The sequence below is a fragment of the Rhodococcus sp. 06-418-5 genome (assembly GCF_002258285.1).
In the GTDB taxonomy this organism is placed as follows: domain Bacteria; phylum Actinomycetota; class Actinomycetes; order Mycobacteriales; family Mycobacteriaceae; genus Rhodococcoides.
In genome coordinates, this window is the sequence record NZ_NOYE01000027.1 from 1 (window position 1) to 49,955 (window position 49,955).

A 49,955-nucleotide genomic window follows, 5' to 3' on the forward strand; every position below is an offset into this window, starting at 1 on the left:
GGAAAACCCCGTCAACGCCCACAAAGCAGGCACCATCACCGGCCTGACCGTCACCGCAGGCGACGCCATCACCCAAGGCACCGTCCTCGCAGAGATCAAATAACGACATATCGGTAGCGATGCGAATTTTGGCTCGAATCCGGGCCTTGGATGGCGTTACCCTGTAGCAATGTCCGAGCTTCCGGAAATTCGTATCGGTACAGCTGATCGGGAAAAGGCGCTCGACGCGCTGAGCCTGCACTTCAGCGAGGGTCGCCTCACGGTTCCCGAGTTCGACGAGCGCAGTGCCACTATCGCTTCGGCCACGACGCGTGGGGAGCTCGACACAGTATTCGTCGATCTCCCCACGACGCCGGGTACGGCCCAGGCACCTGCTCGGACCGGGGCGTCGCCCGTTCCCGCAACGGCCGGAACCGGTATCGACTGGCGTGCAGTGGTGATGCCGGTGGTGATATTCGGTTCCCTGGCATTGTTCTTCCTCACCGACTTCGATCAGAACTGGCTCTTCTTCCTTCTCATTCCGTTGGCGGGTGCGGTGCTGTCGGCAGGTGGCCATTCCAAGAACGAGAAAAGGAAGAAGAAGAGGAATCGTTGAAGGCGCTTCTGTTCGATGTGTTCGGCACGGTGGTCGATTGGCGCACCAGTGTGGCCCGTGAGGTCGAATCTCTGTGTGGTTCCGACATGGACAGTCATGCATTCGCCGACCGCTGGCGCAGCCTGTATCAACCGGCGATGGAACAGGTCAGGTCGGGTAGTCGACCGTTCACCCGGCTCGACGTACTTCATCTAGAGTCTCTTCGAGTCGTACTGTCGGAGTTCGACGTTAAACTCGACGACGCCGACGTCGCATCCTTGAACAACGTGTGGCACCGATTGGATCCGTGGCCGGACTCGGTGCCCGGTCTCACGAGACTGCGGACCGATTTCATCATCGCCCCACTCTCCAACGGCAATATCTCGTTGCTTCTCGACATGGCCAAGAACGCTGGGCTGCCGTGGGACGCGATCCTCGGTGCAGAACCGGTCCAGGCGTACAAGCCCATGCCCGACGCGTATCTCCGCACCGCGGAGATTCTGGGTCTGGAGCCGAGCGAATGCATGATGGTCGCTGCCCACAACAGTGATCTCGTGGCAGCAGCCGACTGCGGGTTCGCTACGGCCTTCGTCGCCCGTCCACTCGAACACGGGCCGAGCCAGACCGCCGACCTCGCCGCGGAGTCGGACTGGACCCACAGCGTCGACTCGATCGAGTCTCTGGCAACACAATTGGGCTGCTGACCGCACCTGCCGCTCAGTGACGCGCGAGAGGAATGAGCTGGCGCGCAATCCACGCGTCCACGTCCCGATGCGACCGGAAGCGGACAATCGTCAGCTCTGGGCGGCGCACACCCAGTTGCCGCACCCGCTCGGTGGTCGACCGATCGGTGTTCCACGCCCATCGAATGATGTGTTCACGGTCGAGGAAGATGCGGTGCAGTGGCGGCTCGATGTTCCCGTTCCACAGCTCACGCCTACCGAACCTGCGGCGTAGCGTCCGAATTGTCACCTGCCGCATAATTGTTCGACGGGGTAGGTCGAGCCACAGCAACAGCTCGGCTCGGTCGGCGAGACGGTCTCGAACAATGCTGTACTGCCATTCGGTGACCCACGAAGAACGTGCAACGAACTCCTCGACGTCGTGCTCGAAGGTCGGACGCGGTGTCCAGTTCGGTCCGTGGAACAGGCTGTCGATCTCGATGTGTTCGATACCGAGCAGGCACCCGAGGCGCGCGGCCAGCGTGGTCTTGCCGGAACCGGATGTTCCCGCGACGACGATTCGCGCAGGGCGATGTGGCAGCGCAGCATCCGGTCCGAAAATCACGACCGCGTTGCTCGTGTGCGGGCCAACAGATACGCCTGAGGCGTGGGTTCGTGCCCCATCGGGGCTCGATGCACGCGCACGTCCACCTCGAAGTCCGCGTCGACGAGCATGCCCGCGACTGCGTCGGGGTCGAGTCGATAGGCGTCGTAGGAGACCGAGTGCCCGTAGACGTGTTCGAGCCGCACTCGCTGGTCGCCGGACTGAAATGCCAAGAGCAGTGGACCGTTGGGCATGAGCACTCGATGCAGTTCGGCGAACACGGCAGGCAGGTGCGCCGGAGGGGTGTGGATGATCGAGTACCAGGCAACGATCCCGGCGACGGAGCTGTCCCCCGCGTCCAACGCCTCCATGGATCCGACACCGAATCGCAGGTGCGGATGTTCGCGCCGAGCGACCTCGATCATGTTGGGCGACAGATCCATTCCCGCTACGTCGAGGCCGAGGCGGTGCAGCTCCGCGGTGACGCGGCCGGATCCGCAGCCCACCTCCAGAACGGACCCGCTCGGTACCCGGGCCGCGAATGTCGCCAACAATCCGTGCTCGAGATGTCGGCCGTCGAGCTCGTCGCGGACGAGGTCGGCGTAGCTTTCGGCGACGGTGTCGTAGGCAGATCTCGTCATCGAAACATGCTGGTGCTCGGCCACGGTGGCTACGGTACCGGCTCACCCGGCGTCGGCAGGTACGAGTGCGTCAGCATCTCGAAGAAGTGACCGGTCGGGTCGCGAAAGTACACTCCGCGGCCACCGTGCCCGGTGTTGACAGTGCCGGGTTCGGTCATCCGAGGATCGGCCCAGTGCTCGACGCCCTGGTCGACAAGCCTGGCGTAGGCCGCATCGAACAGATCGTCGCTGACTCGAAAGGCGTAGTGCTGGAACTGAATATCGTCGAAGGGAGGCTCGGCGAATTGAACGAGCGTGCCGTCGGTGAGTTGCACGTTGACGAACGGCCCCCACGACGGTGCCTCCGGCAGAGCGAACAGCGTGCGAAAGAACGCCGCAGAGTCGGAACTGTTCTTCGCCACGATGATGGTGTGATCGAACGAAATGGACATGCGCTGCCTCCTGGGCAGTACGACGCCTCCATGCCTGACGCAGTCCGTCATCGACACGCGACGCTGCCGCCGATGCTCGCACGGACCCCGAATCCGAGTCAACCGGTGAATTCACGGCCGCAGTTCGGTCATCTCCGATGACAGCATCGCCGAGGAAAGGACCACAGCATGGTCGGCCGACTTCTGTTCGTTCACGGTGCCGGCGGATTCGTCGACGACGCACCGCTGGCCAACGGGCTTGCGCAGGCTCTGCGCCTCGACCCTCGGATGCCGGAGCTGCCCGACACCGCGATGGGTTTCGAGGACTGGGCCGAACCGGTTCGGCAGCACCTGGACCGGCTCGGACCCGACGATGCGGTGATTGCGCATTCTTTCGGCGCATCGATCCTCGTCAGGGTCTTGGCAGAACATCGCCGGGAGCGACCCCTGCGAGCCACTCTGTTGGCAATGCCGGACTGGACGCCGCGTGGGTGGGACGTCGCCGACTACGCGTTCACCACCCAGGAGCCCGAGACCGACCTGACACTCCTCCACTGCCGGGACGACGACGTGGTTCCCATTTCTCACCTGGCGCTGAACTCGAAGGCTCTCCCGTCGGCGACGGTGGTCGAGTTCCCGACCGGTGGTCATCAGTTCGACGGCATGATCGACGCCGTTGCCGCTCGAATCCTCCGACCGGGCGCTCACCGATAGTCGTGATCGATTCCCGTTGCCCAGTACGAACATTCGACGGCAACGACGTCGTCTCTTCCCCTCAGGAAGTCTCGGGCACCGGAGTCTCCCGATGCCGATGCCACGGCTGCGTCCACGTGTCGACGCGCCAGAACGACAGGATGGCCGGGACGGCCGTCGAACACGGCCCTGGCGAGACCGGTTTCCCGCGCTGCACCGAGTACTGCCCGAACCACCTCGGCTCCGACGTCCGGGGTGTCGACCACGTGCACAACCGCGTACTCCGCGTCCGCCGTCGCCGCCAAACCGGCGGTGAAGGAGGCGCTCATGCCCTGGTTCCACTGGGGCGTGTGCACCGCGATCACGCCGTCGGGCATGGGCGCATCTGCTGCGCCGAGAACCACGACCACGCGATCACAGCCACCGTCGCGCAGCGCCTGCACCGCCGTCCGCAACCACAGCCCGTCGTGGGCGAGAACCTTGGGCGATCCGTATCGCGTTCCGGCACCGGCGGCCAGTAGCACTCCGACGGCCAGGTCCGACACGATCGCTCCCTTCTCCGTTCGGTGGAGTCTTGGATGTTCGCACAACGTCCACGTCGAGTACGCCCCGAAGTTTGTGCGCGCTCGACTAGCGAGGATAGGCGTGATGGCTGATTCTTAGTGCACTTCTCCTGCAGCGTCGCAGGAATCCTGCCCTGTTGCTTCCGCGAGGTGCCCACCCATGTCCGTCAAGCCCACCACACGCAAACGTGTCCATCCTGTCGACGAAGTGCTTCCCGTTCCGAAACTTGCCGCCTACGGGTTCCAACATGTCGTCGCGTTCTACGCAGGCGCTGTCCTGGTACCGATCATCATCGGCAGCGCGATCGGACTGACCAACGAACAGTTGATCCACCTGATCAATGCGGATCTGTTCACCTGCGGCATCGCATCGATCATTCAATCGGTCGGATTCTGGAAGGTCGGCGTTCGACTCCCGCTGCTGCAGGGTGTGACGTTCGCCGGTGTCTCTCCGGTGATCGCGATCGCGATGGCGAACGGCGGCGGCACCGAGGGGTTGCTGTACGTCTACGGTGCCGTCATCGTCGCCGGACTCGTCACCTTCTTCATGGCTCCGTACTTCAGCAAGCTGCTGCGGTTCTTCCCGCCGGTGGTGACCGGTACCGTCATCACGATCATCGGTGTCGCGCTGCTCCCGGTGGCCGTCAACGATGCGGTGACCAATCCCGCTACGCACGAGCAGGATCCGACGAACGGCCGGTGGATGGCGTACGCGATCGGCACGCTGCTGATCATCGTGCTGATCCAACGTTTCTTCAAGGGCTTCATGGCCACCATCGCCGTGCTGCTCGGCCTCGTGATCGGAAGCGCCGTGGCATTCGTGCTGGGAGACATGAACTTCGACGGCACCTCGGATGCATCGTGGGTCGGCTTCACCCAACCCTTCCTGTTCGGAGTACCCAAATTCAGTGTCATCGCGATCATTTCGATGATCGTCGTCATGCTCATCATCGCCGTCGAAACCACCGGCAGTGTGTATGCGACGGGTGAGATCGTCGGCAAGCGCATCAAGAAGGACGACATCGCAGCGACTCTGCGGGCGGACGGAGTGGCCACCGTCATCGGCGGTACGTTCAACTCGTTCCCGTATACGGCGTTCTCGGAGAATGTGGGTCTGGTGCGCCTGACCGGTGTGCGCAGCCGGTGGGTCGTCGCCGCGGCCGGCGGCATCATGATCCTGCTCGGCCTGCTGCCCAAGACCGCGGCGGTCGTCGCGTCCATCCCGCCACCGGTACTCGGTGGTGCCGCGCTGGCGCTGTTCGCGACCGTCGCCGTGGTCGGAATCCAGACGCTGTCGAAGGTGGACTTCACCGATCATCGCAACCTGATCATCGTGGCCACCAGTCTCGGACTGGCGATGCTGGTGACCATTCAACCGTCGGTCTCCGAGGGCGTGCCGGATTGGCTCGAGATGTTGTTCGGCAGCGGCATCGTTCTCGGCGCGGTGTCCGCGATCGTGCTCAACGTGTTGTTCTTCCACATCGGCAACCGCGGCCAGGCGGTTGCAGGCGGTCCGGGTAAAGGCATCACCCTCGACAAGGTCAACGAGATGTCCGCCGAGGACTTCGCCGCCACGTTCGGCGGCCTGGTGCAGGGCACTCCGTGGGTGGTCGAACGCGCCTACCAGCAGCGCCCTTTCGCCGATGCGCACGGTCTGCGCGAGGCCTTCCAGGAGGCACTGTTGGCCGGCACCACCGAGGAACAGATCGAGCTGATCAACAGCTACCCCGATCTCGGCAGCGAGGACGCCACCGGCACCCTCAACGCGGCCGATCACGTCGGCCTGTCCAACCTCGAGGAGGACGAACACAACAACATCGTCCAACTCGCCGCCGAGTACAGGGAACACTTCGGCTTCCCGCTGGTGATCTGCGCGCGGGAGACCGAACGCTACGATCGAGTCCTGGCCAACGGCTGGTCTCGCGTCGAGAACGCACCGTCGGCCGAGCGGTCGTTCGCGATGATCGAGATTGCCAAGATCGCCAACTACCGGTTCGACGATCTCGTGGCCGATGCCAACCCGATCGCGGCCGCGCGGTTCGGTCGCATCAACGATTTCAGATAGAGAGCGCGAGTTGCTACACGAATGGATAGGGCTCGACGGGTTCAATCGGCTCAGTGACAGGCAGGCGATGCATGCGCTCTACGAGTGCTGCGCGTCGTCGATCTGGGCCCGTCGAGTCGCCCACGGTCGCCCCTTCGACAGCCGAGACATGCTGTTGGACAGAGCAGATCGGGTGTTGGCCGAACTACCCGAGGCGGAGATCGACCATGCGCTCGACGGTCATCCTCGGATCGGAGGCAAGGCCGACAACCCGTCGTCGAAACGTGAGCAGGCCGCGGTGACGAGCGCGGGCACCGAGGTGCTCGACAAGTTGGCGGCGGGAAATCGTTCCTACGAGGAGAAGTTCGGTCACGTCTACCTGGTGTGCGCCACCGGCAGATCCGCGGAGGAACTGCTCGCTATCCTCGAGGAGAGGCTCGACAACGATGCCGAAACCGAAAGACGGGTGCTGCGCGTGGAACTGGCCAAGATCAATCGAATTCGCCTCGGCCGCATGCTGGGCCCCGAGCAGTGACGGGATTGTCGACGCACGTCCTCGACGCGACGTCGGGGACACCTGCGGTAGGGATGAGGGTGCGGTTGTTCCATCCCGAGGAAGGCGAGATCTCCACGGCCACCACCGATGGCGACGGCCGCATCGGCGAGGTCGTGCCCGGTCCGATCGATCCGGGCGTGTACCGCCTGTCGTTCGACACCGGCGACTACTTCGAGGCGACGAGAACACCGAGCTTCTATCCCGAGGTGTCCATCTCGTTCACCGTCACCGATCCCGACGCCCACTACCACGTCCCATTGCTGTTGTCCCCCTTCGCTTATTCGACCTATCGCGGGAGCTGACATGACCGACCTGACCGGAAAGATCGTCCTCGGATCCAATCAGTACGGCAAGGCCGAGAACCGCGTAGTGCGGATCTATCGGGACTCGCCCCGGCACGAGATCCACGACATCAACGTGTCGAGCGCTCTGCGTGGCGATTTCTCTCCCGCGCATCTGGTGGGCGATCAATCCAATGTGCTTCCCACCGACACCCAGAAGCAGACCGCGTACGCATACGCGAAGACCAAGGGATTGCTCCACCTGGAGAGTTACGGCCTCGATCTGGCCCGCCACTTCGTCGACGATGTGGAGCCGGTGGAGGGTGCGCGCATCGAACTCGAGGAGTACGCGTGGGCTCGCGCGGTGATCGACGGCGTCGAGCACGATCACACGTGGACCCGCAAGGGCGAGGAGATCCGTACGTCGGCGGTGACCGTCGAGGGCAAGGGTGACGCGCAGCGGACGTGGGTGATCAGCGGCTTCAAGGAGATGGTGATTCTCAAGTCGACAGGTTCGGAGTTCCACGGATTCCTCGAGGACGACCTGACGATTCTCGAGCCCACGACCGACCGGGTGATGGCGACATCGTTGACAGCGCAGTGGCGATACACCACCACCGACGTCGAGTGGGATGCCGTCTACGCGGGCGTGAAGGCGGCGATGATCGAACGGTTCGCCAATTTGCAGTCACTGGCCCTCCAGCAGACCCTCTACGCCATGGGCGAGGCGGTGCTGGAGAAGTATCCGTTCATCGCCGAGATCACCATGTCCGCACCGAACAAGCATCACTTCGTCTACGACCTGGGCAAGTTCGGCATCGAGAACAATCTCGAGGTGTTCAACGCGGACGATCGGCCGTACGGTCTGATTCAGGCAACCGTCGAACGCGAGGATGCCCCGGACGCCGGAAGTGCCTGGCGGACATACTCTGTCGTCGGATAGGGTGCCGCGCTCATGTGTGCAGCGCCGCGGCCCATTCCACCAACGGGGTGAGAGCTCGCCAGGCATCGCGCACCTTCGTCGCGGCCTTGGGTGTCTCGAGCCACGCGGGTGAGCCGAAATGCTTGCCCGCGGTGAGTGACTTGTGGCGCAAGAGGTCGATGCGCGGGTGGTCGAGCTCGTATCCCCGCGGCTTGGTCTTGAGCTTGTCGCCGCCGATCTCGTAGCCGGCCTTGGTCAGCGTCGCCAGTATCCGCTCGAGTTCGGCTCCGCGGACGTCGTCGTCGACGGTGCGGCGGTAGCGGGCAACGCCCTCGGACGAGGAGTCGTAGAAGCCGCCTGCAACGAACAATCCGGCGGGATCTATCTGCACGTAGAAGCCGAGACTGTCACCGCGAGCGACGAAGCCGCCCTGGTGGGTCTTGTACGGGGTCTTGTCCTTGGAGAAGCGAACGTCGCGGTAGGGGCGGAAGACCTTGGCGGTACCGAACTCCGATTCGAGTGTCGCGAGCAACGCCGTCATCGGCCCCTTGACCGCGTTGTCGTAGACATCCTTGTGCTCGTTCCACCAGAGCTTGCTGTTGTCGGCTTCGAGGTCCTCGTAGAAGTCCAGGGCCGCGAAGGGTATTCCGGTGAAGCCAGTCATCGTTCGATCCTATGCGGCCCCGGTAGCCGACGAACGAGGGATGGATTGAAGCGCGAGATAGACATCGAGCCGATCCGAGGTGGAACTCATATCGCGGCCCAGCAACTCCTCGACTCGCTTGATTCGGTACCGCACGGTGTTCAGGTGTACGTGCAATGATTCGGCCGTTCGGTTCCACGATCCGCCGGAGGCCAGGAACTCGCGGAGGGTATCGGTCAGACCGGCATCGGTTCGCCGGTCGTAGTCGAGCAGCGGCGCCAGAACGTGTTCGACGAACGACCGACGCACGTCGTCGGGCAGAGCCGAGAGCATCGTCACCGCCGATGTCGGTTGCGCACCCGCGGTGATGGTCACCGGGCTCGACCCTTGCCTGCTCATTTCCAGTGCGTGGCGGGCCGATCGCAGCGCGCCGTCGATGGTGATCCCGGTCGCTTCGGAACTGACGCCAACGAGCAGACGGCTGTGTCCGATGCCGGAGCCCAAGCGGCTCAATCGGGTTCGCAGTGTGTGCGTGAAGCTCGGATCGTCGGTGTTCACGACGGCGACGATGTCGCCGTGCGTGCTGCATCCGACGCACCCGCCGCCGAAGGAGGTCAGGGTGTCGCTCAGAACCGTGCGCAGCATCTCGCGCAGGTCGATCCGTCCGCTGTGGACGACCCTGACGACCACCAGCGAGCGGTCCGGGTCGACTCCTGCCTGGCGCAGCCGCGTCATGGCTTCGGGTCTGGTGCTGTCGGCCTCGATCAACGCCACTGCCTGGTCGGCGATTTCACGACGGACCAGCCGTCCCTCCTCGCGTCGAGCACGATCGAGCGCGGCGATCGCCGCGAGCTGACCGAACGCATCGGAGATGGCGGGTGGGAACGTCGCCATGTCTCCGGCCACTGCGAGGAACCATCGCGTGGTCCGCTGCACGAGCGACGGTCCGATGCCGAAGATGCTGTACACATCGCCGTCACCGAGAGTGGTTGTCGTGGGGAGCCTTTCGGAGGACAGCGCGGCGTGCGTCAGCGTGTCCACGTCGGCATCGGAGAACGCCGAGACCTCGGCGACCAGCCGACGTCCGGTCGCGGTGAAGATCAGACACGCCATCCCGGTCTCCCTGGAGGTGTGCAACGCCAACTCGTCGAGCGCTCTGCCGTCCGCGATCGCCGTGAGCAGCTGACGTTGCCGGACGAGCGAGGTGTTCAGCATGGCTATGCGGTCTCCGGTGACACGGCCGACGAGGAACTCGGTCACCTCCCCGAACGACACGGCCTCGGGTATTGCGAGCAGCGGTAGACCGTGCCGCTCGCAGGCGTCGATCAGATCGGGTGGGACGTGGCCGAGAAGCCCTTCACCGGCGGCCAGTGCCGACGCTCCCGATTCGGTGACGGCCCGGACGAACATCTCACTGTCCGCGGGCGTTCGATGCCATACGAGACCGGTGATGACCAGCTCGCCACCCGCGATGTAGCGCGACGGGTCGGGCAGATCCGTCGTGTACGTCCATCGCAACGTCCGACCCAGTGCGTCGGTATCGGAGGTGAGCAATCGAATGCCGAGCTGCGCGGCGTCCAGCAAGTCCTCGACCTGCACTGCGGTTCCTCCCCCGGCCCTCGCTGAGCGTGCCCGAAACAGCCGAGCGCGTAGGAAGAAACAGTATGTGTGGGTTGTTTCCACCGGGTTTCGGGCGTATCGCCGAACGACCGAAGATCGGTAACAGATACTCATTACAGTTCGAGAGAACACATCGGCTGGTGGATCTGCCGGCGTGGAGGATCCGCCGGCGAGGACGAGGGGTGAACGACGACCATGGATCTCGGTACTGTCGACGACATCGTGCTTCCCGGCTCCCGCGCGGACCTTCCGCCAGGACGTGTGGACACTGCGGTCCTCGCGGGAGGTACCTGGCTGTTCTCGGAGAAGCAGGACCATCTGGCCACCCTCGTCGACATCACCGCCTTGGGCTGGGAGCCGTTGACAGTCACCGAGACCGGGCTCTCGATCGCCGCGACGTGCACCATCGAGACGCTGGCACGCTACACCTCTCCGTGGCCGGCCACCGCGCTGTTTCCCCGCTGCGCAGCAGCATTGTTGGCCTCGTTCAAGATCTGGAAGACCGCCACCGTCGGCGGCAACATCGCGCTGGCTCTTCCTGCCGGAGCGATGATCTCGTTGACCGCAGCCCTCGACGGCGTCGGGCAGGTGTGGTCGGGCGATGGCCCCGATCACGACTATCGCATCGCGATCGCAGACCTGGTCACGGGCCCGCACGCCAATGCCCTCCGACCGGGAGACGTGCTGCGCAGTATCGATGTTCCACTGCACGCTCTCCAGTCGCGAACGGCGATGCGCAAGCTCGCGCTGTCACCGCTCGGCCGATCGGCGGCCGTGGTGATCGGGCGGGTCGACGAGGGCGGCGAGTTCGTTCTGACCGTCAGCGCGTCGACCGTCCGTCCGTTCGTTCTGCGCTTCCCGGCCCTGCCGACGGCGGGCGAGCTCGACGACGCGCTCGCCGCCACCATCGGTCCCCAGCACTGGTACGACGACCCCCACGGGGCTCCGGACTGGCGGCGTCACATCAGTTGCACTGCAGCGCAGCAGATTCGCGAGGAGTTGTCATGATCGTAGACATCAACGGTGTGCCGACCGATGTCACTCCACGGCCAGGTCAGTGTCTGCGCACCATGCTCCGTGAACACGACCACTTCGAGGTGAAGAAGGGGTGCGACGCGGGCGACTGCGGCGCATGTTCGGTTCTCGTCGACGGTGAACCGGTGCATTCGTGCATCTTCCCCGCGTTCCGTGCAGCGAACCGGTCCGTCACCACCGTTGCGGGGCTCGGTACACCGGACGATCTCCATCCGATGCAGAGCCGGTTCGTCGAAGCCGCCGGATTCCAATGTGGGTTCTGCACTGCGGGAATGATCGTCACGGCCTCGACGCTGACCGAGGGCGATCTGGACGAGCTTCCCGAACGACTGAAGGGAAACCTGTGTCGCTGCACCGGGTATCGCGCCGTGTCCGACGCGGTCTGCGGAGTGGTCAACACCGAGAAGTCCGTCGACGGTCCGGCGTGTGGACGGTCCCTCGCGGCACCGGCAAGTACCCGCATCGTCACCGGAACCGAGCCGTACACACTCGACCACACCCCTCCCGGATTGCTGCACGCCAGTGTTCTCGGAAGTCCACATGCACATGCCCGGATCGTGTCCATCGATACCAGCGCGGCCGAGCAGGTGCCGGGCGTCGAGTTGATCCTGACTGCGAAAGACAGTCCGAGAACCGCGTTCTCGACGGCCCGACACGACCGCCGCGTCGACGATCCGGACGACACCCACGTTCTCGATACCGTCGTGCGCTTCATCGGCCAGCGAGTGGCGATCGTGGTAGCAGAATCGGTCGCGGCAGCCGAGGAAGGGTGCCGCGCTCTCGTCGTCGAGTACGACGTGCTGCCCGCAGTGTTCGATCCGGAGTCCGCGCTCGCCCACGATGCTCCGAAGATCCACGGCGACAAGGACGCGACGGCTCGGATCGCGGATCCGTCGCGCAATCTGGTGGCCGAGCTGCACGGCAGTACCGGGGACGTCGACGCGGGCGTCCGCGACGCAGCTGCGGTGGTCACCGGCCGCTGGACCACTCAGCGGATTCAGCACGTGCACCTGGAAACCCACGGCACCATCGGCTGGTTGGACGAGACCGGAAAGCTGAATCTGCGCACCAGCACTCAGGTTCCGTTTCTGGTGCGAGACGAGATCTGCGAGATCTTCGGCTTGGCACGCGATCGCGTCCGCGTGTTCACCGCGCGCGTCGGCGGCGGATTCGGCGGCAAGCAGGAGTTGCTCACCGAGGACGTGGTGGCGCTGGCGGTACTGCGTACCGGTAGACCGGTGCAGTTCGAGTTCACGCGCACGGACGAGTTCACCGTGTCGCCGTGTCGTCACCCGTTCCGTGTCGACGTCACCGCCGCCGCGAGCGCCGACGGTATCCTGACGGCCCTGTCGATCGACGTCCTCACCGACGCCGGTGCCTACGGGAACCACAGTGCCGGTGTGATGTTCCACGGCTGCGGCGAGTCGGTGGCGATCTACCGGTGCGCCAACAAGCGGGTCGACGCGAAAACCGTGTACACCAACAACATTCCGTCCGGAGCCTTCCGCGGTTACGGATTGGGGCAGGTGATGTTCGCGATCGAATCGGCGATGGACGATCTCGCCCGAGAGATCGACATCGATCCGTTCGAGTTCCGCAGGCGCAACGTGATCGTCCCCGGCGACGACATCGTCGCCGCCCACCACGAGGCGGACGATCTGCAGTTCGGCAGCTACGGCCTCGACCAGTGCATCGATCTGGCCGAAGCCGCTCTGCGACGCGGCAACGGCGAGCACGCACCGGCGGGATGGAAGGTCGGCGAAGGGATGGCGGTGGCCATGATCGCGACCATTCCGCCGCGCGGTCACCGCGCCGAGACCTCGGTGGCATTGCTGCCCGAGGGTCGGTACGAGATACGGGTCGGGACTGCAGAATTCGGCAACGGCACCACCACCGTCCACACTCAGATCGCGGCGAGTGAGCTGGGCACGTCCGTCGACCGCATCGGAGTCGATCAATCCGACACCGACTCGGTCACGTACGACACGGGCGCATTCGGTTCGGCGGGCACCGTGGTGGCGGGCAAGGCCCTGTACGCGGCGGTTCGCGCGATGTCGACTCGGATCCTCGAGTTGGCCGCCGCCGCGACCGGACACCGGAATTCGGACTGCACACTCGGACCGGAGGGGGTGCGCTGCGGAGATCGCTTCGTCACCCTCGACGACGTTCTGACGATGGCAGGAGGCACCCTCGTGACCGCGGGCAACAGTGGTGGGCTGCCGCGTTCGCTCGCGTTCAACGTGCACGCGTTCCGGGTGGCGGTGCACGAGGACACCGGTACCGTGAAAATACTGCAGTCGGTGCAGAGCGCGGACGCAGGAACCGTGATGAACCCGCAGCAGTGCCGTGGACAGGTCGAGGGTGGCGTCGCCCAGGCGATCGGGAGCGCACTGTACGAGGAGATTCGTACCGACGGTGCCGGTCTGGTCACCACCGATTCAATTCGCAGCTATCACGTTCCGCAGTTCGCGGACATTCCCCGCACCGAGGTACTGTTCGCCGACACCTACGACCGTCTGGGTCCCTTCGGTGCCAAGTCGATGAGCGAGTCTCCGTACAACCCCGTGGCACCGGCTCTGGCCAACGCGATCCGTGACGCCGTCGGTGCCCGACTGTACGACCTGCCCATGTCGTCGGACCGGGTGTGGCGTGCGGTCAGCGGTCGTAGAAGGTCTGCAGAATGATCGTGCTGCGTGTCCGCACGTTGGCGGTTGCTCGGATCTCCTGCAGCAGACGCTCGAGCGCCCTCGGCGACTCGACGCGTACCAGCAGGACGTAGCTTTCCTCACCGGCAACCGAGTGGCACGACTCGATGGCCGACAGATGCTTCAACCTGGCGGGGGCATCGTCCGGTTGCGCGGGATCGATCGGAGTGATGGCCACGAACGCCGACAGCGGCCGACCGAGGGCCTCCGGGTCGACCTGCGCCGTGTACCCACGGATCACGCGTCGGGACTCCAGCCGCCTGACTCTGGATTGAACGGCCGAGACGGACAGCGAAGCCTTCTCCGCCAACGTCGCCAGAGTGGCGCGTCCGTCGGAGACAAGCTCGTCGATGATCAAACGATCGACGCGATCGAGATTTTCACTCACCTGCGCAATGTAGCCCAGATCCCGAACGAATCAGCGGCCAGATCCGTTATCGCTGGTCGAATCGGTGCTTGTGCCTCTTTTCGATCGTCCGGCAGAGGTCACACGAAGAGCGGCGGTAGGGCGAGAACCATGACCGCCGACCAACTGACGTGCGTCAGGATCGGCGCCAGAATTCCGCCGGACGCACGCCGCTGCAGTCCCATCACGTACCCCAGAAGTACCGCGGCGAAGCCGAGCATCGGGTTGCCCGAGGCGAGGGTGGCGATCGCGTAGACGACCGTCGAGATGATGACCGGATGCCTGACGCCGATGGCCGCGTACAACGCTCCTCGGAAGAAGATCTCCTCGGCGACGCCGTTGAGCAGCGCGATGAACACGATGAGCACCAGCGAACCCACCCGAGCGTGCGCCAGTACGTTCTCGGTGAAGTCGGCGAGCGGCGGTATCTGCCGAACGACGAGTCCGCCGAGCATGAACACCCCACCGACGGCGAGGCCGATCAGGATGGGTGTGACGATCGGTCGCCTGATCGATCCCCCGACCTGGATGCGTCCGAGATGCAATGGGCCCGAGAGGAATCCACCTATCGTCCACACCGCCGCCAACACCAGGGTCAGTGCGTAGAACGCCGGATCGCCCGGCTCGACCTTGAGCGAGAAATAGAGCACCGTTGCACCGATCACCAGTGTGATCAGCACGATGATTCTCCGCTTGCGGAACGCTGCGTCGGACTCCTTGTGATCGCGCTCGACCGGGTCGACCAGAGCGGACTTCATCACGTTGAGCGCGGTCGTGGACCACGTTCCCATCACGCCTCCTCGGTATCGGTCAGTCGGCGCACGACCGACCTCGCGCGTCGATTCACGTCGGCCATCACGTCGAGATTGGTCCGCACCGCCGCCGCAACGGGCTTCGAGTACAGCAGTCGACGCCCACCGAGGGCTTCGATCAACCCCCACGTGCGGTCCGACGACGCCGCGACACCGCGACGCCTGATCCCCAGGGCGTCACCGCCGCTCCACGCCGCGTCGGTGTTCGCCAACCGAAGCGGATCCTTCAGGGCGCACACACCGGGAGGGTCACCCACCATTCCCCGCACACTACGGGCCATGGCGTCGGCAATCGTGGTGAGACCTCGGGGAGGGTCGGGAACGAGCTCGCGAATCCGACTCTCGGACGTCGTCATCGTGTTGTGCAGTGATCCGACGAGATCCTCGGCGAGTCCGGCGGGAACCGGAATGATCTTTCCGATCACCTTTCCTGCGAGCGAGGTCGGCACCAGCGGCACCGGAACGCCGATGCGCTGGAGACCGGCAGCCTCGACGTACGCGAACACCAGATCTCGATACGGCACCACATCCGGCCCACCGATGTCGTAGGAGCCCGCCGGAACCGTCTCGGCGTCGGCGGACGCCACCAGGTAGTGCAGCACGTCGTCGACGGCGATGGGCTGCACGGGCTCGGCCAGCCAACTCGGCAGCGGCAGCACCGGCAAGCGGTCCGCGAGGTAACGCAACATCTCGTACGACGTCGAGCCGGCACCGAGGACGATGGCCGCTCTGAGCCAGACCAGCTCGACGCCGTCCACCGTCAGTGCCTCGCCGACGTCCGCCCGGCTCGCGAGGTGCTCCGACAGATGGTCGTCGTCGGGTACGAAACCGCCGAGGTAGACGATTCGGCGTACTCCCGCACGGGCGGCCGCGGCTGCGAACTGCTCGGCGGATCGTCGGTCCTGCGCGCGGTAATCCGACTCGCCGATGGCGTGAACGAGGTAGTAGGCGACATCGATGTCACCGGATTCCGCGAACGCGGCCGCGCAGGACCGTTCGTCGGTGACGTCGAGCGAGACTGCGGTGACGGAGTCGAAGAAGTCGAAGGTCCGCAGGTTGTCCGGCGTTCGGGAGCCGACGACGACGTCGGCATCGTCGGCCAGCAGCGCTGCCACCAACCGCGACCCGATGTATCCGCTGGCACCGGTGACGAGAGCTCTCATGCGTCGAGGCTAACGGCACTCGGGGCGTGGTGTCGGTGTGGCATTGTCGCTCCTATGGCTCTGGTCTTGGCAGGCGTGGTTCTCCCCGATCCCCTCGGTACCGAAACGGTGCTCCGGCGCGGAGTCGCGGTAGCGCGGGCCGGAGCGGGCTGGATGCTCACCACGACCGCTTTCGCGGTTACCCTCCCCGGCCGAATCGAAGCACTGCTGACGCGTATTGAGATGTTGATGACACGCATCGATCACGTGATCGACTCCGCCGACGCCGTGGTCGCCAGCGTGCAGCGGACAACCGGTGCCGCGGACGACGTGGTCGCCTCGGCATCGGTCGCCTCGCACACCGCGCTCGAACTGATCGAGTTGTTCGATCCCATCGCCAAGAAATCCGAACCCATGGCCCGCAAGTTCGTCGACAACCTCTCGGAGGAGGAAGTCGACGCAGCGATCGCCATGGTCGATCAGCTGCCTGGACTCCTCGCTCACATGGAAGCGCTGCTTCCCATCCTCGCCACCCTCGACACGGTGTCCCCCGAGATTCACGAGCTGCTCGGAGTCACCAAGGACGTCCGGCGCGCGGTCATCGGAATCCCCGGATTCAAGTTCTTCCGAAACCGCGGCGAGGACAAGCTGGCCGACGAAGAGCGATTCGAGGACTGACCCCTACTTGACGAAGGCGAACTCTTCGCCTGCGTGGAACCGGGCGAGGGTCTCCGAGATCGATCGCCGTGACGGCGGATGAAAAGCAAAGGCGTGCAATGCCGCTGCGACATAAGCGATTTCGGGTGACTTGATGAAGCCGATCCCGCCCAACGATTCGACCGCAGCGGAACTGCCCCGCACCAGAGCGTCGCGAACGGCGATGCGGTTGAACAACAACCTCACCGAGATGTCCTGCCCGCGTTCACCTTCGTCGAAGGCGCGGGCCACGTTCTCGATCGCCGCCATCGACGTCTCCAGTTCGGCCGCCGCGCGAGCGTATCCCTCGTAGTCGCCTTTGTCCTGCTCGATCATGCGCTCGAGCAGAGACGTCGCTGCACCGATGTAGTTGGCCGAGATCAGCATGCCGAACCAGAGGTATCCGGTCATCTCGTGCACGCCGTCGGGGTCGTCGTCCTTGTTCGGCAGAACCAGACTGGCAGGCACTTCGACGTCCTCGAGCAGGACCTCTTCGCTCTGCGCGCCGGCCAGGATGTCGGTGGTCCAGAACGGCTTCACGCTCATTCCCGGGAGACTTGCCGGGATCAGGGCGACGGCACGGTCGCCGGAGTCGATCTCCACGCTGCAGGTCAGCAGATCCATCGATCGTGCCAGGCTGCACGGCTTCTTGCTGCCGTTGACGATGTAGTTCTCGCCCTTCTTCACCGCGGTCATCGTCGGGATGAACACACTCCCGCCGGTCACGCCCTCCGAGAATCCGGAGGCGACGATCGCCTTCTGTTCGACCAGTCCCTTGATCAAGGCACGGTCGTCCTCGGTGGCACCGCGAGCGAATTCCGTCAGCGAGGCGACCGAGAGATGGTGCATCGTGGTTCCCGCACCCAGAGAGGGCGACCGCGACCCGATGGCCCGCTGCGCCCGGACCGCGTCGATGGCCGGAGCACCGAGACCCCCGAGTTCGGTCGGAACCACCAAACCGGTGCCACCGAATTCTCGAAACTTGTCGATCGCGTCCGACTCACGCGACTCGAGTCGATCCAGCGGGGTTGTGTCCAGATAGTGCATCAAACCCGGCATGTACTTCTCGAGGGTTTCCCTTTCGCGCACCATTAATCCAGTCACAGTTCTTCTCCTTGTGTCACTAATCGATTGTGTGCCACTGATTGATTGCGTCTACGCCGTTTTTGTGCCATCACTCGATCGCGACAAATCGGTCGTAATCCATAATCACAGCGGTGGAGCAGGTGAATTCGCGCTGACCATCGACGATACCCTGTGACCTGCACAGATAAACTAAAGATATCGTAAAATCTTGGCGATCAAAAAATACCGAGATCATTTTTTCGGGCCGTTTTACCGACTGATTTCCGTTGCGAAAGCGTCTATCGAAACATCGAATATTCTTTCGTCGAATACCGATCGATGTCGCCGCCGGCTCCGAATCAACCCATGAATTCGCGACGAACCACAATCGACTCTGTGAGGAGTTCTGGTACACGATGGTTGTCAACAGATTGATGAAACGACTCGGCGGCGACGAACGCGTGGATTTGCTGCGGGCCGTCCGAGAAGCCGATGTGGTCCCCTACTTCCGCAAGATGGAATCGGCTGTCGCTCCCGTCGTTCGCGTCGAGGGCGAAGACAAGATCATGCTCGGTTCCAACAACTACCTCGGCATCGCCGACCACCCGAAGGTGGTCGAGGGTGCTCAGCACGCACTCGACACGTTCGGCAGTGCCGTCACCGGAAGTCGCCTGCTCAACGGCACCCTGGACCTCCACCTCGAACTCGAACACGAGATCGCCCAGTGGCACGGAACCGACGACGCACTCGTCTTCACCACCGGCTACCAGACGAATCTCGGAACGATCAGCGCGATCGTCGGCCCCAGTGACACGGTGATCGTCGATTCTGCAGCCCACGCCTCGATCCGCGACGGCAGCGCGCTCTCCGGAGCGTCGGTGGTCAAGTTCAAGCACAACGACATGGCCGATCTCGAGGCCCGACTCCAGCAGCCCGTCGTCGACGACGGGGCCGTGCTGGTCATCGTCGACGGCCTCTACTCCATGGAGGGCGACCTCGCACCGCTCGATGCCGTCTCCGAGCTGTGTATCCGTTATCACGCGGCACTGATGGTCGACGAAGCCCACAGCCTCGGCATCTACGGGCCCCAACTCACCGGAGCCGCCGAGCTGTTCGGCATCACCAGGGACGTCGACGTCACGATGGCGTCACTGTCGAAGAGCCCCAGCTCCACCGGCGGGTTCGTCACCGGATCGAGTGATCTGATCGACACCCTGCGAGTCAAGGCCCGCGCCTTCCTGTTCACGACTTCCGGCGTGCCTGCTGCGGTGGGAGCCGCGCTGGCTTCGGTCAAGCTGATCCGCAGCGACGAGGGCAAGGATCGGGCTCGGCGCGTCCTCGACAACGCCGAGATGCTGCGCGGCGGATTGCAGTCGGCCGGGCTCGACGTAGCCGGTAGATCAGCGACCCCGCACGGAGACACGGCCTCACCGATCGTCTCACTCCACGTCGGCGACGATCTGGTGGCCATGAGTCTGTGGAAGAACCTCTACGACCGCGGCATCTTCACCAGCGCCGCCTTGCACCCCGCGGTGCCGAAATCCGGTGCGATACTGCGCCTGTGTGTGATGGCAACACACACCGAACAACAGCTGTCGACCGCAACGGACCACATCGTCGACGCCGTGGCCGGACTACCCGGATGACTGAGCACACCCGCGGTCTCCGTATTGCGGTCACCGGTGCCACCAGCGATTTCGCAGCCGCGATCCTGCCCAGATTGTTCGACGACCCCGAGGTGGACACGGTCGTCGGCATCGCCCGTCGGCCTGCGCGAATACAACACCCCAAGTTCACCTCCGTCCGATCGGACATCCGGTCGCCGGAACTCGAGACGCTGTTCGACGGCTGCGATGCCGTCCTGCATCTGGCGTTCGTCGTCGAGGAGCTCAGGGACAAGACCGAAACTCACGACATCAACCTGCGCGGCTCACGCAACGTGATCGACTCGGCGTACCGAGCGGGCGTCGCGCGGGTGGTGATCGCGTCGAGCATCAACGCGTACGGTGCCGACATCGCACCGGAACCGCTCACCGAGAACACCTATCCCACAGGTGACCCGGGCCGCTACTACTTCTATGACAAGGCCGAGGTGGAGCACTACGCGGAGTGGTGGCTGCGCAGACACCCCGAGGAGATGGCCATCTCCATGCTGCGGTGCACCTACATCGTCGGACCCGACTTCTCCAACGACGGAATCGATCAGTTCACCGGCCCGGTGGGAGCCTTTCCCGACGCGGATCGCGCGTCGTATCAATTCCTGTATCAGGACGACATGGCCGACGCGTTCCACCGAGCCGCGAAGACCGACCTCGTCGGCCCGTACAACCTCGGTCCGGTGGACTGGGTCGGTGTACGCGAACTCGCCGCGATGCAGGGGCAGGTGATGTTCGACGTTCCCCAGAAGGCCGCGACCCACGTCGCGAACGTGGCGTTTCGGCTGGGCCTGACGCCCTTCTCCGGGCAGTGGGTGACACCGGGCGAACCGATCGTCGACTCCTCTGCCCTCGGCCGCGCCACCGGCTGGGCACCGACTCTCACGGCACACGAGAGCGCGGCGGTGATGATTCTGTTACAAGGCAAGCCGCTGCTTCGGCGCGGTGACGCCCTCGCACGCGGCATCGCCTGCGAAGCCGCCCTACGCCCGGCCTCCGAGGCGGTGGAGCTGGGCCGCGCGGACCTCGCGGCCCTGCAGATCGACCATCGACAGCTCGATACCGGTCACGGAAGCGTGCACGTCGAGATCCATCGGTCGTCCACGGGATCCGATCGTTCCGTCGTACTTCTCGCGGACACCGGTACGCACGGGCGGTATCTGACGACGTTGGCGTCGGACATCGCGGCCGGAGGCGTCGATGTCGTCGTGCTCGATCTCCCCGGGCATGGCTTGAGTACGGGTCGGCGCGGTCGATCGTCGGCGGCGCAGACCACCGCCGCCGTGGATGCGGCATCACGGTTCGCTCGGGTGGAACTCGACACCGCGCCGGTCACGGTGCGCAGCGGTGTTCGCCACGCGGCGGACACGCTGATCGGCGGTATCGTCCGGCGGGCGACCGGCTGGACGACGATGGACGAGCCCAGCCGATCCGACGGCCTGCTGCCGGACCGGACTCGCGTCGACGGGACCTCGAGCATTCCGTTCGTGTCGACCGCCGCCGATGTACTGGCCCTGTGCGCTACGACACCGGGCCTCAGCGCCGCCGGATGAACCTGCTGCCGATACGTGTCCACCACGACGGTCGGCCGACGCCCGTTGTCGTCGCACCGGACGTCCGGGCCGCCTGAGCGGCGTGCTCGCGCGCGAGTCGGTCGACCTCGGCGCGGTTGATCCGCCAACTCTCCATCCAGGTCTCGACGTCCACCGGGCCGAGCGGCACGACCGGCGGCGTCGGGAACCGAATCCAGTCGACGATGCGAGCATTCAACTCGTCCAGCACATCTCGCGCCGAGTCCTCGCGCCGGATGGCGATGAGCGTCGACGGCAGCCGCTCGATCTCCTTGCGCAGCTGCAAAGCGGTCGGCAGCAGTGCGTCGGCGGGCAGGTTCTCCCTCTTCAGAAAGCCTCGCACCCACCACAACTCGTCACCGGGATCCCCCATCGGGATCGGCTTGCCGGTCCCTTCCAGATTCTCGAACGCGCCGTTTTCCTGCGCCTGACGTATCTGTTTGTCCACCCAGGACTCGAACGTGACTCCTGGTTCCTTGCGCTCGGTCACCCCACCGACTGTAGATCCGTGGCTGCGCCGTTCGCCAGATCCGAACACGAAGAAGCCCCGGACCGGTGTGCGGGCCGGGGCCGGGGCCGGGGTCGCGACGGTGTCGGGTCAGCCGTACTCGGCGACCAATCGATCGAATTCGTCACGGTCGATGACCTGTGGCTCGTTGATCGCGAGCGCCTGCGCGTACTTGCTCGCCAGGTGGTAGTCACGACCGAGCGGCCCCTGCTCGGCATCGTCCTCGTCGGATTGGATGCTTGCGCCCGGAGGCACCTCGTTCTGCAGTCCGTTGGTCTTGCTGCCGAGCAGAGCGTCGAGTTTCGCGGAAATCTTCTGCATGATCTCTTGGTCGTCGGTCATGGGAGGGGTGTACCCGAATCGCTCGAATCGACACCGCTGCACGATCGGAGAACCGCGTGAGGATTATCTGTCGGTGCCCGGGGGCATGATGATGGGATGGCCAGGCACAGTACGGGCACCGACGTAGCGGGCGAGCTGTCGGTGATGGAGAAGTTGTCGCGGCCGACCCGGGAGTGGTTCTCCGGCGCTTTTCCTGCTCCCACATCCGCGCAGTTGGGCGCGTGGTCGTCGATCTCGAGTGGTTCGCACACTCTCGTGGTGGCGCCGACGGGTTCGGGCAAGACGCTCTCGGCCTTCCTGTGGGCCTTGGACGAGCTGGCGCAACTGGGTGCGGACAGCACTCGCAAGACCAAGGTCCTCTACATCTCGCCACTCAAGGCCCTTGCCGTCGACGTCGAACGCAACCTGCGTGCGCCACTGGTCGGCATCACCCAGACCGCCAAGCGCCTCGGCCTGAACCCACCCGAGATCTCGGTCGGTGTGCGGTCCGGCGACACCAGCGCCGCCGACCGCAGAAACATGATCAAGACTCCGCCGGACATTCTGATCACCACTCCGGAATCGCTGTTCCTCATGCTCACCTCGGCCGCCCGCGACATCCTCGCCGAGGTCGACACCGTGATCGTCGACGAGGTTCACGCCGTGGCAGGCACCAAACGCGGCGCGCATCTGGCGGTGTCCCTGGAACGGCTCGACGCGATGCTGGACAAGCCCGCCCAGCGCATCGGCCTGTCCGCGACGGTGCGACCGCACGAGGAGGTGGGCCGTTTCCTGGCCGGGGCGGCCCCCATCGAGATCGTCGCACCACCCGCTCCGAAAACCTTCGATCTGACGGTCCAGGTGCCGGTGGAGGACATGACCGAACTGGGCGTCACCGATCCGAACGCCGACACCTCCGCCGCTCCCCCGGCGCAGGGCTCGATCTGGCCGCACGTCGAGGAGAAGATGGTCGATCTCATCCTCGAGCACAAATCGTGCATCGTCTTCGCCAATTCCCGTCGCCTCGCCGAACGGCTCACCGCGCGGCTCAACGAGGTGTACGCCGAGCGGATCGGCGAGGGCGTGGAGACGCAACACAAGCCGCCCTCGCAGGTCGGCACTCCGAACGACGTCAACCACGGTGCCGATCCGTTGCTGGCCCGGGCCCACCACGGCAGCGTCAGCAAGGACCAACGCGCACTGATCGAGGACGACCTCAAGACCGGCAGGCTGCGCTGCGTCGTGGCCACCAGCAGCCTCGAGCTCGGAATCGACATGGGCGCAGTCGATCTGGTCGTTCAGGTCGAAGCACCGCCATCGGTGGCCAGCGGTCTGCAGCGCGTCGGACGCGCAGGCCACCAGGTCGGCGAGATCTCCAAGGGCGTGTTGTTCCCCAAGCATCGAACCGACCTGATCCACTGCGCGGTCACGGTCGAACGCATGACGTCGGGCAAGATCGAGGCGTTGTTCGTTCCCGCCAACCCTCTCGACGTCCTGGCGCAGCAGACCGTGGCAGCCTGCGCCCTCGAACCGATCGACGCCGAGGATTGGTTCGACTCGGTCCGTCGCACAGGCAGTTTCGCCACGCTGCCCCGATCCGCCTACGAGTCGACTCTCGACCTGCTCTCGGGCCGCTACCCCTCCGACGAGTTCGCAGAACTTCGCCCGCGGTTGGTGTGGGACCGCGACGCCAACACTCTCACCGGCCGCCCCGGGTCGCAGCGACTGGCCGTCACCTCTGGCGGCACCATCCCCGACCGCGGACTGTTCACCGTCTACATGGTCGGTGAAAAGCAGTCCAGGGTAGGCGAACTCGACGAGGAAATGGTCTACGAATCGCGAGTGGGTGATGTGTTCGCACTCGGTGCCACCAGCTGGCGCATCGAGGAGATCACCCACGATCGGGTGCTCGTCAGCCCGGCGTACGGCCAACCCGGCCGGCTCCCCTTCTGGCACGGCGACGGTCTCGGTCGACCGGCCGAACTGGGCCAGGCGCTGGGCGAATTCCTGCGAAGCACCACCGATCGCAGCGACCTCGCCGAGCGACTGAGCTCCGACGGTCTCGACGCCAACGCCGTCAACAACCTCATCGCCTTGCTCGACGAGCAACTCGAGGCGACGGGGCAACTGCCCACCGACAAGACGATGATCGTCGAGCGGTTCCGCGACGAACTGGGCGACTGGCGGCTCGTGCTGCATTCCACCTACGGTCAGCAGGTACACGCGCCGTGGGCCCTCGCAGTCGGCGCGAGACTGATCGAGCGCTACGGCATCGACGCCGCTCCTACTGCATCCGACGACGGCATCATCGTCCGGCTCCCCGACACCGACGACCAGCCGCCGGGCGCAGAACTGTTCGTGTTCGAGCGCGACGAGATCGCCGACATCGTCACAGAGCAGGTCGGCGGGTCGGCGTTGTTCGCATCGAGATTTCGCGAATGTGCCGCGCGCGCACTGCTTCTCCCCCGCCGAAACCCGGGCAAACGCGCGCCGTTGTGGCAGCAGCGCCAGCGTTCGGCTCAGCTGCTCGACGTGGCACGCAAGTACCCGACGTTCCCGATCCTGCTCGAAACCGTCCGCGAGTGCCTGCAGGACGTCTACGACCTTCCTGCCCTCGAGGACATCCTGGCCCGCATCGGCCGACGCCAGATCAGAATCGTCGATGTCGAAACGCCGTCACCGTCACCGTTCGCCAATTCGCTGTTGTTCAACTACGTCGGCGCATTCATGTACGAGGGCGACAGCCCGTTGGCCGAACGCCGTGCCGCCGCACTGTCACTCGACTCGGCGCTCCTCGCCGAACTGCTCGGACGCGTCGAGCTGCGAGAGCTGCTCGACGACAGCGTCATCACCACCACCGAACTCGAACTGCAGCGTCTTCCCGAGGACCGTCACGCCAAGGACATCGAAGGCGTGGCCGACCTGCTACGCCTGCTCGGACCGTTGACCGTGGACGAAGTCGGCCTGCGCACCGACGGCGACGAATATCCGCAGTGGCTCGCCGAACTCGCCGACGCCAAACGGGCGATGGAGGTCTCGTTCGCCGGCCGGAACTGGTGGACGGCCATCGAGGACGCCGCTCGATTGCGCGATGCGTTGGGCGTCCCGCTTCCCATCGGTACTCCGGCCGCCTTCATCGAACCCGTCGACGATCCGCTGGTGGACCTGATCAGCCGGTATGCCCGAACCCACGGACCGTTCACCCTCGACGACGCAGCGGCGCGCTTCGGGGTCGGCACCGCCGTGGTACGCGACGTCCTACGCAGACTCGCCGTCGACAAGCGCGTCGTCGAGGGCGAATTCCGGCCCGGTGCCACGGGTAGCGAATGGTGCGACGCCGAGGTACTTCGGCGACTGCGGCGGCGGTCGCTGGCTGCGGCCCGGCAGGAGGTCGAACCCGTCTCCACCGCCACCCTGGGCCGCTTCCTGCCCGCGTGGCAGCACGTGGACAGCCGACGCCTGAGCGGGATCGACGGCGTCGCGACCGTCATCGAACAGCTTGCGGGCGTTCCTGTTCCGGCATCGGCGTGGGAATCTCTCGTGCTCTCGTCGCGGGTGACCGACTACAGTCCGGCGATGCTCGACGAGCTCACCTCGACCGGCGAGGTGCTGTGGTCCGGACACGGCGCGATCTCGTCGAAGGACGGCTGGGTGAGCCTGCACATGGCCGACACCGCACCACTGACCCTGGTGCCTGCAGCCGAGTCCGATCTGTCGGAACTGCAGATTCGCATTCAGGACGCCGTCGCGGGGGGCGGTGCGTACTTCTTCCGGCAGCTGTCCGACACCGTCGGCAGTACCGACGACACCGCACTGCAGGCTGCACTGTGGGAGCTGGTGTGGGCTGGTCGTCTGAGCAACGACACATTCGCTCCGCTTCGTGCGCTGCTGAACTCCACGACCACCCGCTCGGCCCCGAGTCATCGTGCACCTCGCCGTACACCGCGGTTGCGCTCGTACCGACAATTCGAGCGTCCCTCGCTCCCGACCCGAACCGGACCGCCGACGGCGGGTGGGCGATGGTCACGATTGCCCGAGCTCGAACCCGACCTCACCGTCCGTGCACACGCGACCGCCGACGTCCTGCTCGAACGCTACGGCGTGGTGACCCGCGGTTCGGTGATGAACGAAGGTGTGCCCGGCGGCTTCGCCACGATGTACAAGGTGCTCACCGGATTCGAGGATTCCGGTCGATGCCGTCGGGGCTACTTCGTCGACTCACTCGGCGGTGCGCAGTTCTCCACCTCCGACGTGGTCGACCGATTACGCAGCTACGACGAACCGAAGAAGAACGCCAGCGCTGTCGTACTCGCGTCGTGCGATCCGGCCAACCCCTACGGCGGAGCACTGCCCTGGCCGAAAGCCGGCAGCGGCGAGGCCGGTGTCGGAGATACGCCGGACGAGACGACGAAGCATCGGCCGGGCCGAAAGGCCGGTGCACTGGTCGTCCTCGTTCGGGGCGAGTTGACGATGTTCGTCGAACGCGGCGGGAAGTCGGTGCTCACGTTCGGTGAGAACGCCGACGACATCGGCGCTGCAGCAACCGCATTGGCGGCCACCGTTCGCCGCGGCGGAGTCGACAAGCTACTCGTCGAGCGGATCAACGGTCACGACATCCACGGCACCGACTTCGCCAAGACCTTGACCGAAGCAGGTTTCTCGGCGACCCCACGCGGACTTCGCCTGCGTCGCTGATTGCCCACTGCCTGCGAGACCACCGGAGAGGACACGAACACCGATGCCCGAGGGCGATACCGTCTGGCGCGCCGCCAACACCCTGCGCGCCGCACTCGAGGGCCGACAGCTCACCACCTGCGACATTCGCGTACCGCGCTACGCCACAGTCGACTTCACCGGCGAGACCGTCGATTCCGTCGCCTCACGCGGTAAGCATCTGCTGATTCGAGTCGGCGGATACTCCATTCATTCGCATCTCAAGATGGAGGGCACCTGGCACGTCTACGCACCCGGTGCTCGCTGGCGCCGCCCTGCGTTCCAGGCGCGGATCATCTTGAACACCGCCGACGCGCAGGCCATCGGTTTCGAGCTCGGAGTGCTCGAAATCCTCGAGGACGAGGACGATGCCGTCGGATATCTCGGACCGGATCTGCTCGGTCCCGACTGGGATCCCGACGTGGCGCTGTCCAGGCTCGCAGCGGATCCGGCCCGGCCGATCGGGCTCGCGCTTCTCGATCAGCGCAACATTGCCGGCCTGGGCAACGTCTACCGCAACGAGATCTGCTTTCTCCGGGGCGTCGACCCGCGCACCCCGGTCGGCGAAGCCGGTGACCTGAGCAAGACGATCGACCTGTCCTACCGATTGATCATGGCCAACAAGGATCGCAACCAACGCGTCACCACCGGAGATCGACGTCCGGGCCGACACTTCTGGGTGTACGGGCGCGAGAACAAGCCGTGCAGACGCTGCGGAACCACCATCGAATTCGGTCTGATCGGAGACAATCCCCTGGAGGAACGCCAGATCTACCACTGCCCACACTGCCAGAAACGAGGTGTGGCGAGATAGTTCGGTCCGTGGTGTCCTTTTCGACGAACCCCGTTCGTCCTTCGTGTGTAGGTCGGCAAACGGTGCCGATCGCAACGAACCCGAGGAGTCTTCATGACCACGTACGCAGCCATCGTCTACACCCATGATGCCGACTGGACCTCGCCCGAGGTCGCCGACGAGATGGCCGAATACGGTGCATTCAGTGCCGCGGCCGGATCCGCGATCACCGGCGGAGCGGTCCTGCATCCCACGTCGACCGCCACCACGGTGCGCGTGTCGGGAGGAAAGGGCGGCGACGTCCTGACAACGGACGGTCCGTTCGCCGAGGCGAAAGAGGTGCTCGCCGGGTTCTTCCTCCTCGAGGCACAGGACCTCGATGCCGCGATCGCACTGGCCGCCCAGATCCCGGCGGCATGGAACGGAGCAGTCGAGGTTCGGCCGGTCATTCCGATGACTCGATGAGTACACCGGCCGAGCACCTCTCGGCCGCGGTCCGTGACGAGGGTCGCCGAGTCCTGGCGACCCTCGTGCGCACCACCGGCAGTTTCGCCGTCGCCGAGGACGCGGTCTCCGAGGCGGTGGTGACCGCACTCGCTCACTGGCCCGGATCGGGTGTGCCCGACAATCCGCGTGCCTGGCTCACGACCGTGGCCCGCAACAAGGCGCTCGACATCCTCCGACGCGAGGCCGGGCGCACCGCGAAGGAACGAGAGGCGGCGGATCTCGCCGTGTCGAACCAGAACTGGAGCGAGAGCGACGAGTCCGAGATCGACGACGATCTTCTGCGGTTGGTCTTCACCTGCTGTCATCCGACGCTCTCCGTCGAGGCGCAGGTGGCACTGAGCCTGCGCACTCTCTGTGGGCTCGCCACTGCCGACGTCGCCCGACTGATGCTCGTGCCCGAGGCCACCATGTCCAAACGGCTCACGCGTGCGAAGAAGAAGATCGCAGCTGCAAACATTCCGTATCGAGTACCGGATTCGGCGGAGTTGCCGCAACGACTCGACGCGGTGGCCACCACGGTGTATTTGATGTTCACGGCCGGCCATCTCGGCGGCGAGACGCTGGTGCGGCCTCGACTGTGCGACGAGGCACTCAGGTTGGCCCGCGTGCTGATCGACCTGATGCCCGACGAGCCGTCACTTCGGGGGCTACTGGCCCTCATGCTGTTCACGGATTCGCGCCGGGCGACCAGGACCGATGAATCGGGCGGCCTCGTCAGGCTCGAGGATCAGAACAGATCTCGATGGAATCGAGAGGCGATCGAGGAGGGCGTCCGGTTGATGGAGGGTGCTCTGCGGCGCAACGACTCTCGGCCCAGTCGCTACACCGTCCAGGCAGCCATCGCCGCGTGTCACTCCACAGCAGCGACCTACGCCGACACCGACTGGTCTCGGATCGTCGCGCTGTACGACGCGTTGGCGGTTGTGGAGAACACACCGATCGTGGCACTCAACCGCGGCGTGGCCATCGGAGAGAGCCAGGGGCCTGCCGCCGGGCTCGACGCACTCGACGCCATCGATTCTCTGGGCGGCCACTACCTGTGGCATGCCTGTCGAGCGGTGATGCTCGATCGCCTGGACCGCGCGGAGGAGGCCAGGAACGCACGAACGACCGCGCTCGCTCTCGGCCCGTCGCCTGCAGAGAGGGCGTATCTCGAGGCGCAGCTCGCGCCGCCCTCCCACCCTGTCGAGCGACGACGGGAAGAGACCTGAAAGCTCCCTGTCAGGTGCGACCAAGCCCCTTCACAGCTTCGCCGACCACCATGGATCGCATGCTGACACTTGCGATACTCACCCTGCTCGTCATGGCCGTCTCCGGCGCGACGGCCGCTCGCGCGCCCCGGACGCTGGTTCGATTGCGCTAGATCGTGCGAACGGGTTCGAGGATTTCCTGGCGGGCCTCGGGCGCGACGACGCGCAGTGCGTCTGCCGACTCGTCGTCGGGCTGACGCTGCGACTCGATCTCGGCCTCCACTCGGGCGCGGTAGGTCTCGACCTCACGATCGACCGTGGCCTCGTCCCAGCCCAGAACCGGTGCGATCAATGCAGCGACCTGACCCGCGCAGTTCATCCCACGATGCGAGTACTCGATCGAGATTCGGGTCCGACGCGAGAGCACGTCCTCGAGATGCAGTGCGCCCTCCGCTGCCGCGGCGTACACCACCTCCACCTGGAGGTATGCCGGCGCGTCGGTGAGTGGTTGCAGCAGTTCGGGTTTGCCGTCGGCCATGGCCAACACCTCGTCGATCAACGAACCGTATCGGTCGAGCAGATGCGTCACCCGATGCGGATGCAGCTTGTGCATCTCGCCCAGGTGCGGTGCCTGATTGACCAGCGCGAAGTAGCCGTCGGCACCGACGAGGGGCACCTTCTCGGTGATCGAGGACGCCACCCGCACCGGGATGTCCTCGGCGGCCAGATCGACTGCGTCCTCGGCCATCACGCGGTAGGTCGTGTACTTGCCGCCCGCGATGGCGACGAGTCCGGGTGCAACCCGAGCGACCGCGTGTTCCCGGGACAGCTTGGAGGTTTCGTCGCTCTCGCCGGCGAGCAGTGGCCGCAAGCCCGCGTAGACCCCGTCGATGTCCTCGTGGGTGAGCGGCGTGACGAGCACCGAGTTGACCTCGCCCAGGATGTAGTCGATGTCGGCCTTGGTGGCGGCCGGGTGTGCGAGATCGAGGTTCCAGTCGGTGTCGGTGGTACCGATGATCCAGTGCGCGCCCCACGGAATGATGAACAGCACCGACTTCTCGGTGCGCAGAATGATCGCGGCCTCGCTGACGATTCGATCGCGCGGCACCACGATGTGCACGCCCTTCGAGGCGCGTACCCGGAACCGGCCGCGCATGTTGGACAGTGACTGGATCTCGTCGGTCCACACGCCGGTGGCATTGATCACCACGTGTGCCCGCACCTCGGTGGTGGCACCGGTCTCCGAATCACGCACGCGGACACCGGAAACCCGGTCGGCCTCACGCAGGAATCCGACCACCTGGGTCGATGTGCGCACCACTGCGCCGTAGTGGGCGGCCGTTCTGGCGACCATCATGGTGTGCCGGGCGTCGTCGACGACGGTGTCGTAGTACCGAATCCCGCCGATCAGCGACTTGCGTTTGATCCCGGGCGACATACGCAGTGCACCGGATCGAGTCAGGTGCTTCTGCTGCGGCACCGATTTGGCCCCACCCATGCGGTCGTAGAGGAAGATCCCCGCGGCGATGTAGGGCCGCTCCCACAACCGATGCGTGAGCGGGAAGAGAAATTTCAGCGGCTTGACCAGGTGCGGTGCGAGCGTGGACAGAGAGAGTTCGCGTTCGTGCAGGGCCTCGCGCACGAGCCCGAACTCGAGCTGCTCGAGGTATCGAAGCCCGCCGTGGAACATCTTGGACGAGCGAGAGGACGTTCCCGACGCGTAATCACGCGCCTCGACCAGGGCGACCTTCAGTCCGCGCGTCGCCGCGTCGAGGGCCGCTCCTGAGCCGACGACGCCACCGCCGACGACAACTACGTCGAACTGCTCGGTTCCGAGCTGGTCCCACGCCTCCACCCGCTGGTCGGGTCCGAGGAACTTCGTATTCGATCGGTTGCTCATCTCGAACGCTCCCTCTCCTTCGAAAATCCCCGCATTGCTTGCACGTCAGGCTACCGCCCCTGGTCGTCAGGCCGCAGAACCTGCCGAGTGCGCGGCGGCCAATCGTTGCACTGCGTCTGCCAGCACGGGCGGGGTGGATCCGGCGTAGCTCAACCGGAGCGAGTGACGGTACTGCGCACCCGACGCGAACGCCGTTCCCGGCACGAAGGCAACTCCGTGCTCGAGTGCCGCATCGAGCAACTGGCCGGTGTCGGTTCCGTCCAGGAAGGTGGCCCAGGCGAACATCCCTCCCGCGGGGCGTGAAACGACCAGCCGATCACCGAACTGTGCGGCGAGAGCGGCGATCAATGCCGTTGCACGGCAGGCATACTCGTGCCGCAGAACAGTCAGGTGTGCGTTCAGCCACGCGGAGTCGGCGAGCATCTCCGCCGTCATCGACTGCGTCAGCGAGGATCCGCACAGATCCGCGCCCTGCTTGAGCAGTTCCACCGCCGCACAGACGCTGGGTGGGGCGACGAACCAGCCGACTCGGAGCGTCGGAGCCAGGATCTTCGACGCACTCGACAGTCGGATGACGCGATCGCTGTGACGCGCGATCGGTGCCGGCGGGGCGTCGACGCCGGATTCCGTTGTTCCGAACCAGATCTCACCGTACGGGTCGTCCTCGATCACCCAGAATCCGTAGTGATCCGCCAGCGCCGCGAGGTGACGACGTCGCTGCTCGCTCATCGTGACTCCACGCGGATTGTGGAAGTTGGCGACGGTGTGGACCACAGCGGGCCGCAGTCCCGCTGTCAGTCGACGTTCGAGTTCGTCGGTGTCCATTCCGGTATCGGTCAGGGGAATGGACTCGATGCTCGCTTCGGCGATAGAGAAGACCTGCAGCGCACCGGTGTACGCGGGTTCGTCGACCACGACGACAGCGCCCGGGTCGATCAGGGCCTGCGCGAGCAACGTCAGGGCCTGTTGCGAACCGTGCGTGACGATGACGGACTCGACCGGAACGGGCACTCCCCCGCGCACGGCCGATTCCCTGGCCGCAATGACGCTGCGCAGAGTGCGGTGGCCGGATGTCTCGCAGTACTGCACCGCGTCGGGGCGGCGAAGCGCAGCCTCTGCGGCTGCGGCGATGCGGTCGACCGGTATCAGATCGGTGGCCGGTAGACCTCCGGCCAGGCTGATCACGTCGTCACGTGCGGTGAGGGACAGGAGGTCGCGGATGGCCGAGCTGGTGAGCGAGTCGGTGCGCCTGGCCAGGCCGGCGGGAAGGTACGTAGAGGACATGAGAGAGACTCCGGGGCAGCAGGAATGGGGGAAGAACGGCCCGCGGATCCGCTGAGTCGAAGAAGGAGCGGACGGGTGTGTCCGCTCCTTCGACTGTCTCACGTGCTACCGAAATATGAAACGCAATTCTCACATCGTGAGATCAGTCCAGATCGTCGTGCGCCATCAGCTGGCGCGCGGCCTCGATGACCGAACCGGACAGCGACGGGTACACCGAGAACGTGTTGGCCAGGTCGTTGACCGACAGATTGTTCTGCACCGCCATCGCGATGGGCAGAATCAGCTCCGACGCACTCGGGGCGACCACGACACCGCCGATGACGACGCCGGTGGCCGGACGGCAGAAGATCTTCACGAAACCACGCTTGAGGCCGCTCATCTTCGCTCGCGGATTGGTGGTGAGCGGCAGCATCACCACGCGCGCGGGCACGTCGCCTGCGTCGATCGTGGACTGCGCGACGCCGACCGACGCGATCTCGGGCCGAGTGAACACCGCCGAGGCCACGGTCTTGAGCTTGATCGGGCTGACCGCCTGCCCCAGTGCGTGGTACATCGCGATGCGTCCCTGCATCGCCGCGACCGAGGCCAGCGGCAGTAGACCGGTGCAGTCGCCGGCTGCGTAGATGCCCGCGACCGCGGTACGCGAGACGCGATCCACGCGCAGATATCCGCCCTTGTCGAGTTCGATGCCGACCCTCTCGAGACCGAGACCGGAGGTGTTGGGCACCGATCCGACGGTCATCAGCGCATGGCTGCCCTCGACGGTACGACCGTCCGAGAGCGTGACGAGAACACCGTCGTCGGTGCGGACCACCGAATCGGCGCGGGCATGCTTGACGAGGGTGACACCGCGCTCGTTGAACGCGTCCTCGAGCACCAGCGCGGCGTCCTCGTCCTCGTGCGGGAGGACGCGGTCACGGCTCGAGACCGCGGTGACCTTGACGCCCATCTCGGTGTAGGCCGAGACGAACTCGGCACCGGTCACACCGGATCCGACGACCACCAGGTGTTCGGGGAGAGCCTCGAGGTCGTAGAGCTGACGCCAGTTGAGGATGCGTTCGCCGTCGGGCTCGGCTCCCTTGACCACGCGGGGGCGGGCTCCGGTCGCGATGAGCACGACATCGGCGTCGAGGATGCGTTCTTCGCCGTCGGCGAGGACGGCCTTGATCTGGTGCGAGGCCATCCCGACATGGGAGTCGATCATCTCGGCGCGTCCGGCCATCAGTTGCACCCCGACGGAGGTGACGCGGTGGGCGATGTCGGACGACTGCGCCTGCGCGAGGCTCTTCACACGGTCGTGAATCTTCGGCAATGCGACGGCGGCCTGCGACGGATCGAGGGAGATGCCGAGGTCGCTGGCTCGACGCATCTCGGTGCGAATGCCGGTCGACGCGATGAACGTCTTCGACGGCACGCAGTCCCAGAGGACGCAGGCACCGCCGATACCGTCGGAATCGACGAGCGTCACCTCTCCGCCGTGCTGTGCGGCAACCAACGCTGCTTCGTACCCTGCCGGACCACCACCGATGATCACAATCCGGGTCATTGATCCTCTTCTCGCGTGCTCGAAATCTCTCGTTGTCTCGCGTCAACGGTATTCGAGAGGCTGTCCTCGCGCGTCGGTAGGGCTGGCTTCGTCGGCCCGATGGGAGGCCGGACCTGGGGCGACGCACCGAAACACGACCACGGGGCGTCAGTGTGCACCGATACGGTTTAGGCTGGCCGACGTGCCAATTTATGCCGCGTACGGATCGAACATGCATCCGGAGCAGATGTTGCAGCGATGCCCTCACTCGCCCCTGTCGGGAACCGGATGGCTGCACGGATGGCGGTTGACCTTCGGCGGCGGCGACATCGGCTGGGAAGGCGCGCTGGCGACGGTCGTCGAGGATCCCGACTCGCAGGTGTTCGTGGTGCTCTACGACGTGTCCGAGGAGGACGAGGAGAGTCTGGATCGCTGGGAGGGCTCTGAACTCGGCATTCATCGGAAGATCCGGCTGCGCATCGAGACCGGCCGGGAGCCGGTGCTCGCGTGGATGTACGTACTCGACGCCTACGAGGGCGGTCTGCCGTCGGCACGCTACCTCGGCGTGATGGCGGAGGCAGCCGAAATCGCCGGTGCCCCAGCCGAATACGTGCGAGACTTACGCACCCGCAACAGCCGCAACGTCGGCCCGGGTACCACCTCGTAGCCGGACATCCAGCTCAGAAGTAGTTCTTCATGACCGACGCCACCCACGCCGGTTCCCTCACGTCTTCACGCTTCGGAACCATGGACTGCAGGAACGGCTTGATATCGAACACCGGTGAGCCGTCGATCGCGTCGAGACCTCGGACTCGGAGGCGCAGTCCGTCCACGCCGACGAGCTCGCACCGCGACACCCCGAGATGATTGGGTCGGTCCTTGACTCGTTGAGCGAGGACACCCACCCGAGGAAGCGTCGTATCACCGCGGGGGTGCCGTGAGCCGGTGGTCGTCGCGGCGGGATCGCACAGGTGGAAGCCGTAGATCACCTCGAGGTGGGAGAACTCGGCGAGACCGAGGGTCGCGTCGGCGTCGAGGACACTCTCGTGCAGGTCGATCACGGACTCGACCGACCCCCAGTTGTCGTCGACCACTTCGGCGCGATCGGATCCGACGATCCCGATCGGCGACACGTCGAACACCGTCTCGTCCCCCACCTCTAGGTCGGATCCAGCGCGATTGCGGTCATCACCTTCACGCCGACGGCCAGTGCTCGTTCGTCGAGATCGAAGGTGGGTTGGTGGATGTCGAGTTGTGGTCCGGTACCCGGCCACACACCGAGTCGAGCCATTGCGCCCGGCACGCGTTCGAGGTACCACGAGAAATCCTCACCGCCACCGGATTGCGCGGTATCGGCCAGCGCGTCGGGTCCGACCCGGCCGATGGCCTTCTCGAACGTGTGCGTCGACTCCGGATCGTTGACCACGGGAGGCACGCCGCGACGGTAGTGCAGCTCGAATCGGACCCCGGTCGGTGCGAGCAATCCGGTGACGATCTCGCGGACCAACGGTTCGAGCAATGCCCAGGTCTCGTGGTCGCCGGTGCGGACGGTGCCGGTCAGCATGCCGGTCTGCGGTATGGCGTTGGGAGCCTGGCCGGCGACCACCGCTCCCCAGACCATGACCGTGCTGGTCCGCGGGTCGATTCGCCTGCTCAACATTCCGGGCAGGCCGGTGATGACGGTGCCGAGCGCGTACACGAGATCGGTGGTCAGATGTGGCCGCGAGGTGTGCCCGCCGGGCGAATCCAGCCTCAGCTCGACGGTATCCGCCGCCGAGGTGATCGCTCCGAGACGTAGGCCGACCTGCCCCACTTCGAGCCGCGGATCACAGTGCAGCGCAAAGATCTTGGTGACGCCGTCGAGCGCTCCCGCGGCCACCGCGTCGAGCGCACCGCCCGGCATGACCTCCTCGGCGGGCTGGAAGATCAGACGCACCCCGTACTGCAGGTCCGGCAGCGACGCAAGCGCCAGCCCGGTTGCGAGCAACACCGTGGTGTGTGCGTCGTGCCCACAGGCGTGGGACACCCCAGGCACGGTCGACGAGTACACCGCGCCGGTGTTCTCCTGCAGCGGCAGGGCGTCCATGTCCGCCCGCAACGCCACCCGGGGACCGTCGGGTCCGATGTCGCAGATCAACCCTGTTCCGCCGGGGAGCGGCTTGGGTGACAGGCCCGCTGCTTCGAGATGCTCCATCACGAATGCGGTGGTGCCGAATTCGCGTCGAGCCAGTTCCGGATTGGCGTGAATGTGCCGACGCCACAGCGACAGGTCGGCCGTGTGCGCGTGAATCCACCGATCGATCGCGTCTTCTCGGGTGCTCACGACTGCGCCGCCGAGCGGGCGATCACGCCGTCGAGCAGACGAGCGCGGGTACCGGGATCGGCGGCGGCACGCGCAGCGGTCCTGGCGAGACCGAGGGCTCCGTCGAACAATGCCCGATCGGCCGACTCCGTGATGCACGCGGCGGCGAACTCCGGCTGATGCGTCACCGACCCTCCTGCATCGAGTCCGACGACGGGATGGATACCGGGTAGAACATTCGTCACGTTTCCCATGTCTGTGCTGCCCAACGGGCGAAATCCTTCCAAATCCGGAGCGAGGGGCGATCGGCCCAGCGCTTCGATCTCCTGCCGAAATGCCGCGACCAGCCACGAATCCGGCGTCAACGCCGCGTAGGTCGGCGACACCGTACGGATCTCGTGAGTGCACCCGGTGGCGATCGCTCCTGCCTCGAAACACGCGTACGTCTTCGCGGTCAGAGCGTGCAGCGATTCGGTGGTGTTCGCGCGCAGGTAGTACAGCAACTCCGCGTGGCCGGGCACGATGTTCGGGGCCGCACCCCCGTCACTGACGATGCCGTGCAACTGCTGACCCGGCGCGAGGTGCTGCCGCAGTAGCCCGAGTGCCACCTGACTGATGGTCACCGCATCGCCTGCGTTGATCCCCCACTCGGGAGCGGCGGACGCGTGGGCGGCCCGGCCGGTGAACTCGACGGCGATGTCCGCCAGCGCCAGCGACGTCGCACCGACGATGTCGAGTGGACCGGGATGGACCATCAACGCCGCGCCGACGCCGTCGAACACTCCTCGCTCGAGCATCAACACCTTGCCGCCGCCGGTCTCCTCGGCCGGGGTACCGAGCACTCGCACGGTGATGCCGAGAGCGTCGGCGACCGGAGCGAGCGCAAGCGCAGCACCCACAGCCGAGGCCGCGATGATGTTGTGCCCGCACGCATGACCGATCTCGGGTAGAGCGTCGTATTCGGCACAGATACCGATCACCAGATCGCCGCTGCCGAACGACGCGGTGAAGGCGGTGTCCATATCTGCAACGGCCGTCTCGACCTCGAAATCGTGCGCCCGGAGGGTATCGAGGATCTTGGCGACGCTGCGATGTTCGGCGAACGCCAGCTCCGGTTCAGCGTGGATCGAGTGCGAGAGCGCGACCACTTCGTCGGTGGCGTCGGCCAGGGCGCGGTCCATCGCCTCGCCCACGGCAGCACTGTTCGATTCGTCGATCACGAGAGATAGTGTGTCACTAGCGCGACCGAGTGTCGGAACAGAGCTGTGCCGAGTCGCGGGTGACGACGGTCCTGCTACTTCCCGAAGCTGAAGTTGCTGTCGTCTGTCGTGGTGTTCAGCGCGGCGAGCAGATCCACGTGCATACGACTCTTGATCCCGGCAAGGTTCGCACCCCGGGTGCTCGTCAGCGCCGCCGCCTTCGCGACCGCGTCGGACAGCAGCGTCTCCTCCGATGCCGTCGCCTCGACGATTCCGGCGGCCACTGCGTCGGCACCGCCGTAGCGGCGACCGGTCGTCATGGCTTCGACGGCGGTCTGCTTGGGCAGCCGGGAGTTGATCAGAGCAGACATTCCCACGGTGAACGGCATGTTCAGGTTCACCTCGGGCAGGCAGTAGAAGCCTCGGTCGGCGCGCTGGACACGGAAGTCGTGCGAGGTGGCGAACATCGCGCCCGCGCCGAATGCATGCCCCTGCACAGCTGCGACGGTGGCCATCGGGAAAGCGAGCAACCGGGTGTAGAGGGTGTGGACGCGGTCGAGATACCAGGTGATCTTGTCCAGGTTGGCGAACAGCCAGTCGGTGTCGAGACCGTTGCTGTAGAACTTGCCTGCCGACGTGGTGACCAGCGCCGCCGGGCCCTCCGAGGCCTCGACCTCGTCGAGCAACGCGTGGGTGGTGTCGATCCAGTCCGGGTGGAAACGGTTCTCTGGATTGTCCGCTCCGTCCTGGGCACCGAGGAACAGGATGTGGACGTCGCCGTCGCGTTCGAGATAAGGCATGCAGCGGATACTACCCAACGGTAACTTCCGCCGGTCGCACATCCGTGTCGTCGATCTCCTACTGTTGTTCATCGTGGCAACCACCGACGCACATACGACCGACCCCGTGACCGATCCCGACGGTGCCGCGCGCACCGCCGCCGACGCACTCGCCGCAGCAACCGGGGTCGATACCCACACCGTGGCCATCGTTCTCGGTTCCGGATGGCAGGCGGCAGCCGACGTCTTCGGCTCCCCCACCGCGACCGTGCGCATGGCCGACCTGCCCGGTTTCGCGCCGCCGTCGGCGTCGGGACATTCCGGCACCATCACCTCGGTGGACGTCGGCGGTACCCACACACTGCTGCTCCAGGGACGCACTCATGCCTACGAGGGCCACGATCTACGACGCGTCGTGCATCCCGTGCGGACCGCGATCGCCGCCGGTGCCACGACCGTCGTGCTGACCAACGCTGCAGGCGGTATCAGGGACGGTATGAGCGTCGGGCAGCCCGTGCTGATCTCCGACCACCTCAATCTCACGGCTCGCTCGCCCCTCGTCGGTGCCGAATTCGTCGATCTGGTCGACGCGTACTCGCCCGAACTTCGCGCGCTCGCGGCACGGATCGACCCGTCGCTCGAGGACGGCGTCTACGCCGGACTGCCCGGCCCCCACTACGAGACGCCCGCCGAGATCAAGATGCTGCGCACGCTCGGTGCCGACCTCGTGGGGATGTCTACGGTGCACGAGACGATCGCCGCTCGCGCGAAGGGTGCACGCGTCCTCGGCATCTCTCTGGTGACGAATCTTGCCGCCGGAATGACCGGCGAACACCTCGATCACACCGAAGTGCTCGCTGCCGGAAAGGATTCCGCCGCTCGCATGGGAGCGCTGTTGCACGAGTTGGTTTCACGCCTGTGACCGAGGAGCTCACCGAGCGGGTGCAACAATGGATCGCAGGCGATCCCGACCCCGTCGCCCGCGAGGAACTCGACGGCCTGTCCGACGCCGAACTCGCCGACAGGTTCAGCGGTCCCCTGACGTTCGGCACCGCGGGGCTCCGTGGCCCGGTGCGCGCGGGACCGAACGGGATGAACGTGGCGGTGGTGACGAAAACCTCGGCCGGCATCGCGGCGTGGTTGATCGAGAACGGTCTCGGCGGGTCAACCGTTGTGGTCGGTCGCGACGCCAGAAACGGATCCGAGCAGTTCGCTGTCGCGGCCGCCGAAGTCTTCTCCGCGCAGGGCTTTTCCGTGGTGATGCTGCCGCGGCCACTGCCGACCCCCGTCGTCGCCTTCGCTGTGCGGGCACTCGACGCCGAACTCGGCGTACAGATCACGGCGTCGCACAACCCTGCGGCCGACAACGGGTACAAGGTGTACCTACGCGGCGGCTCGCAATTGATCCCGCCGAGTGACGCCCAGATCGAAGCGCTGATCGCCGCCACGGCCGACGCGGTCGAGATCCCGCGCGCGATCGTGCAGCCCGGCGGCTCCGACATCGCAGCGCGATACCTCGACTCCGTTGTCGCACTGCCACGTTCGACGCGTCGAGACATCCGCATCGCGTTGACTCCCCTGCACGGTGTCGGTGGCGAGCTCGCGACGGCCGCACTGCGTGGTGCGGGGTTCCGTGACATCCGGGTGGTCGAGGACCAATTCGAACCGGACCCCGCGTTCCCGACCGTGACGTTCCCCAACCCCGAGGAACCGGGCGCGGCCGACGCGGTGCTCGCACTGGCGGCCGACATCGACGCCGATATCGCGATCGCACTCGACCCCGATGCCGACCGCTGTGCGGTCGGAGTTCCCGGGCCCGACGGCTGGCGCATGCTGACCGGCGACGAGACCGGTGCCCTCCTCGCGAACCACCTGCTGAGTCATTGCCCCGCAGACCCGTTGGTGGCCAACACGATCGTGTCGTCACAACTGCTCTCTGCGCTCGCCCCGGCGCGCGGCGCTCGCTATGCCCGCACCCTGACGGGCTTCAAGTGGCTCGTCCGTGCGGGTGAGGGCCTCGTGTACGCCTACGAGGAGGCCATCGGACACTGTGTCGATCCGACGGTGGTGCGCGACAAGGACGGCATCTCGGCCGCCGTGGTACTCGCCGACCTGGCCGCCGGCCTGAAGCAGGAGCGCCGCACCCTGCTCGATGTGCTCGACGACCTCGCGGTCGAGTTCGGCGTACACCTGGGTGCACAGGTCTCGCGGAGGGTGCAGGACCTCGCCGAGATCGGGAACATGATGGACCGGCTCCGCACCGAACCGCCGACCGAATTGGCCGGTCGGGCCGTCACCGTTGTGGACTACGCCCAGCGCGACGACGAATTACGCACCGACGCAGTCGACATCAGCGGATCGGGGCTGCGGGTGATCGTGCGACCGTCCGGTACCGAACCGAAGCTCAAGGCCTACCTCGAAGTGATCGAGCAGGTCGTCGGCCGAGAGGACCTGCCGAGAGCGCGGGCGGCAGCAGCCGAGATCCTGGCCGAACTGACCGACTACGCCCAACACCTCTAGGCGCGTCGAGGAACCCTCAGAACAGCGCCGACTGCACCGCAGGCAGATCGGACGTGAAGGCGCCCAGTTCGATTCGCCGACCCTTCAGCGCCGCCAGATCCACGACGTAGGTCTCGTCGTCGACGGTCGCGATCACCGCCTGCCCGACGCAGGTCCTGATCTCGAGACCGTGGGATCCGGTTGCGATGTCTGCGGGGTAGGCGACGCGGCTGACGTTCTCGCTCAACGCTTCCCGGCCTGCGGGCGGGGCCCATCGTTCGTCGATCGGAGTGCATCCGGCGATGTCTGCCTCGGTCAGCATCTCGCGGACCTGCTCGGCCCGAGCAGCGGCGGCGGCATCGAGCCTGTCGACGTCGATCGGCAAACACAGCGAGGCGGCCTTTGCGGCCGACCGCACCGCCTGCCGTAGTCCCATCGATTCGGTCACGAGATCCTCGGCTACTCGGACGACCTTTCCGTCGTCCGCGTGAGCGACGTACCGAGCGCAGATGGCACCTTGCTCGGCCAATCGACCCCATTTACGGGTGTCCGCTGCCGTCCCGATCTTGAAGGTGCCGTTGGCGAACGCTGCCAGATACAACCAATGCGGTTGCATGACATGCTTTTCCAGATCCCGCGAGACGAACCCGCTGCGATGCACGGTGTGCACGAATCGGAAGCTGTCCTTGTCCGCGCACGACGCGCACTGCCCCGACGCGACGGCCCGCTCCCGGCCGGGGCACGGCACGTAGCGCGGCGGGCCGTCGGCCCGAAATGCCATGCGCCCGGTGCAGTACCGATCGGTCGACGCACCCGGCGCACGGAATCCGAGCGTGCGACCGACCAGTTCGCGGAACTCGATCTGCTCGGTGGCGACGTCGAGCAGCCGCAAGCCGGGCTGCGGTGCAGGTGACGCCACCGACGGCCACGAGACGCCGAGGACCAGACTCGGCGCGGCAGCGTTCGTCAGCGCGGGCCGAACTGACGATCGCCCGCGTCGCCGAGGCCGGGAACGATGAAGGCGTTGTCGTTGAGGCCGTCGTCGATGCTCGCGGCCACCAGTCGCACCGGCAGACCCGAGGCTTCGAGGGCGGCAACCCCTTCGGGAGCAGCGACGACGCAGATGGCGGTCACGTCGGCTGCGCCGCGGCCGACGAGCAGTTCGATCGTGTGGACCATGGATCCGCCGGTGGCGAGCATCGGGTCCAAGACGTAGACGGGCGTCCTCGACAGATCGTCGGGCAGCGACTCCATGTACGGGACGGGCTGGTGCGTTTCCTCGTCTCGGGCCATCCCGACGAAACCGACGCCGGACTGCGGGATGAGGCTGCTGGCCTTCTCGACCATGCCGAGGCCCGCACGCAGAACCGGAACCAGCAACGGCGGTCGAGCCAGCCTGGTTCCCTCGGTGACCGCGACGGGTGTCCGAACCTCGAAGGTGTCGATCGCGGCATCGCGGGTGGCCTCGTAGACCAGCATGTGGGTGAGCTGGCGCAGAGCCGACCGGAACGTGGCGTTGTCGCTGCGCTCGTCCCGCATCGTGGTGAGCAGGGCTGCGGCCAGTGGGTGATCGACCACGTGTGTTTCCATGCCGACCAGGATAGGACCTTTGCGGCGGGGCGCGAACGGCAACTCGGGGGAACCGAATGGCGCGTACCCGCGTCGAACCAGTTGGGCGTCGCACTCGGCGACCGTGAATCGATTGCATTCTCAGGGGGCAGTGATGGCCGAGCTCGTCGTCGAAACCGAGGGGGTCCTCGCATACGGTGCGGTGGCGTCGACCATGGCCGAGCAGATCGCGGCGGCAGGTGCTGCCGCCGCCGCGTGCGGCCCCGCTGTGCTGGCTCCGGTCTTCGGCCTGATCGGACAGGAATTTCTCGGCGCCGTCACCGGCACCCATCTGGCGCACACCGACGCCGTGGTGCGCCTGGCCGGCGCGGTGGCGAGCATCGGCTCCGCGGCCACTGCATCCGCGGTCTCGTACGCCCTCACCGACGCCGGCACCGGCGCAACCGTTGCGGCCTCGGCCGCCGGTGTCGCGACGGACGCGCGGTAAGCGCCGATGATCGATCTGCTGGCCCGTCCCATCGTCGATCTGCTCGGGGCCTTCGGCAACGGGGCGCTCCCCACCGGGGGGCCGGCCGACGTGCTGCGGGTGTCCTCGGCAGCGATCGAGGCGGCTCGGGGAATCGGCAGGGTCGCGGTCACCGAGCTCGCTGCGAATTGGAACGGTGAGGCCGCCGATGCGGCAGTTCGCTACGCCGAGAACGCTCATACGAGCGCCGTCGCTCTCGCCGACCACGCCGACGACATCGCTGCCGTCGTCGATCGGGCCTGTCGCGACACCAACCAAGGCTTCCTCGAGCTGCAGGCGATCGTGCAGTCGTTCGTGGGAATCGCACTGTCGGCCGGGCCGATCATCGCCACCCCGCCGGGGCAGACCATGCTGATCACGGCGGCCATCGAGCACCTCGAGCGAGCTCTCGTGGTGGTGTCCAGGGTTCGCGGCGAATTGGCCGTCCACACCGCGATAGTCGGTGAACTGGCCGTTCCGCCCACGGTTCCCGCCCCCGTGGGCGGCGAACCGACACCGGCCTCCGGCGCACCCTCGAATCTCATGACCTCACCCGCGACATCACAGGTGATCGAGGCAGGTGAGAAGCTGGCGAAGACGTTCGCCCAGTCCGTCTCGTCCCCCGCCGCGGGGACCGAGTCGCTCGGCAGCGGTGGTGCCCACAACTACCTGGGCAATCCGGGCACCGATCCCTCCCGATCCCCCGAGCACATCGGCCGGGGAGTCGAGATACGCCTACCCGACGGCAGTACCGTCACCGCACCCAACGCCGAAGCCGCAGGTGCCGTCCGCAGCGCACTGACCCAACAGGGTGTGCCCTACGCGTGGGGAGGCACCACGCCGGGCCGCGGGCTCGACTGCAGCGGATTGACCCAGTGGGCGTACGCGCAGCAGGGCATCGAGATCCCGCGCCTGGCACAGGAACAGGACATCGGATCCGCCGTGGCACCCGGTGAGGTGATGCCCGGTGACCTCGCAGTCTGGGACGGACACGTGGCCATGGTCATCGGAAACGGTCAGCTCGTCGAGGCAGGCGACCCCGTGCAGGTGGGACCGATCAGAACGACCAACAGCGGTATGGGCTTCAAGGGCTTCTACCGTCCGACCGAATGAGGGGTCAGACGATGACGGACTCGGACACCACCGTCGTCAGCGCGGTGTCGGGTACTCGATCGGGATCGGTGACGGTGCGTGCCACCGAACACGGACTGCCGATCGGAATCGTCATCGACGAGCGCGAACTGCGCTACGGCGGAGGCGCATTGGCGTCGACGATTCTCCAGCACTGCGAACGGGCGAGCGCGGCTGCCCGCGCTCGGCGCCGCACGCTTCTCGCCGAGGACGGCGTTCCCACCGAGGTTCTCGATCGCCTCGGTCTGCCCACCCTTGCCCGAGTCGCTGCCGAGGCGAACGAGAATCTCGCAGAGGACTCCGCACCCACGAGTTGGTTGAAGCAGGTATGACCCACGCCCGCACCACCGACCTCGACACTCTGGTCGGCAGCGCCCAGGACCGGCTCGATGCGCTCCGCGAAACGCACGAGCGCCTGGACCGCATCAGGATTCGACTCACCTCGCCGGACAACCTGGTCACTGTCGTCGCCGACGGATCCGGAGCCCTGGTCGAGCTCGAGCTCGCCGAGAACCTCGGATCGGTTGCCGCCCACGCACTCGCGTCGACGATCACCGCAGCGGCCGCAGAGGCCGCCGCTGCGGCGCTCGAGCAGCGCGAGACGATCCTGCAAAGTCTGCGGGGTTCGTTCACAGACTCCTGAGATAGGCTTCGCGCCATGGCTGGAGACATCATCCCGATCGAACTCGGTCTCACCGCAGGTGACTTCTCGACGCTGTGGGCACCGGAGTGGCGAGAAGGCGACGACGAGTGGGAGGCATTTCTCGGACACGAGGAAGACCTGTACGGCTTCTCGAGCGTCGCAGAGCTCGCGGCATTCGTCAGATCCGACGACGACAACGATCTGGTCGACCATCCGTCGTGGAAGGTGGTCTCCGCACTCGCCGCACACGAACTCGAGCCCGACGATCTGCACCGCTTCGATCTGGTGGCGGTACCGGAGCTGGTGGCCTCCGACCCCGAGGCCGACGTTCTCGCCGAACTGCAGGCCACCTTCGATATCGTCTCCTCCATCGGCGATGTCTGCGAATTGCGCCCCGTCACAAGCTTTTTCGGCTCCAACCCATTCGTCGGGGCCGTCGGCGGAGGCGTCGAGAACTTCCTCGGTCGCGAGGGCGGAGAACTCTGGGACCGCATCGGAGCGGCTGTCGCCAAGCACTGGGACGACGTGCTCGACGCCGTCGACTCCATCGTCACCTCCCCCGCTGTCGACTCCGCTGCCGTCGCCGTAGCGGAAGCCGAGATCACCGCCGCGGCCGAGAATGCCGTCGACGCCGACGACGTCACGGACGACATCGACTCCGATTCGGACGACGACGAAGAAGACGACTCTGCCGAGGTGGACCGTGATCCGATCGCCGCGGCGGCCGCCGAGGAGACCTTCTGGACCACCGTGGGCATCGACCCGATTCGCATCATCACCTCGGACGACACCCTGTACACCCTGCGGTGCTACCTCGGTGACAAGCCGGTGTTCCTCGGTCGCGGCGGAGCCATCAGCGTCTTCGGTTCCGAGCGGTCGCTGGCCCGGTATCTCGCCGACGACCACGATCACGACCTGGCGCAGGTCAGTACCTACTCCGACGTTCAGACCGCGGCCATCGACGGATCCCTCGACATCACCGTCACCGACGACAACGTGTACGTGCTGCCAGGTCTGGCCGACGACCTCGCCGAAGGCCCCACCGCAGTCGACGTCGACCAACTCGACCTCGCTGTCGAGTTGTTCACCGACGCAGCCGATTTCGCCGGCGACGACTCCGTGGACGAGGCTCTCGCCACGTCCACGCCGCTGGGCTGGTACGTCTCGTACACCCTCGAACCCAGCCCCGATCGGCTCGCCCCGAGCGCACCGTTCGACGTCGAGGCCGAGGCGTGGCGCGTACTCGAGCGTGAGTTCGAGAGCCGGCTGCGCAAGAAGTAGCAGCCGGCTCGGTCCGCGGCATCAGCCGATGAGCACTGCGTAACCGGGCTTGATGACGTCGTCGATGAGGGCCAGCCGCTCGTCGAACGGCAGGAACGCCGACTTCATCGCGTTGATGGTGAATCTCTCGAGATCGCTCCAGCCGTAGCCGAAGGTCTCGACCAGCTTGGCCATCTCGCGACTCATCGAGGTATCGCTCATCAACCGGTTGTCGGTGTTGACGGTGACCCGGAATCGCGCTCGGGCCAGCAGATCGAACGGGTGCGTCGCCAACGATTCGACGGCACCGGTCTGGACGTTGGAGCTGGGGCACAGCTCCAGGGGCATCCTGGTGTCGCGGACGTAGGCGGCCAGCAGACCGAGTTGTGGTGTGCCGTCGTCACCGGTGGTGATGTCGTCGGTGATTCGTACTCCGTGACCGAGCCTGTCGGTGCCGCAGAACGCCACTGCTTCCTGGATCGACGGCAGACCGAACGCCTCCCCCGCGTGAATGGTGAAGTGCGCGTTGCTCGCTCGCATGTACTCGAAGGCGTCGAGGTGGCGGCTGGGAGGAAAGCCCGCTTCGGCACCGGCGATGTCGAAGCCGACGACGCCGCGGTCGCGGAAGCGAACCGTCAGTTCGGCGATCTCCCGCGACCGCGCCGCATGCCGCATGGCAGTGAGCAAGGTGCCGATCGTGATGTTCTTGCCGCGCACCTTGGCGGCGGAAATACCCGCCTCGAAACCGGCGAGAGTGTGGGTGACGACCTCGTCGAGAGTCAGGCCACGCTCGAGGTGCTGCTCCGGAGCGAAGCGCACCTCGGCGTACACGACCCCGTCGTCGGCAAGATCCTCGGCACATTCGCGCGCCACTCGGAACAGCCCTTCGGGGGTCTGCATCACGGCGACGGTGTGCGCGAACGTCTCGAGATACCGCACGAGGGAGCCGCTGTCCGCGGCGTCGCGGAACCACTCGCCCAATGCTGCACCGTCGGTGGCGGGAAGATCGTCGTAACCACATTCCTCGGCCAGCTCCAACACGGTCTGCGGGCGGAGTCCGCCGTCGAGGTGATCGTGCAGCAACGCCTTGGGAGCGGTCCTGATCGACGCGAGATCGAGTGGCGCACTGCCACCGATCGAGGACTGAGTGTTCTCCGCGGTGCTCATGTGACGACGGTAGCGTGCGGCCCTCGCGCACGCGCGTCCGCCGAAGCCCATCGGCGAGTCCACGGATTTCGGCGAACCTCGCCGCTTGCGCGACCTATTCCGTTGCATTGTTACTCCGATGAAAACAATTCCGTCGATACACAGCGAATCGGCGACGGAAATCGTAGTGTTCATCCCACACACGCGGCCGATTCTGTCGGGTCCCCCCTCCGACGTGCTCGGTCGACTCGAACTTCGGAGAGACCTATGTCCACTGTGGAACCGCCGAACACCCTTCCGGGTAAAGGACTCAACACCGGCGCTCTCGGGTTGGTCGGCAACATCGTCATCGGGCTGTCGGCGGTGGCTCCGGCATACAGTCTGGCCGCCACCCTCGGCTACGTCGTTCTGGCCGTCGGCGACAAAGCGCCGTCCATGTTCCTCATCGCATTCGTCCCGATGTTGCTCACGGCCTTCGCCTACCGAGAGCTGGGACGCGACACCCCGGACTGCGGAACGTCGTTCACCTGGGGTACCAAGGCGTTCGGCCCGTGGGTGGGCTGGATGGCGGGATGGGGGCTGGCGGTCTCGGCGATCATCGTGCTCGCCAACGTTGCCGAGATCGCCGCCATCTACCTGTTCGAGTTCCTCGGCCTGTCGGACCTGGCGGAGTCGACCGCGGCCAAGGTCGCCCTCGGTTCGTTCTTCATCGTCTCGATGACCTACGTCAGTTTTCGCGGCATCCTCATCAGCGAACGGATGCAGAACGTGCTGCTCGTCGTGCAGTTCGGTGTGCTCATCGGAGTGTCGGTGACGGCATTGGTCAAGGTGGGCACGGGCACCGCGGGACCACAGGCCATCACCCCTGAGTGGAGTTGGTTGGTCCCCACCGGGGTGACGATGTCCGACGCGGCCCAGGCCATCATTCTGTGCATCTTCATCTACTGGGGATGGGATGCGTGCCTGGCCGTCGGCGAGGAAACCAAGGATTCGGAGAAGACCCCGGGCCGGGCCGCAGTGATCACCACACTGATTCTCGTCGCGACGTACGTGCTGGTCGGATACGCCGTGCAGTCGTTCGCCGGGTTCGGCGACACCGGAATCGGCCTGAACAATCCGGACAACGTCGACGATGTGCTCACCATTCTCGGCGATCCGGTCGCCGGCTCGATCGTGGCGTCGTTGCTGCTGTTGACGGTCTCCATCTCGGCACTGTCCTCGACGCAGACGACCATCCTGCCCACGGCCCGCGGAACACTGTCGATGGCCGTGTACGAGGCGATTCCCAAGCGGTTCGCCAGCGTGCACCCCAAGTACATGACGCCCGGCTTCGGCACGCTCGTGATGGGGGCCGCGGCCCTGATGTTCTACCTGGTGCTGACCTTCGTCAGCGCCAACGCGCTGCAGGATTCGGTGGCGTCGCTGGGACTGGCCGTCGCGTTCTACTACGGCATCACCGCGTACGCGTGCACCTGGTATTTCCGTCGGACCCTGTTCTCGTCCGTCCGAAACCTGTTCATGCGAGGCATCTTTCCACTTCTCGGCGGATTGTCGATGACATGGGCGTTCGTCCAGAGCGCGGTCGACATGATCAAGCCCGACTACGGTTACACCGTCTACGGTCCGATCGGCGGAGTGTTCGTTCTCGGCGTCGGCATGCTGGTACTCGGAATTCCGCTCATGCTCTTGTGCTTCGTGGGCAACAAGGACTTCTTCCAGGGCAAGACACTCACCGCGTCCACCGAAGTCAAGGTTCCGGACACTTACTAGCAGAGAAGGACACCGAGCTCATGAAGATCACCGTCGGCTACCTCGCCACCCCCAGCGGAGACGACGGCGTAGCCCTGGCCACCGCCCTCGCCCGTGCCCTCGATGCCTCCATCGACATCGTGCTGGTCATGGCCGTGGACGAACCCGTCATGGAGGGCAGCGGACCGTACCGAAAGGTTCTCGAGGCCAAGGCGCGAGGCTGGGTGGACGACGCGGCCGCCCAGGTGCCGTCGGGCATCGAGGTGACCACGCACGTGCTCACCCACGAGTCGTTCGCCCGCGCCCTGATCGACTTCGCGGTGAACACCGATGCCGACATGATCGTCGTCGGCGGTGCCGGTGACGGTCTGTTGAACCGGCACTCGATCGGGTCGGTCGCCAGTCAACTGCTGCATGCGTCGGAGGTACCGCTGGCCCTTGCCCCTCGGGGTTACCGGCTCTCCAGCGCTCCGATCACCGACCTGACCGTCGCCGTCCCCACTCGGGCCTCTGCCCCGAATCCGCTGCCCTTCGCCATAACCCTTGCCAGCGCGGCGCACGTGCCGGTGCGCTTGGTGTCGCTGGTCTCGCTCGAACCGACCGGGGCTCCGAGCGACGAGACGTCACTGGACACCCGTCGACGACAGGTTGCCGCCGCGCAGGACAATCTCGACCGGGCGGTTCGCGCTCTCCCCGATATCGACGGCCTGCAGTCCGTCGTCGCCGACGGGTCGACGCTGGACGAGGCGATGGGCAACCTCGACTGGAAGCCGGGCGATGTGCTGGTCCTCGGCTCGAGTCGACTGGCGACTCCCAAGCGGGTGTTCCTCGGTTCGAGCGCAGCGAAGATTCTGCGGGCCGCCCCGGTGCCGGTGGTCGTCGTCCCGCACGAGTAGAGCGGCTGCGCCGCATGTGAGCGGAAATTCGTAGCAGAGGTCGTGTGCTGTCTTGATACATGTGGGACACGGGTGTCTCGATACATGTGAGACACGATTCTAAGCGGCGGGGCGGGGGAGTTGTCCTTGGTAGAGCCTGTCGATGTCCAGGTGCAGGTGGCCGAGGACTTCTCCACTGGCCTTGTAGGCGGTGATGTGGTTTCCGTCGCGTAGGACGGTCACGCGGGTGTAGGCGT

Annotated in this window: 49 protein-coding genes; 27 read left to right on the forward strand and 22 right to left on the reverse strand. The window is 65.7% G+C overall.

The features are described from left to right. From CH274_RS28930 to CH274_RS20620, 3 genes are all read left to right on the forward strand, one after another. A partial coding sequence (locus tag CH274_RS28930) for a biotin/lipoyl-containing protein (RefSeq protein WP_141215328.1) occupies positions 1 to 103 on the forward strand: 103 nt, incomplete at its 5' end. Positions 104 to 169: 66 nt separating this feature from the next. Continuing rightward, positions 170 to 595, forward strand: coding sequence for a DUF1707 SHOCT-like domain-containing protein (locus tag CH274_RS20615; protein ID WP_094658814.1), 426 nt, complete (start codon positions 170 to 172; stop codon positions 593 to 595). Continuing rightward, positions 592 to 1,278, forward strand: a complete 687-nt coding sequence (locus CH274_RS20620; protein ID WP_094658816.1) for a haloacid dehalogenase type II — start codon at positions 592 to 594, stop codon at positions 1,276 to 1,278. The genes CH274_RS20615 and CH274_RS20620 overlap by 4 nt, the downstream gene beginning before the upstream one ends. 13 nt (positions 1,279 to 1,291) lie before the next feature. Here CH274_RS20620 and CH274_RS20625 read toward each other — a convergent pair whose 3' ends face one another. Genes CH274_RS20625 through CH274_RS20635 form a run of 3 tightly spaced genes read right to left on the reverse strand, consistent with a single transcriptional unit; the run spans position 1,292 to position 2,912 of the window. Then, positions 1,292 to 1,858 (reverse strand): AAA family ATPase, encoded by a 567-nt coding sequence (locus CH274_RS20625; RefSeq protein WP_094658853.1) that lies wholly within the window; start codon positions 1,856 to 1,858, stop codon positions 1,292 to 1,294. Next, positions 1,858 to 2,481 (reverse strand): class I SAM-dependent DNA methyltransferase, encoded by a 624-nt coding sequence (locus tag CH274_RS20630; protein ID WP_094658854.1) that lies wholly within the window; start codon positions 2,479 to 2,481, stop codon positions 1,858 to 1,860. Before CH274_RS20630 ends, CH274_RS20625 begins: the two co-directional genes overlap by 1 nt. Positions 2,482 to 2,510: 29 nt before the next feature. Continuing rightward, positions 2,511 to 2,912 (reverse strand): VOC family protein, encoded by a 402-nt coding sequence (locus tag CH274_RS20635; RefSeq protein WP_094628578.1) that lies wholly within the window; start codon positions 2,910 to 2,912, stop codon positions 2,511 to 2,513. A gap of 168 nt (positions 2,913 to 3,080) precedes the next feature. Here CH274_RS20635 and CH274_RS20640 point away from each other — a divergent pair, with 168 nt between their 5' ends. After that, entirely contained in the window at positions 3,081 to 3,605 is a 525-nt protein-coding gene (locus tag CH274_RS20640) for an alpha/beta fold hydrolase (protein WP_094658818.1), read from the forward strand. Here the strand turns inward: CH274_RS20640 and CH274_RS20645 are convergent. Then, complete coding sequence (locus CH274_RS20645; RefSeq protein ID WP_094658855.1) at positions 3,596 to 4,132, reverse strand: nucleotidyltransferase family protein; 537 nt, start codon at positions 4,130 to 4,132, stop codon at positions 3,596 to 3,598. The genes CH274_RS20640 and CH274_RS20645 overlap by 10 nt on opposite strands. Before the next feature lie 175 nt (positions 4,133 to 4,307). Between CH274_RS20645 and uraD (CH274_RS20650) the strand changes: the two genes are divergently transcribed. From uraD (CH274_RS20650) to pucL, 4 genes are read left to right on the forward strand one after another with little or no spacing between them, the layout of a single operon-like run. Next, entirely contained in the window at positions 4,308 to 6,212 is a 1,905-nt protein-coding gene (uraD, locus tag CH274_RS20650) for a 2-oxo-4-hydroxy-4-carboxy-5-ureidoimidazoline decarboxylase (protein ID WP_045195792.1), read from the forward strand. Positions 6,213 to 6,222: 10 nt separating this feature from the next. Then, positions 6,223 to 6,726, forward strand: coding sequence for a 2-oxo-4-hydroxy-4-carboxy-5-ureidoimidazoline decarboxylase (gene uraD, locus CH274_RS20655; RefSeq protein ID WP_032397426.1), 504 nt, complete (start codon positions 6,223 to 6,225; stop codon positions 6,724 to 6,726). After that, positions 6,723 to 7,049 (forward strand): hydroxyisourate hydrolase, encoded by a 327-nt coding sequence (gene uraH, locus CH274_RS20660; RefSeq protein ID WP_032397427.1) that lies wholly within the window; start codon positions 6,723 to 6,725, stop codon positions 7,047 to 7,049. Before uraD (CH274_RS20655) ends, uraH begins: the two co-directional genes overlap by 4 nt. 1 nt (position 7,050) lies before the next feature. Beyond that, the gene (gene pucL, locus CH274_RS20665; protein WP_094658820.1) at positions 7,051 to 7,971 is read left to right on the forward strand and encodes a factor-independent urate hydroxylase; all 921 of its coding nucleotides are present in this window, start codon (positions 7,051 to 7,053) and stop codon (positions 7,969 to 7,971) included. A 10-nt stretch (positions 7,972 to 7,981) separates the two neighbouring features. Here the strand turns inward: pucL and CH274_RS20670 are convergent, their stop codons facing one another. Next, on the reverse strand, positions 7,982 to 8,614 hold the full coding sequence (locus CH274_RS20670; RefSeq protein WP_094658821.1) for a DUF2461 domain-containing protein: 633 nt from the start codon (positions 8,612 to 8,614) through the stop codon (positions 7,982 to 7,984). Between the two features lie 9 nt (positions 8,615 to 8,623). Beyond that, complete coding sequence (locus tag CH274_RS20675; RefSeq protein ID WP_094658823.1) at positions 8,624 to 10,192, reverse strand: PucR family transcriptional regulator; 1,569 nt, start codon at positions 10,190 to 10,192, stop codon at positions 8,624 to 8,626. A 216-nt stretch (positions 10,193 to 10,408) separates the two neighbouring features. Between CH274_RS20675 and CH274_RS20680 the strand changes: the two genes are divergently transcribed. Both CH274_RS20680 and CH274_RS20685 read left to right on the forward strand, forming a co-directional pair. Further along, positions 10,409 to 11,221: an FAD binding domain-containing protein gene (locus tag CH274_RS20680; protein ID WP_032397431.1), complete on the forward strand. Its 813-nt coding sequence runs from the start codon at positions 10,409 to 10,411 to the stop codon at positions 11,219 to 11,221. Then, on the forward strand, positions 11,218 to 13,932 hold the full coding sequence (locus tag CH274_RS20685) for a molybdopterin-dependent oxidoreductase (RefSeq protein ID WP_094658825.1): 2,715 nt from the start codon (positions 11,218 to 11,220) through the stop codon (positions 13,930 to 13,932). The genes CH274_RS20680 and CH274_RS20685 overlap by 4 nt, the downstream gene beginning before the upstream one ends. On the opposite strand, the gene CH274_RS20690 is transcribed toward CH274_RS20685, so the two are convergent. The 3 genes from CH274_RS20690 to CH274_RS20700 form a co-directional block, all read right to left on the reverse strand. Next, positions 13,904 to 14,341, reverse strand: coding sequence for an Lrp/AsnC family transcriptional regulator (locus tag CH274_RS20690; protein ID WP_032397433.1), 438 nt, complete (start codon positions 14,339 to 14,341; stop codon positions 13,904 to 13,906). The genes CH274_RS20685 and CH274_RS20690 overlap by 29 nt on opposite strands. 98 nt (positions 14,342 to 14,439) lie before the next feature. Then, positions 14,440 to 15,150, reverse strand: coding sequence for a CPBP family intramembrane glutamic endopeptidase (locus CH274_RS20695; protein ID WP_032397434.1), 711 nt, complete (start codon positions 15,148 to 15,150; stop codon positions 14,440 to 14,442). Beyond that, positions 15,150 to 16,334, reverse strand: a complete 1,185-nt coding sequence (locus CH274_RS20700; RefSeq protein ID WP_094658827.1) for an NAD(P)H-binding protein — start codon at positions 16,332 to 16,334, stop codon at positions 15,150 to 15,152. The genes CH274_RS20695 and CH274_RS20700 overlap by 1 nt, the downstream gene beginning before the upstream one ends. Before the next feature lie 54 nt (positions 16,335 to 16,388). Between CH274_RS20700 and CH274_RS20705 the strand changes: the two genes are divergently transcribed. Further along, positions 16,389 to 16,991: a ribulose 1,5-bisphosphate carboxylase large subunit gene (locus tag CH274_RS20705; RefSeq protein WP_094658829.1), complete on the forward strand. Its 603-nt coding sequence runs from the start codon at positions 16,389 to 16,391 to the stop codon at positions 16,989 to 16,991. Positions 16,992 to 16,994: 3 nt separating this feature from the next. Here the strand turns inward: CH274_RS20705 and CH274_RS20710 are convergent, their stop codons facing one another. Beyond that, the gene (locus CH274_RS20710) at positions 16,995 to 18,113 is read right to left on the reverse strand and encodes an acyl-CoA dehydrogenase family protein (RefSeq protein WP_032397437.1); all 1,119 of its coding nucleotides are present in this window, start codon (positions 18,111 to 18,113) and stop codon (positions 16,995 to 16,997) included. Between the two features lie 377 nt (positions 18,114 to 18,490). Between CH274_RS20710 and CH274_RS20715 the strand changes: the two genes are divergently transcribed. Both CH274_RS20715 and CH274_RS20720 read left to right on the forward strand, forming a co-directional pair. Then, entirely contained in the window at positions 18,491 to 19,720 is a 1,230-nt protein-coding gene (locus CH274_RS20715; RefSeq protein ID WP_094658831.1) for an aminotransferase class I/II-fold pyridoxal phosphate-dependent enzyme, read from the forward strand. Next, on the forward strand, positions 19,717 to 21,282 hold the full coding sequence (locus tag CH274_RS20720) for an NAD-dependent epimerase/dehydratase family protein (RefSeq protein WP_094658833.1): 1,566 nt from the start codon (positions 19,717 to 19,719) through the stop codon (positions 21,280 to 21,282). The genes CH274_RS20715 and CH274_RS20720 overlap by 4 nt, the downstream gene beginning before the upstream one ends. Here the strand turns inward: CH274_RS20720 and CH274_RS20725 are convergent. Beyond that, complete coding sequence (locus CH274_RS20725; protein WP_094658835.1) at positions 21,266 to 21,790, reverse strand: J-domain-containing protein; 525 nt, start codon at positions 21,788 to 21,790, stop codon at positions 21,266 to 21,268. The genes CH274_RS20720 and CH274_RS20725 overlap by 17 nt on opposite strands. A 108-nt stretch (positions 21,791 to 21,898) precedes the next feature. Next, positions 21,899 to 22,150: a hypothetical protein gene (locus tag CH274_RS20730; RefSeq protein ID WP_032397441.1), complete on the reverse strand. Its 252-nt coding sequence runs from the start codon at positions 22,148 to 22,150 to the stop codon at positions 21,899 to 21,901. 96 nt (positions 22,151 to 22,246) lie between these two features. Between CH274_RS20730 and CH274_RS20735 the strand changes: the two genes are divergently transcribed. From CH274_RS20735 to CH274_RS20750, 4 genes are all read left to right on the forward strand, one after another. Continuing rightward, the gene (locus tag CH274_RS20735) at positions 22,247 to 26,824 is read left to right on the forward strand and encodes an ATP-dependent helicase (RefSeq protein ID WP_373453939.1); all 4,578 of its coding nucleotides are present in this window, start codon (positions 22,247 to 22,249) and stop codon (positions 26,822 to 26,824) included. 43 nt (positions 26,825 to 26,867) lie between these two features. After that, positions 26,868 to 27,656 carry a DNA-formamidopyrimidine glycosylase family protein gene (locus CH274_RS20740; RefSeq protein WP_032397442.1) on the forward strand — a complete coding sequence of 263 codons (789 nt, stop codon included), beginning with the start codon at positions 26,868 to 26,870 and terminating at the stop codon, positions 27,654 to 27,656. Between the two features lie 93 nt (positions 27,657 to 27,749). Further along, the gene (locus CH274_RS20745; protein ID WP_094658837.1) at positions 27,750 to 28,100 is read left to right on the forward strand and encodes a YciI family protein; all 351 of its coding nucleotides are present in this window, start codon (positions 27,750 to 27,752) and stop codon (positions 28,098 to 28,100) included. After that, complete coding sequence (locus tag CH274_RS20750; RefSeq protein WP_094658839.1) at positions 28,097 to 29,353, forward strand: RNA polymerase sigma factor; 1,257 nt, start codon at positions 28,097 to 28,099, stop codon at positions 29,351 to 29,353. Before CH274_RS20745 ends, CH274_RS20750 begins: the two co-directional genes overlap by 4 nt. A gap of 148 nt (positions 29,354 to 29,501) precedes the next feature. Here CH274_RS20750 and glpD read toward each other — a convergent pair whose 3' ends face one another. The 3 genes from glpD to CH274_RS20765 all read right to left on the reverse strand — a co-directional run bounded on the left by glpD (position 29,502) and on the right by CH274_RS20765 (position 34,062). Further along, on the reverse strand, positions 29,502 to 31,232 hold the full coding sequence (glpD, locus tag CH274_RS20755; RefSeq protein ID WP_032397444.1) for a glycerol-3-phosphate dehydrogenase: 1,731 nt from the start codon (positions 31,230 to 31,232) through the stop codon (positions 29,502 to 29,504). A 66-nt stretch (positions 31,233 to 31,298) separates the two neighbouring features. Further along, positions 31,299 to 32,516: an aminotransferase-like domain-containing protein gene (locus CH274_RS20760; RefSeq protein WP_094658841.1), complete on the reverse strand. Its 1,218-nt coding sequence runs from the start codon at positions 32,514 to 32,516 to the stop codon at positions 31,299 to 31,301. A 142-nt stretch (positions 32,517 to 32,658) separates the two neighbouring features. Continuing rightward, the gene (locus CH274_RS20765) at positions 32,659 to 34,062 is read right to left on the reverse strand and encodes an NAD(P)H-quinone dehydrogenase (RefSeq protein WP_094658843.1); all 1,404 of its coding nucleotides are present in this window, start codon (positions 34,060 to 34,062) and stop codon (positions 32,659 to 32,661) included. A 181-nt stretch (positions 34,063 to 34,243) separates the two neighbouring features. Here CH274_RS20765 and CH274_RS20770 point away from each other — a divergent pair, with 181 nt between their 5' ends. Then, on the forward strand, positions 34,244 to 34,708 hold the full coding sequence (locus CH274_RS20770; protein WP_032397447.1) for a gamma-glutamylcyclotransferase: 465 nt from the start codon (positions 34,244 to 34,246) through the stop codon (positions 34,706 to 34,708). 13 nt (positions 34,709 to 34,721) lie between these two features. Here CH274_RS20770 and CH274_RS20775 read toward each other — a convergent pair whose 3' ends face one another. The 4 genes from CH274_RS20775 to CH274_RS20790 all read right to left on the reverse strand — a co-directional run bounded on the left by CH274_RS20775 (position 34,722) and on the right by CH274_RS20790 (position 38,342). After that, entirely contained in the window at positions 34,722 to 35,183 is a 462-nt protein-coding gene (locus CH274_RS20775; protein WP_218829232.1) for an SAM-dependent methyltransferase, read from the reverse strand. Positions 35,184 to 35,200: 17 nt separating this feature from the next. Next, a complete protein-coding gene (locus tag CH274_RS20780; RefSeq protein WP_094658845.1) occupies positions 35,201 to 36,364 on the reverse strand; it encodes a M20 family metallopeptidase in 1,164 nt (387 codons plus the stop codon). Further along, positions 36,361 to 37,524, reverse strand: coding sequence for a M20 family metallopeptidase (locus CH274_RS20785; RefSeq protein ID WP_094658858.1), 1,164 nt, complete (start codon positions 37,522 to 37,524; stop codon positions 36,361 to 36,363). Before CH274_RS20785 ends, CH274_RS20780 begins: the two co-directional genes overlap by 4 nt. Before the next feature lie 113 nt (positions 37,525 to 37,637). Next, complete coding sequence (locus CH274_RS20790; RefSeq protein ID WP_032397449.1) at positions 37,638 to 38,342, reverse strand: enoyl-CoA hydratase/isomerase family protein; 705 nt, start codon at positions 38,340 to 38,342, stop codon at positions 37,638 to 37,640. Between CH274_RS20790 and CH274_RS20795 the strand changes: the two genes are divergently transcribed. Both CH274_RS20795 and CH274_RS20800 read left to right on the forward strand, forming a co-directional pair. Continuing rightward, positions 38,341 to 39,243, forward strand: a complete 903-nt coding sequence (locus CH274_RS20795) for a purine-nucleoside phosphorylase (protein WP_371828388.1) — start codon at positions 38,341 to 38,343, stop codon at positions 39,241 to 39,243. The genes CH274_RS20790 and CH274_RS20795 overlap by 2 nt on opposite strands. Then, positions 39,240 to 40,841 (forward strand): phospho-sugar mutase, encoded by a 1,602-nt coding sequence (locus tag CH274_RS20800; RefSeq protein ID WP_094658847.1) that lies wholly within the window; start codon positions 39,240 to 39,242, stop codon positions 40,839 to 40,841. The genes CH274_RS20795 and CH274_RS20800 overlap by 4 nt, the downstream gene beginning before the upstream one ends. 16 nt (positions 40,842 to 40,857) lie before the next feature. Here CH274_RS20800 and CH274_RS20805 read toward each other — a convergent pair whose 3' ends face one another. Together CH274_RS20805 and upp are read right to left on the reverse strand one after the other, a co-directional pair. Further along, positions 40,858 to 41,739: a DUF2797 domain-containing protein gene (locus CH274_RS20805; RefSeq protein WP_256980279.1), complete on the reverse strand. Its 882-nt coding sequence runs from the start codon at positions 41,737 to 41,739 to the stop codon at positions 40,858 to 40,860. Between the two features lie 47 nt (positions 41,740 to 41,786). Beyond that, positions 41,787 to 42,410: a uracil phosphoribosyltransferase gene (upp, locus tag CH274_RS20810; RefSeq protein WP_032398209.1), complete on the reverse strand. Its 624-nt coding sequence runs from the start codon at positions 42,408 to 42,410 to the stop codon at positions 41,787 to 41,789. Positions 42,411 to 42,543: 133 nt separating this feature from the next. Here upp and CH274_RS20815 point away from each other — a divergent pair, with 133 nt between their 5' ends. From CH274_RS20815 to CH274_RS20835, 5 genes are read left to right on the forward strand one after another with little or no spacing between them, the layout of a single operon-like run. Continuing rightward, positions 42,544 to 42,876: a type VII secretion target gene (locus CH274_RS20815; protein ID WP_032397451.1), complete on the forward strand. Its 333-nt coding sequence runs from the start codon at positions 42,544 to 42,546 to the stop codon at positions 42,874 to 42,876. Positions 42,877 to 42,882: 6 nt separating this feature from the next. Continuing rightward, positions 42,883 to 44,007 carry a C40 family peptidase gene (locus tag CH274_RS20820; RefSeq protein ID WP_094658849.1) on the forward strand — a complete coding sequence of 375 codons (1,125 nt, stop codon included), beginning with the start codon at positions 42,883 to 42,885 and terminating at the stop codon, positions 44,005 to 44,007. Further along, a complete protein-coding gene (locus CH274_RS20825) occupies positions 44,004 to 44,357 on the forward strand; it encodes a hypothetical protein (RefSeq protein WP_094628532.1) in 354 nt (117 codons plus the stop codon). Before CH274_RS20820 ends, CH274_RS20825 begins: the two co-directional genes overlap by 4 nt. Further along, positions 44,354 to 44,668 (forward strand): YbaB/EbfC family nucleoid-associated protein, encoded by a 315-nt coding sequence (locus CH274_RS20830; protein ID WP_045195821.1) that lies wholly within the window; start codon positions 44,354 to 44,356, stop codon positions 44,666 to 44,668. Before CH274_RS20825 ends, CH274_RS20830 begins: the two co-directional genes overlap by 4 nt. A gap of 15 nt (positions 44,669 to 44,683) precedes the next feature. Then, complete coding sequence (locus CH274_RS20835; protein ID WP_094658851.1) at positions 44,684 to 45,949, forward strand: primosomal protein; 1,266 nt, start codon at positions 44,684 to 44,686, stop codon at positions 45,947 to 45,949. A 21-nt stretch (positions 45,950 to 45,970) separates the two neighbouring features. On the opposite strand, the gene CH274_RS20840 is transcribed toward CH274_RS20835, so the two are convergent. Continuing rightward, positions 45,971 to 47,095 carry an adenosine deaminase gene (locus CH274_RS20840; protein ID WP_045200020.1) on the reverse strand — a complete coding sequence of 375 codons (1,125 nt, stop codon included), beginning with the start codon at positions 47,093 to 47,095 and terminating at the stop codon, positions 45,971 to 45,973. A 246-nt stretch (positions 47,096 to 47,341) separates the two neighbouring features. Between CH274_RS20840 and CH274_RS20845 the strand changes: the two genes are divergently transcribed. Then, complete coding sequence (locus tag CH274_RS20845) at positions 47,342 to 48,844, forward strand: APC family permease (protein WP_032397455.1); 1,503 nt, start codon at positions 47,342 to 47,344, stop codon at positions 48,842 to 48,844. Between the two features lie 20 nt (positions 48,845 to 48,864). Beyond that, complete coding sequence (locus tag CH274_RS20850; protein WP_094658852.1) at positions 48,865 to 49,719, forward strand: universal stress protein; 855 nt, start codon at positions 48,865 to 48,867, stop codon at positions 49,717 to 49,719. The last annotated feature ends 236 nt before the right edge of the window (positions 49,720 to 49,955 follow it).

Bases quoted from the DNA above. Each gene is read 5' to 3' on its own strand.
- CH274_RS20615 (WP_094658814.1), top strand. From the start codon at position 170: ATGTCCGAGCTTCCGGAAATTCGTATCGGTACAGCTGATCGGGAAAAG.
- CH274_RS20840 (WP_045200020.1), bottom strand. From the start codon at position 47,095: ATGAGCACCGCGGAGAACACTCAGTCCTCGATCGGTGGCAGTGCGCCA.
- CH274_RS20700 (WP_094658827.1), bottom strand. From the start codon at position 16,334: ATGAGAGCTCTCGTCACCGGTGCCAGCGGATACATCGGGTCGCGGTTG.
- CH274_RS20705 (WP_094658829.1), top strand. From the start codon at position 16,389: ATGGCTCTGGTCTTGGCAGGCGTGGTTCTCCCCGATCCCCTCGGTACC.
- CH274_RS20845 (WP_032397455.1), top strand. From the start codon at position 47,342: ATGTCCACTGTGGAACCGCCGAACACCCTTCCGGGTAAAGGACTCAAC.
- CH274_RS20735 (WP_373453939.1), top strand. From the start codon at position 22,247: ATGGCCAGGCACAGTACGGGCACCGACGTAGCGGGCGAGCTGTCGGTG.
- CH274_RS20670 (WP_094658821.1), bottom strand. From the start codon at position 8,614: ATGACTGGCTTCACCGGAATACCCTTCGCGGCCCTGGACTTCTACGAG.
- uraD (WP_045195792.1), top strand. From the start codon at position 4,308: ATGTCCGTCAAGCCCACCACACGCAAACGTGTCCATCCTGTCGACGAA.
- CH274_RS20850 (WP_094658852.1), top strand. From the start codon at position 48,865: ATGAAGATCACCGTCGGCTACCTCGCCACCCCCAGCGGAGACGACGGC.
- CH274_RS20715 (WP_094658831.1), top strand. From the start codon at position 18,491: ATGGTTGTCAACAGATTGATGAAACGACTCGGCGGCGACGAACGCGTG.
- CH274_RS20720 (WP_094658833.1), top strand. From the start codon at position 19,717: ATGACTGAGCACACCCGCGGTCTCCGTATTGCGGTCACCGGTGCCACC.
- CH274_RS20795 (WP_371828388.1), top strand. From the start codon at position 38,341: ATGCAGCGGATACTACCCAACGGTAACTTCCGCCGGTCGCACATCCGT.
- CH274_RS20760 (WP_094658841.1), bottom strand. From the start codon at position 32,516: ATGTCCTCTACGTACCTTCCCGCCGGCCTGGCCAGGCGCACCGACTCG.
- CH274_RS20765 (WP_094658843.1), bottom strand. From the start codon at position 34,062: ATGACCCGGATTGTGATCATCGGTGGTGGTCCGGCAGGGTACGAAGCA.
- glpD (WP_032397444.1), bottom strand. From the start codon at position 31,232: ATGAGCAACCGATCGAATACGAAGTTCCTCGGACCCGACCAGCGGGTG.
- CH274_RS20730 (WP_032397441.1), bottom strand. From the start codon at position 22,150: ATGACCGACGACCAAGAGATCATGCAGAAGATTTCCGCGAAACTCGAC.
- CH274_RS20685 (WP_094658825.1), top strand. From the start codon at position 11,218: ATGATCGTAGACATCAACGGTGTGCCGACCGATGTCACTCCACGGCCA.
- CH274_RS20815 (WP_032397451.1), top strand. From the start codon at position 42,544: ATGGCCGAGCTCGTCGTCGAAACCGAGGGGGTCCTCGCATACGGTGCG.
- pucL (WP_094658820.1), top strand. From the start codon at position 7,051: ATGACCGACCTGACCGGAAAGATCGTCCTCGGATCCAATCAGTACGGC.
- CH274_RS20745 (WP_094658837.1), top strand. From the start codon at position 27,750: ATGACCACGTACGCAGCCATCGTCTACACCCATGATGCCGACTGGACC.
- CH274_RS20635 (WP_094628578.1), bottom strand. From the start codon at position 2,912: ATGTCCATTTCGTTCGATCACACCATCATCGTGGCGAAGAACAGTTCC.
- CH274_RS20750 (WP_094658839.1), top strand. From the start codon at position 28,097: ATGAGTACACCGGCCGAGCACCTCTCGGCCGCGGTCCGTGACGAGGGT.
- upp (WP_032398209.1), bottom strand. From the start codon at position 42,410: ATGGAAACACACGTGGTCGATCACCCACTGGCCGCAGCCCTGCTCACC.
- CH274_RS20820 (WP_094658849.1), top strand. From the start codon at position 42,883: ATGATCGATCTGCTGGCCCGTCCCATCGTCGATCTGCTCGGGGCCTTC.
- CH274_RS20680 (WP_032397431.1), top strand. From the start codon at position 10,409: ATGGATCTCGGTACTGTCGACGACATCGTGCTTCCCGGCTCCCGCGCG.
- CH274_RS20835 (WP_094658851.1), top strand. From the start codon at position 44,684: ATGGCTGGAGACATCATCCCGATCGAACTCGGTCTCACCGCAGGTGAC.
- CH274_RS20740 (WP_032397442.1), top strand. From the start codon at position 26,868: ATGCCCGAGGGCGATACCGTCTGGCGCGCCGCCAACACCCTGCGCGCC.
- CH274_RS20630 (WP_094658854.1), bottom strand. From the start codon at position 2,481: ATGACGAGATCTGCCTACGACACCGTCGCCGAAAGCTACGCCGACCTC.
- CH274_RS20825 (WP_094628532.1), top strand. From the start codon at position 44,004: ATGAGGGGTCAGACGATGACGGACTCGGACACCACCGTCGTCAGCGCG.
- CH274_RS20785 (WP_094658858.1), bottom strand. From the start codon at position 37,524: ATGGACCGCGCCCTGGCCGACGCCACCGACGAAGTGGTCGCGCTCTCG.
- CH274_RS20695 (WP_032397434.1), bottom strand. From the start codon at position 15,150: ATGGGAACGTGGTCCACGACCGCGCTCAACGTGATGAAGTCCGCTCTG.
- CH274_RS20640 (WP_094658818.1), top strand. From the start codon at position 3,081: ATGGTCGGCCGACTTCTGTTCGTTCACGGTGCCGGCGGATTCGTCGAC.
- CH274_RS20790 (WP_032397449.1), bottom strand. From the start codon at position 38,342: ATGCCTTATCTCGAACGCGACGGCGACGTCCACATCCTGTTCCTCGGT.
- CH274_RS20830 (WP_045195821.1), top strand. From the start codon at position 44,354: ATGACCCACGCCCGCACCACCGACCTCGACACTCTGGTCGGCAGCGCC.